This is a genomic window from Micromonospora sicca (assembly GCF_003172935.1).
GTDB lineage: Bacteria > Actinomycetota > Actinomycetes > Mycobacteriales > Micromonosporaceae > Micromonospora > Micromonospora sicca.
This window is the reverse complement of the sequence record NZ_QGKS01000110.1, coordinates 1-41,455: the sequence shown is the minus strand read 5'-3', so window position 1 is coordinate 41,455 and position 41,455 is coordinate 1. Positions and strand designations below refer to the sequence as shown.

41 protein-coding genes and 7 pseudogenes are annotated in these 41,455 nt (G+C 69.8%); 22 read left to right on the top strand and 26 right to left on the bottom strand.

Annotation, left to right across the window (positions count from 1 at the left end; genetic code table 11):
* The 8 genes and pseudogenes from DKT69_RS39500 to DKT69_RS04905 all read right to left on the bottom strand — a co-directional run.
* A partial coding sequence (locus DKT69_RS39500) for a hypothetical protein (protein WP_236647323.1) occupies nt 1-202 on the bottom strand: 202 nt, incomplete at its 3' end.
* Between the two features lie 11 nt (nt 203-213).
* Nucleotides 214-750, bottom strand: a complete 537-nt coding sequence (locus DKT69_RS04935) for a recombinase family protein (RefSeq protein ID WP_201749491.1) — start codon at nt 748-750, stop codon at nt 214-216.
* 207 nt (nt 751-957) lie between these two features.
* A pseudogene (locus DKT69_RS04930) lies at nt 958-1,698 on the bottom strand (class I SAM-dependent methyltransferase); the annotation flags it as partial.
* 227 nt (nt 1,699-1,925) lie between these two features.
* A complete protein-coding gene (locus tag DKT69_RS04925) occupies nt 1,926-2,312 on the bottom strand; it encodes a VOC family protein (protein ID WP_236647341.1) in 387 nt (128 codons plus the stop codon).
* Nucleotides 2,313-2,400: 88 nt separating this feature from the next.
* The gene (locus DKT69_RS04920; protein WP_109800397.1) at nt 2,401-2,958 is read right to left on the bottom strand and encodes a dihydrofolate reductase family protein; all 558 of its coding nucleotides are present in this window, start codon (nt 2,956-2,958) and stop codon (nt 2,401-2,403) included.
* A gap of 437 nt (nt 2,959-3,395) precedes the next feature.
* Nucleotides 3,396-3,647, bottom strand: coding sequence for a hypothetical protein (locus tag DKT69_RS04915; protein ID WP_109800396.1), 252 nt, complete (start codon nt 3,645-3,647; stop codon nt 3,396-3,398).
* Between the two features lie 274 nt (nt 3,648-3,921).
* Nucleotides 3,922-4,521 carry a DUF998 domain-containing protein gene (locus DKT69_RS04910; protein WP_161557768.1) on the bottom strand — a complete coding sequence of 200 codons (600 nt, stop codon included), beginning with the start codon at nt 4,519-4,521 and terminating at the stop codon, nt 3,922-3,924.
* A gap of 22 nt (nt 4,522-4,543) precedes the next feature.
* Nucleotides 4,544-5,032, bottom strand: a complete 489-nt coding sequence (locus DKT69_RS04905) for an SRPBCC domain-containing protein (protein WP_109800394.1) — start codon at nt 5,030-5,032, stop codon at nt 4,544-4,546.
* Nucleotides 5,033-5,097: 65 nt separating this feature from the next.
* On the opposite strand from DKT69_RS04905, the pseudogene DKT69_RS04900 reads away from it, so the two are divergent.
* From DKT69_RS04900 to DKT69_RS04890, 3 genes and pseudogenes are all read left to right on the top strand, one after another.
* A pseudogene (locus DKT69_RS04900) lies at nt 5,098-5,238 on the top strand (DUF5131 family protein); the annotation flags it as partial.
* Nucleotides 5,239-5,355: 117 nt separating this feature from the next.
* Complete coding sequence (locus tag DKT69_RS04895; protein WP_109800402.1) at nt 5,356-5,691, top strand: carboxymuconolactone decarboxylase family protein; 336 nt, start codon at nt 5,356-5,358, stop codon at nt 5,689-5,691.
* The gene (locus DKT69_RS04890; RefSeq protein ID WP_109800393.1) at nt 5,681-6,262 is read left to right on the top strand and encodes a carboxymuconolactone decarboxylase family protein; all 582 of its coding nucleotides are present in this window, start codon (nt 5,681-5,683) and stop codon (nt 6,260-6,262) included. The genes DKT69_RS04895 and DKT69_RS04890 overlap by 11 nt, the downstream gene beginning before the upstream one ends.
* Nucleotides 6,263-6,395: 133 nt before the next feature.
* Here DKT69_RS04890 and DKT69_RS04885 read toward each other — a convergent pair whose 3' ends face one another.
* Entirely contained in the window at nt 6,396-7,214 is an 819-nt protein-coding gene (locus tag DKT69_RS04885) for an ATP-grasp domain-containing protein (RefSeq protein WP_236647340.1), read from the bottom strand.
* A 67-nt stretch (nt 7,215-7,281) separates the two neighbouring features.
* Here DKT69_RS04885 and DKT69_RS38140 point away from each other — a divergent pair, with 67 nt between their 5' ends.
* Entirely contained in the window at nt 7,282-7,542 is a 261-nt protein-coding gene (locus DKT69_RS38140) for an MmyB family transcriptional regulator (RefSeq protein WP_109800392.1), read from the top strand.
* Nucleotides 7,543-7,665: 123 nt separating this feature from the next.
* Here the strand turns inward: DKT69_RS38140 and DKT69_RS04875 are convergent, their stop codons facing one another.
* On the bottom strand, nt 7,666-8,607 hold the full coding sequence (locus tag DKT69_RS04875) for an inositol monophosphatase family protein (protein WP_161557767.1): 942 nt from the start codon (nt 8,605-8,607) through the stop codon (nt 7,666-7,668).
* Nucleotides 8,608-8,621: 14 nt separating this feature from the next.
* On the bottom strand, nt 8,622-8,987 hold the full coding sequence (locus tag DKT69_RS41345) for a transposase family protein (RefSeq protein ID WP_161557766.1): 366 nt from the start codon (nt 8,985-8,987) through the stop codon (nt 8,622-8,624).
* A gap of 65 nt (nt 8,988-9,052) precedes the next feature.
* Between DKT69_RS41345 and DKT69_RS04870 the strand changes: the two genes are divergently transcribed.
* Nucleotides 9,053-9,994 (top strand): ATP-binding cassette domain-containing protein, encoded by a 942-nt coding sequence (locus DKT69_RS04870; RefSeq protein ID WP_109800390.1) that lies wholly within the window; start codon nt 9,053-9,055, stop codon nt 9,992-9,994.
* Nucleotides 9,991-10,740 (top strand): ABC transporter permease, encoded by a 750-nt coding sequence (locus DKT69_RS04865; protein WP_109800389.1) that lies wholly within the window; start codon nt 9,991-9,993, stop codon nt 10,738-10,740. Before DKT69_RS04870 ends, DKT69_RS04865 begins: the two co-directional genes overlap by 4 nt.
* On the opposite strand, the gene DKT69_RS04860 is transcribed toward DKT69_RS04865, so the two are convergent.
* The gene (locus DKT69_RS04860; RefSeq protein WP_109800401.1) at nt 10,724-13,858 is read right to left on the bottom strand and encodes an ATP-binding protein; all 3,135 of its coding nucleotides are present in this window, start codon (nt 13,856-13,858) and stop codon (nt 10,724-10,726) included. The two genes, DKT69_RS04865 and DKT69_RS04860, sit on opposite strands and share 17 nt — an antisense overlap.
* 491 nt (nt 13,859-14,349) lie before the next feature.
* Here DKT69_RS04860 and DKT69_RS04850 point away from each other — a divergent pair, with 491 nt between their 5' ends.
* Nucleotides 14,350-14,754 (top strand): hypothetical protein, encoded by a 405-nt coding sequence (locus DKT69_RS04850; protein WP_109800388.1) that lies wholly within the window; start codon nt 14,350-14,352, stop codon nt 14,752-14,754.
* Nucleotides 14,755-14,843: 89 nt separating this feature from the next.
* Here the strand turns inward: DKT69_RS04850 and DKT69_RS04845 are convergent, their stop codons facing one another.
* Nucleotides 14,844-15,386 (bottom strand): hypothetical protein, encoded by a 543-nt coding sequence (locus DKT69_RS04845; RefSeq protein ID WP_201749490.1) that lies wholly within the window; start codon nt 15,384-15,386, stop codon nt 14,844-14,846.
* A 378-nt stretch (nt 15,387-15,764) separates the two neighbouring features.
* Here DKT69_RS04845 and istA point away from each other — a divergent pair.
* The 5 genes and pseudogenes from istA to DKT69_RS04815 all read left to right on the top strand — a co-directional run.
* Nucleotides 15,765-17,285: pseudogene (istA, locus tag DKT69_RS04835) on the top strand (IS21 family transposase); the annotation flags it as partial.
* A gap of 128 nt (nt 17,286-17,413) precedes the next feature.
* Nucleotides 17,414-17,626, top strand: coding sequence for a hypothetical protein (locus tag DKT69_RS04830; RefSeq protein ID WP_109800387.1), 213 nt, complete (start codon nt 17,414-17,416; stop codon nt 17,624-17,626).
* Complete coding sequence (gene istB / locus DKT69_RS04825) at nt 17,623-18,399, top strand: IS21-like element helper ATPase IstB (RefSeq protein WP_109800386.1); 777 nt, start codon at nt 17,623-17,625, stop codon at nt 18,397-18,399. Before DKT69_RS04830 ends, istB begins: the two co-directional genes overlap by 4 nt.
* 80 nt (nt 18,400-18,479) lie before the next feature.
* The gene (locus DKT69_RS04820) at nt 18,480-19,223 is read left to right on the top strand and encodes an arsenate reductase/protein-tyrosine-phosphatase family protein (RefSeq protein ID WP_109800385.1); all 744 of its coding nucleotides are present in this window, start codon (nt 18,480-18,482) and stop codon (nt 19,221-19,223) included.
* The gene (locus DKT69_RS04815; protein ID WP_109800384.1) at nt 19,180-19,560 is read left to right on the top strand and encodes a VOC family protein; all 381 of its coding nucleotides are present in this window, start codon (nt 19,180-19,182) and stop codon (nt 19,558-19,560) included. Before DKT69_RS04820 ends, DKT69_RS04815 begins: the two co-directional genes overlap by 44 nt.
* Before the next feature lie 153 nt (nt 19,561-19,713).
* On the opposite strand, the gene DKT69_RS04810 is transcribed toward DKT69_RS04815, so the two are convergent.
* Entirely contained in the window at nt 19,714-21,063 is a 1,350-nt protein-coding gene (locus DKT69_RS04810) for an RNA-guided endonuclease InsQ/TnpB family protein (protein WP_255420180.1), read from the bottom strand.
* A 377-nt stretch (nt 21,064-21,440) separates the two neighbouring features.
* Between DKT69_RS04810 and DKT69_RS04800 the strand changes: the two are divergent.
* A pseudogene (locus DKT69_RS04800) lies at nt 21,441-22,264 on the top strand (IS5 family transposase).
* On the opposite strand, the gene DKT69_RS39490 reads toward DKT69_RS04800, so the two are convergent.
* From DKT69_RS39490 to DKT69_RS04750, 10 genes are all read right to left on the bottom strand, one after another.
* Entirely contained in the window at nt 22,224-22,535 is a 312-nt protein-coding gene (locus tag DKT69_RS39490; protein ID WP_236647338.1) for a hypothetical protein, read from the bottom strand. The pseudogene DKT69_RS04800 and the gene DKT69_RS39490 overlap by 41 nt on opposite strands.
* 358 nt (nt 22,536-22,893) lie before the next feature.
* Nucleotides 22,894-24,696 carry a gamma-glutamyltransferase gene (gene ggt, locus DKT69_RS04790; protein ID WP_109800382.1) on the bottom strand — a complete coding sequence of 601 codons (1,803 nt, stop codon included), beginning with the start codon at nt 24,694-24,696 and terminating at the stop codon, nt 22,894-22,896.
* A 233-nt stretch (nt 24,697-24,929) separates the two neighbouring features.
* Nucleotides 24,930-26,165, bottom strand: coding sequence for an acyl-CoA dehydrogenase family protein (locus DKT69_RS04785; protein WP_109800381.1), 1,236 nt, complete (start codon nt 26,163-26,165; stop codon nt 24,930-24,932).
* On the bottom strand, nt 26,165-27,193 hold the full coding sequence (locus DKT69_RS04780) for a phosphotransferase family protein (RefSeq protein ID WP_109800380.1): 1,029 nt from the start codon (nt 27,191-27,193) through the stop codon (nt 26,165-26,167). Before DKT69_RS04780 ends, DKT69_RS04785 begins: the two co-directional genes overlap by 1 nt.
* On the bottom strand, nt 27,190-27,642 hold the full coding sequence (locus tag DKT69_RS04775; protein WP_109800400.1) for a MaoC family dehydratase: 453 nt from the start codon (nt 27,640-27,642) through the stop codon (nt 27,190-27,192). Before DKT69_RS04775 ends, DKT69_RS04780 begins: the two co-directional genes overlap by 4 nt.
* A 17-nt stretch (nt 27,643-27,659) precedes the next feature.
* Nucleotides 27,660-28,415, bottom strand: coding sequence for a 3-oxoacyl-ACP reductase FabG (fabG, locus tag DKT69_RS04770; protein ID WP_109800379.1), 756 nt, complete (start codon nt 28,413-28,415; stop codon nt 27,660-27,662).
* Nucleotides 28,412-29,125, bottom strand: a complete 714-nt coding sequence (locus DKT69_RS04765; protein ID WP_109800378.1) for an HAD family hydrolase — start codon at nt 29,123-29,125, stop codon at nt 28,412-28,414. The genes fabG and DKT69_RS04765 overlap by 4 nt, the downstream gene beginning before the upstream one ends.
* Nucleotides 29,122-30,105 (bottom strand): NADPH:quinone oxidoreductase family protein, encoded by a 984-nt coding sequence (locus DKT69_RS04760; RefSeq protein ID WP_109800377.1) that lies wholly within the window; start codon nt 30,103-30,105, stop codon nt 29,122-29,124. Before DKT69_RS04760 ends, DKT69_RS04765 begins: the two co-directional genes overlap by 4 nt.
* On the bottom strand, nt 30,102-30,884 hold the full coding sequence (locus DKT69_RS04755) for an SDR family oxidoreductase (protein WP_109800376.1): 783 nt from the start codon (nt 30,882-30,884) through the stop codon (nt 30,102-30,104). Before DKT69_RS04755 ends, DKT69_RS04760 begins: the two co-directional genes overlap by 4 nt.
* A complete protein-coding gene (locus tag DKT69_RS04750; RefSeq protein ID WP_109800375.1) occupies nt 30,884-31,657 on the bottom strand; it encodes an SDR family oxidoreductase in 774 nt (257 codons plus the stop codon). The genes DKT69_RS04755 and DKT69_RS04750 overlap by 1 nt, the downstream gene beginning before the upstream one ends.
* Before the next feature lie 191 nt (nt 31,658-31,848).
* Between DKT69_RS04750 and DKT69_RS04745 the strand changes: the two genes are divergently transcribed.
* From DKT69_RS04745 to DKT69_RS04720, 6 genes and pseudogenes are all read left to right on the top strand, one after another.
* Nucleotides 31,849-32,445 (top strand): TetR-type transcription factor C-terminal domain-containing protein, encoded by a 597-nt coding sequence (locus DKT69_RS04745; protein WP_109800374.1) that lies wholly within the window; start codon nt 31,849-31,851, stop codon nt 32,443-32,445.
* 8 nt (nt 32,446-32,453) lie between these two features.
* Nucleotides 32,454-33,335: a LysR family transcriptional regulator gene (locus DKT69_RS04740; RefSeq protein ID WP_109800373.1), complete on the top strand. Its 882-nt coding sequence runs from the start codon at nt 32,454-32,456 to the stop codon at nt 33,333-33,335.
* A gap of 2 nt (nt 33,336-33,337) precedes the next feature.
* The gene (locus tag DKT69_RS04735) at nt 33,338-34,240 is read left to right on the top strand and encodes a LysR family transcriptional regulator (protein WP_109800372.1); all 903 of its coding nucleotides are present in this window, start codon (nt 33,338-33,340) and stop codon (nt 34,238-34,240) included.
* A gap of 161 nt (nt 34,241-34,401) precedes the next feature.
* Nucleotides 34,402-35,928, top strand: a complete 1,527-nt coding sequence (locus tag DKT69_RS04730) for a long-chain-fatty-acid--CoA ligase (protein WP_109800371.1) — start codon at nt 34,402-34,404, stop codon at nt 35,926-35,928.
* A gap of 125 nt (nt 35,929-36,053) precedes the next feature.
* A complete protein-coding gene (locus DKT69_RS04725) occupies nt 36,054-36,953 on the top strand; it encodes an SCO6745 family protein (RefSeq protein WP_236647337.1) in 900 nt (299 codons plus the stop codon).
* A 300-nt stretch (nt 36,954-37,253) separates the two neighbouring features.
* Nucleotides 37,254-37,395, top strand: a pseudogene (locus DKT69_RS04720) (IS5/IS1182 family transposase); the annotation flags it as partial.
* 120 nt (nt 37,396-37,515) lie between these two features.
* Here DKT69_RS04720 and DKT69_RS04715 read toward each other — a convergent pair.
* Nucleotides 37,516-38,198, bottom strand: a pseudogene (locus DKT69_RS04715) (transposase family protein); the annotation flags it as partial.
* 70 nt (nt 38,199-38,268) lie between these two features.
* On the opposite strand from DKT69_RS04715, the gene DKT69_RS38130 reads away from it, so the two are divergent.
* Entirely contained in the window at nt 38,269-39,108 is an 840-nt protein-coding gene (locus DKT69_RS38130; protein ID WP_201749488.1) for a hypothetical protein, read from the top strand.
* A gap of 374 nt (nt 39,109-39,482) precedes the next feature.
* Nucleotides 39,483-39,782, top strand: coding sequence for a hypothetical protein (locus DKT69_RS38855; RefSeq protein WP_201749487.1), 300 nt, complete (start codon nt 39,483-39,485; stop codon nt 39,780-39,782).
* Nucleotides 39,783-39,838: 56 nt separating this feature from the next.
* Here the strand turns inward: DKT69_RS38855 and DKT69_RS04700 are convergent, their stop codons facing one another.
* Nucleotides 39,839-40,306 (bottom strand): hypothetical protein, encoded by a 468-nt coding sequence (locus DKT69_RS04700; RefSeq protein WP_146230982.1) that lies wholly within the window; start codon nt 40,304-40,306, stop codon nt 39,839-39,841.
* 485 nt (nt 40,307-40,791) lie between these two features.
* Between DKT69_RS04700 and DKT69_RS04695 the strand changes: the two are divergent.
* Nucleotides 40,792-41,331 (top strand): annotated as a pseudogene (locus DKT69_RS04695) (IS630 family transposase); the annotation flags it as partial.
* Nucleotides 41,332-41,455 lie beyond the last annotated feature (124 nt).

The window sequence follows — 41,455 nt, the reverse complement described above, 5'->3', positions numbered from 1 at the left end:
CCCCACCCGCAAGAACCGCAAGGTCCCCATCCGACCAATGCGCAGCGATCACCTCGTCGGCCATGCCCCGAACCAGGTCCGCCAGCCACCCCACCCGTTCGGCCAATATCCGCCCAACCACCGGCCCCTGCACACCGGGCGCGTCGGGCTTACCGCCACACACCGCCCGGTACGCAGTGCACGTCGCGGTCGACGTCAGCACGGAACCCGTCACTACCCAACGTCCCCACCCGCGGCTGCCAGCAGCCGACGCCTGGCCTCACGAGACCGGATCCCATACATTCGGCCCGCGAACGTGGCCACCAGGGACATGAAATCATCCAAGAGTTCCTCGACCCCACCGGCCGAACCCTTCGCATGCAACACCTCGACGCTCACCCCATCACGGGCAAGCAGAGCGGTCAACCACGCGCCGCCGAACCGGGCCAGCCGATCGCTGTGCGTCACTCTCACCACCGTAAACCCGCCCGCCGCCGCTGCCTTCAGCAGCCGGGCAAGTCCCGGCCGGTTCTCCCGCAACCCAGACGCCCGGTCCTTGAACACGGCCACCACCTCGCCGGCAGCCGTAGCCCGCAACTCTGCCTCCTGGGCCACCAGCGACGACTCCTGGCCAGTCGAACCAGACACCCGTACATACAACGCCTCACGGCGCGGCCGTACCGCCTCAACGCGTCCGACAAACACGTCGAGCAGGGAAGAGTCGAAACGACGCTCCCGACCGACCCACGTCACCGCCACGCGTTCCCTCATCCGCCCACCGGCGCAGGGTCACAGGATGAACACCGACGTACTCCGCAGCCGGACCCAGACGCAGCAAGGACACGACCGACAACGTAGCACATAGGATCGCTTAGCTAATCAGCCAACAGTGATGCACCCTAACCGTTTGACCGATGCGAGTGGGGCCTGGACTGCCCATGGCTTCGGGCAGAGAAGTCGTACCCGGATGTGGCGGGTTCAGGCGATCAGCAGGCGAAGGCCAAGCTCTGCTGCATCGAGATCGACGAGGTCGCGGTTGCGTTCTGCCCACCGACCTGAGGCGAGATCATCACGGAGGCTGTGCACTGCCCTCTGCTCGGCGTCCGGCCCGACTCTGGCCCAGACCGATACCCCGCGACGAACGTTCTCGTCGAGGTATTCCTCCGGCCGGCGCCAGTAGGCCTCGAAGAAGCCGTCAGCGCAGTCCCACGGGATGAGCACCGGCTCCACGCGGGCTCCGATCGCGCTGGCCAGCTCGGTCAGCGAAGGCCGGTCGACAAGGAGGTCCGCGACTTCAGGAAGGTAGTCGCGAGTAAGCCAGAACCGACGAAGCCATCCGGTGTCACTGGTGTCGTGCGTGAACACCACCACGCTGCGAGCAACGCGCCGCATCTCGCGCAGGCCCGCGATCGGGTCCTGCCAGTGATGGATGGTGGCAAAAGCCATCGCTGCGTCGAAGGACTGGTCCTCGAACGGAAGGCTCTCCGCAGCGGCAGCCACGCACGGCGCTGCGCCTGCGGGGCGCTGCGCACGCATGAGCGCCGACGGTTCCACCGCGGTGACGTCACGGTCGGCGGGCTCGTAGGAGGCGGTACCAGCCCCGACATTCAAAACCGTCCGCGCATCGCCGAGCGCAGCCCAGACCCTTGCGGCGATCCGCGGCTCGGTGCGCCGCGTCACGGTATAAGTGGCTCCAATGGTGTCGTACAACTGCGCGCCGGACATGTCGCCGTCTCCCTGGCTGTCACCACCCCCACGCCGCGCACGGGGCCTGGCGTCGCTGCCCTGGAGAGAGTCACGTGCGCACTATTTCACCACACTGGCCGGCCATCGATCCAGCAGCGGCTATCCGCCGGTCACTCTGGCGACACGCGCCGCAACTTCGACACCTGCACCCGCTCGGCCGACTTCGATATCTGCCCCAGCCCGCTTGACTGAAAGCTGTCCTAGAGCTCCTGCACAGGACGTGATAGCAGGCAGAACTCGTTGCCTTCAGGATCAGCAAGCACGACCCAGCTCGCGTCGGAGGGCTGTCCCACGTCGACGCGTCGTGCACCGAGGGTGAGCAACCGGTCAAGCTCCTCCGCGGTGGACACGCCGTCGGCACGCAGGTCGAAATGCAACCGGTTCTCGATCACCTTGCCCTCTGGCACAGCCACCACGTCGATCATCGGCCAGGAACGGTCGGAGGCTGCGATGGTGATCACCTCAGCATCCTCATCAACAACCTGCCAGCCGAGAACCGAGCACCAAAAGTCGGCGATCAGTTGTGGTCGGATGGCGTCGATGGCGATGACGGCAAGACGGCTCGGCATGCCGTCATTTTCACCCACCCGCGGCGATGCACCAGCCCCAGCGCGGCGCTCGTCTCGACACAGCCGACCAGATCAAGCACCACAGCCGACGAGTTCGGTACAGGCTCTAGCCGACCCGGTATCGCAGGTAGACCACGCCGTTGCGGAACCGGCGCTCTTCCAGCAGTTCCAGCTCAAGGTGGAGACCGGCGGACAACGCGCGCGTCCCCCCGCCCACCACGACGGGGTTGAGGAAGAGGTGGCACTCGTCCACCAGGCCGGCCGCGAGCGCGTGCGCCGCGAGTCCCGGACCCCCGACGGTGACATCGCGCTTCGCGGCTTTTTTCAGCCGGCGGACGGCGTCCGGGTCGAACTCCCGCTCGAGCCGGGTCCGCGCGCTGGAGACCGCGTCCAGCGTCGACGAGTAGACGACCTTGTCGGCCGCCTGCCAGATCCGCGCGTAGTCACGCACGACGGCCGGCTGGTCGTCGCCGGCGGAGGCGGTCTCCCAGTAGAGCATCGTCTCGTACATCCGGCGCCCGTAAAGGTAGGTGCCTACCGGCCGTTCCTTGTCGTTGACGAAGGCGTGCACCTCCTCGTCGGGCGCCGCCCAGTCGAAGTCGCCGTTGCCGTCAGCGGTGAAGCCATCGAGCGAGGCGATCGCCGAGTAGATGAGGTTGGCCATCGCGCAATCTTGCCACTGCCCACCCCGTTCGACCTACTACAACCGCACCAGACCGGGACGGCCGCCTCTGAACCGCCCCGCGTTTGGTAGCGGCCCTGCTGTACCGGCCCTGATCGCGGCGACAGCGATCCCGGTCAGGGCCGCTGACCTGCGGAGGAGTGGGCCGCCAGGGACTCGAACCCTAAACCTATGGATTGCGGGCGAGGTGGTCGCTGACGGTTTCGTGCGCCGGCCACAAGCCCCGGCTGGCTGGTTGGAGGTTCGAGCGGTCCGGTGCGTTGCTGTACTTGTCTGCTGTACGGCGACCGAGGCCGCGACGGGGCGACGGGGCTACGAACGTCGGCGGGGAGCCAAAGCATTTGCCCCTGCCGAGCACTCTCGGCGACAGCTGCGCCGCCGACCTGCCCATGCCTCGGCGCCTTGCGATCCGGGGAAACTCACGCAAGCATGCCGAGGTCGCCGAGCTGGTCGAGCAGGGGTGCGAAGCGGGTGACCTCGTTGGTCTTGCCGCGACGTCGGTACTGGCCAGCACGACACCGGTGGCCTGGTTCTGCGGCGGCGAAGACGTGCCGGGCAATAGTGTCGCCGGTCCAGGAGCCGCGCGACGTCTTGCCATCCACGGCGATCGCCCGGTGTGTTCCCGCCGCTGGCACGAGGAGTTGCGCGGCGAGCCAGGCGCCGATCACCATGGCCAGCCGGTCAGGGTCCAGGGCCTATCGCCTGCGACGTACCGTCGCGAAAGCTACAGAGGTTCGATCCTCTACCCACCACCAGGTGCGAGAACGGCCCTGACCAGAAGAAACGCGGTCAGGGGCCGATCTTGTCTGGTCCCGCTGAGTCCAACCGTTACCCGCCGTCGCTCATAGTCTCGGGGGCATATCGGGGGGAGAATCGGGACGCCTGGTTCAGGCTTCGGGAGTCGGACAGAGCCACGGATCCGATCAGCTGGGGCACTTGCAGGCCTCACCGGCAGCAGGTGCCGACGACCGGTACCCCTCTGAAGATCGTTCTGTTAGCCGGCTGGCAAGAGCAGGCGGAGCGCCAGCGTGGTGGTCCAGGCGAAGGCAAGGGTGACCGCGACGGCGAGTCGTACGCTGAGCCCCTCCTGGCCGGGCCAGGCCACCAGCACGAAGCGACGACTCCGGTCGCCGCGCTGTCGGCCGCCCAGCCCTGCTGCCGCATCATGACGGCCCGGCGGACCACAACGAAGCAGGCCAGCACCAGGGCGGTGAAGGCGAGCGGCGGGGCGATCGCGTGCCCGATGCCGTGCCAGCTCATCGGGTCCGGGTTGCCTTCGGGGGCGCCGGGCGGGAAGCTGAGCGCCGGGTCCGGCCGGAACGCTCCGCCCACGATCAGGCCGAGGCCGAAGACACCGAAAAGCGATGGTCCCCAGGTGCCCGCCGGGCCGGGGCGCAGCACCCGCCGCAACCCGACGGCGTATGCAACGCTGAGCAGGCCCGCGACGATGAACGCGGACATCTGAATCCAGCCCAGGGTGCCGAGGGAAGGCGGCGCGACCAGCGGTTCCGCGTTGTCGGACACGGCGGAAGATTTGCTCGTCATCACCGTCTCCTCGGATCCCGGGTCAGCAGGCCAGCGGCTTGCCAGTCTCGAGCAGCGTCTTGAGGTCGCTGAGCACCTCATTCCAGCCGCCGCCGGCGTTGGGCACCTCCCCGGCTACCATCGCTTCCACGCTGGGCGCGTCGGTGACGTCGTGGAGCACCGTCAGCCGGGTGACGCCGGGGCTGGTCTCGTCGATCTCGTAGGTCAGGCGGGTGGCCGGCTCGGCGGCGGCCTCCGAGCCCCAGACTGGGTGCCAGGTCTGCACCAGCCGGCGCGGCGGGTCGACCTCGACGACCTCGCCCTCGATGGCCACCTCGGGCACGCCCGCGGCCGTCATCTCAGGGCTCGCGAGGCCGCGGTACCGGCCGCCGGGGCGCAGCTCGTAGTGGGCGGGCGACCGGTAGCCGTACCGCTCGCTCCACTCCGGGTCCGTGATCGCCGTCCAGACCGCTTTCGGCGTGGCCTGGATGTAGATCCGGTCGCCCTGGACGGTACGCGTGGTGCTGGTCATCACTTGTCCTCCAATTCGGTTTTCAGGTCGACGAGTGCGGCTGGAGGAGTTCGTCGACCTGGGTCCGGGAGATTTGTGATCGCTGCCTCGCCGCCGGTGTCCCGTTCTTCCTCAAGCAGATCGGCGGGTCAACTCCCAAAGCAGGCGGGCGCGAGCTAGACGGCCGGACCTGGGACCAATACCCTGCTGCAATGACGGCCGGGTGAGCCTGCTGCCCAGCCTCCACTCGGCGAAGCCGCCGAGGCCCGTTGCCTAGCGTGTCGCTCGCCGACGTTGTGTACATGAGGGCAGATCGCCGAGCTGGAGAGGAGGCGGAGGGCGCCGTGCCGGATGAGGACAAGAAGCGAGCAGCGCACCGAGCCCTGGTGGATCGCGTCCTGAACGGAGAGGGCAGGGCATCTCCGGAGCAGCGAGCTCGTGCCTTCAGCAACGCCGACATCCCCCCGCCCTTGCACGCGCTGATCGGCAAGGTCGCCACGAGGCCGGCGCAGGTCACCGACGCGGACTTCGCTGCGGCAAAGGCATCGGGCTTCAGCGAGGACCAGCTCTTCGAGCTGGTGATATCCGCTGCGGTCGGCCAGTCCGCCCGGCTGTATGAAGCGGGACTGGCAGCCCTGGCGGAGGCAACCGTCAACGGGGAGGCGGATAATGCGACTTGACATCCTCAACCGCGGTTACGGCCCCGGGACCAAGTTGCTGTTCGGGCTTATCCGGGTGTTCTCCGGGCACCCAGTACCAGACGCCGCCAAGCTGGTTTTCTACCGGCCCGGCTTCTACGGCGCCCGGGCGAAGAAGTTCACCCACGAGGCGATGCGTGGGCCTTCCGCCTGGACGGTAGCTGACCGAGAGCTCATGGCGGCCTTCGTGTCGAAGGTAAACGAGTCTGCGTTCTGCGTCGGCGCGCACACCGCGACGGCGGGGCAGGCGTACCAGGACGGCGCGAAGGTTCATGCGGTGCTGGCCGACCTGGAATCGGCCCCCGTCGAGGACGGGCTCCGGGCAACGCTGCGGATGCTCGGCAAGCTGACCCGGGAGGGAAAGGTGGGCGCCGAGGACATGCGGCAGGTGCTGTCCGCAGGTGTCTCACGCCAGCAGGTCGAGGACGCGCTGGCGGTCTGCGCCGCGTTCAACACGACCGACCGGCTCGCCGACGCCTTCGGCTTCGAACTGCTCAGCCCCGAGGGCTTCGAGGCAGGAGCCAAGTACCTGCTCAAGCGGGGTTACCGATAGCAGCAGGACCGCTTAGGGTAAGGAGGCAAGCAACTTCTCTGGGGCGTGTCAACGATCGAGTGAGGCCGATCCCGGGAAGTTCTGTGGGTGGTTGCTTCCGCTCAGCTGGATCTTCCAGCCACTGCCGCGATGATCACGGCTGGCTCGATGCTGATTGGCCGATCGCTGACCTGCCCGTCGCCCACTTCGACTCCCGCCACACGCCGTCGGCGCGCAGCGCCAGGTCCACCGTCACGAACGGCAGGCCCAATGCGCCGATCAGCGGTGTGAGCCAGCCCAGGTCAATCTCACCCGGCGGTTGGTCGTGTGGGGTGTCCGGGTGCGACCCGATCAGGACGCACCCGCCATGAACCCACCAGGTCCGCACCTCCGCGGAGGTGAACGGCTCGAATTCGCGCAGCACGAACCCGCCGACGAAGTCGTCCTCCCGCAGCTGCCGCAACCGGCTGGCGACCTTCCACGCGGCGTCCCCATCTCCGACGTCCGCAACGAACGCAGCCTCGTCCCAGTAGTGCTTCATCGACTTCACGTAGTCACGCACGACGGCCGGGCCCGCACCGAAAGCAAGCCGAGCCTCGTCGAAGTCCGCCCGGTCTGCGCCCGTAGTCCACGCCGAGCGTGGCGTGACCGCCGCCAGCGTGGGATACCAGCCGGGCAACTCGTGCGCCCGCCGATATTGCTCGGCAGTCGTGCGGACGGTCACGCCCCGCTTGGCGAGCACGTCCGTGAAACGGACGTACCGTTCGCTGCGTAGCATCCAGCCTCGATAGATGGCCGTGCCGCCGCTGGGCACGGGCGCCACCGCCCGCTCTGCGTCATCGCCTCGGGCCAGCGCGTCGTGGTCAACCACAGCAACGGTCAAGCCGGCTTCTCGAGCCGCTTGCGCCTCCGGCGCAAGATGCTCATCCGGACGGCGCGGCCGCAGCGGGTCGCAGGGAACGAGAAGCATCATGCGCCCGATGCTGCCCGACCCGGCGGCATGACCTCCAACGGTTATCCGCCCTCGCGCCGTCGGCGGCATGTGCGGACACCCCTGCCTCCGACACCCGGTCATCGGCGAGCTGCACCTGACCTTCGAAGTGCTGGAACTGGGCGCCGACGACGGCCTGAGCGTGGTCGCCTACGGCACCGAACCGGGCACCGCCTCCGAAGACGGACTACGCCTGCTTGCCAACTGGTCAGCAACACAGAACCAAGACGCGGGCACCGACGCCATCAACAGTCCCGGTAACCGTCGGAGCGTGAATGGGAGACTGCCACGAGAGTCACCCATCACGTAGGCGACGTACTAGCAGCACGTGACCAGACCCCGTCTACTGGTCCAGAGGCTTTAGAGATCGTTTCACTTTGAATTGTGGAGTGTCCGTAGGCAGATGGCGGCGCAGGCCAGGCTCAGCAGGACTTCATAATTGTCGGCGCGGCGATAGCGGAGAGTACGTGGATCCCGTCAGCGCCCGATATGCCGCAGACGCACACCCCCGTCCCCTGGGCTCGCACTTGACCTCATGACGCGGAACGCCATCCCGTCGCCGAGACCGCGCCGCATCAACTGTCACCGCCGGAGGTCGCTTGGTCCCGGCGGTCAGGGGCGCGCCGTATTGAAGCGCGGTGAGCAAGTGACTGTGCAAGTTGGCGTTGGAGTACAGGCCACCGCCTTGATCGCCCGCATGTCCTCCGGTTCGATCGGTGAAACGGCCGCCCGCTTCCTCGACGAGAAGAATCCATGGCGCGTGATCCCAGATGTGGTAGCGCTCGACCAAGAAGGCATCGATTTCGCCACGAACAAGCTCGACGAGCGGGAGGGGGCTTGCCGGTGCGCGGGCCGCGCTCGGTGGGAGACGGGCTCTGGACGCGTCGTCCAGAGCATCGAGCCGAGCATCAGCCAACATCGAAGTGGTGCTGACTTCAAGGCCCTTCGATTCGGCCTCCTCGCGTGGCCAGGACGACTCGAAAGAACCGCCGCCTCGGGTCGCCCACCAGCAGCGTCGCAGCGCAGGAGCGGTGACGACCGAGATCTCAGTGCTCCCGGCAACCTCCAGCGCAATGTGAACTCGCCAGTTCGGGTCACGCCGACTGAAGAACGACGTGCCGTCAACCGGGTCGATGATCCAGACCCGATCGGACTCACCGAGTTGACCAAGTTCCTCGCCGAGGAGCGCATCTTCTGGCCTCGCCGCAGACAACGTCTCGCGAAACAATCGCTCGACTGCCCGGTCGGCTTCCGTGACTGGTGTGCCGTCGGCCTTCAGCGTTGCCGAAACGCCAGACTCGAAGTAAGCGAGCGCGAGGTCCGCCGCCAGATCCGACGTGTCGAACGCGAGTTGTAGGTCATCAGCGCTGTCCACGACCGACGAAGCTATCAGCCCAGACCGCCCGCCCTCAAAGTGCCGTTGGAGGGCAGGGCAAACGTTGCGGCACGAGCTCGACAGCGAGGGACGTACGGGTTCTGCCACGGGCAGCCGGGGGTCGATGAACGACAGCCCCGCCCGCCCGGCGCACTCGTCTGCAGGGCCTGGCAGATCAGCTCGAGGCCGTTGTCGCAACGAATCGCCACCGGCCACCGCCCCCGCGTGGCGGCGATGCGGCCGAGCTCGGCGACGAGATCGTCGCCGGTGGCGACCTGACCGCCGAGGGCTTGCCGGGTGTCCTCGTCGATCACGTTCGCGATCTTGATCGGACGGCCGTCAGTGGTCGCGTCGAACTGGAAGTCAATCGCCCATACCACGTTGTCAGTGGTCGTGTCAGGGGCGTGTCAGGGGGGTGACAGGCCGGGTCCCGATAGTTGGCCGCATGACAACTTCAGCGATTGCGGTCTCAGGACTGCGAAAGGCCTACAAGGACAAGGTCGTGCTCGACGGCATCGATCTTGATGTCCGCGCGGGAACGGTGTTCTCCCTACTCGGCCCGAACGGGGCGGGTAAGACGACGACGGTGAACGTGCTGACCACGTTGATGAAAGCCGACGGTGGCACGGTCCGCGTCGCTGGCCATGATGTCGCAACCGAGGCGAAGGCGGTGCGCGCGGCGATCGGAGTCACCGGTCAGTTCGCTGCGGTGGACGAGCTGCTGACGGGGCAGGAGAACCTGCAGTTGATGGCGGATCTGAACCGCGCGGTCTCCGGCGACGGCAAGCGGGTCGTCACGGAGCTGCTGGAACGCTTCGATCTGGTGGAGTCGGCGCAGAAGTCCGCGTCGACCTACTCCGGGGGTATGCGCCGGAAGCTCGACCTGGCGATGACGCTCGTCGGCAACCCGAAGATCATCTTTCTGGACGAGCCGACGACGGGACTGGACCCGCGCAGCCGCCGCACGATGTGGTCGATCATCCGTGCCCTGGTCGCCGACGGCGTGACCATTTTCCTCACCACCCAGTACCTCGAGGAAGCCGATCAGCTCGCCGACCGCATCGCGGTACTCGATCAGGGCCGCCTGGTCGCCCAGGGCACTCCCGACGAGCTCAAACGCCAGATCCCCGGGACCCACGTCCGGCTCCGGTTCACCACCGCCGCCGAACTCGACGCGGCCGCGCGGGTCCTCACCGACTCCACGCGGGACGACGAGGCACTGACCTTGCGGGTTCCCAGCGACGGCGGCACGAAATCGCTTCGGGCTCTGCTGGACAGGCTCGATGAGCACTCACTCAGTGCCGAGGAGTGCTCCGTGCACACGCCCGACCTCGACGACGTTTTCCTCGCCCTGACGGGCCACGCCACGGAGGTGGACGCGAAATGAGCGCCCAGTCCCACTCGTTGGTGATGTTGCGTCGCAACTTCAAGCACATCGCCAGGAACCCGACCTCGGTCTTCAACGCGGTCCTGATGCCGATCATCATCATGTTGATGTTCGTGTACATGTTCGGGGACGCTTTCAACGTCGGTGTCGACTACATCGACTACGCGACGCCGGGACTGATCCTGCTGGCCGTCTGTTACGGGCTGGGGGCCACCGCGACGTCGGTGAACTCCGACATGACGAAGGGCATCATCAACCGGTTCAAGGTGATGGACGTCTCCCGTGGTGCGGTGCTGACCGGTCACGTCATCGCAAGTGTGCTGACCAACGTGGTCGCCATCGCGGCGCTCATCGGGGTGGCCTTCCTGCTGGGATTCAGCCCGTCGGCGAGTCTCCTCGACTGGCTCGGCGTGGCCGGCATGATCGTGCTGCTCGGATTCGCGGCCGGCTGGCTCACGGTCGCCTTGGGACTGGCGGCAAAGTCTCCAGAGACGGCGGGTCTGGCCGCCGTGCCGCTGGTCATGCTGCCGTTCTTCAGCAGCGCGATCGTCCCGGCGGAGAAGATGGGGCCGGGCCTCAGGCAGTTCGCGGAGTATCAGCCCTTCACGCCGATCATCGAAACCATGCGCGGGTTGCTCAACGGCGCACCGGACACCAGCGACGCGATCATCGCCGTCGCCTGGTGCGTCGGGATTGCTCTCGTCGGATACCTGTGGGCGCGTTCCACGTTCAAGAAGCGAGCGTGACCTCGACCAGCTGACTCCAGCTCGTCTCCGTGCCCTCCCGAGCCGCCTCGGCGAACCCCGTGTCGCCGAGGCGGCTTCGTGCTGCCCGCTCGATCCGGGCCATGTCCGGGAGCGAACGATCCGACAGTCCGCGCACGGCGTTGCTCGCCGCTAGCAGCCGCGCGGCCTGCTCGGGCTGGTCGCGGCGCAGTGCCAGGTCCGCTACCCCGACGAGGACCTGCGCGATCATGGGCGCGTGCCCCGCCTCGGCCGCCGCGCGGTAGGCCGCGGCATGGTATTCACCGGCCTTGTCTAGATCGTCGGCGAGGTAGCCCAGCAGGTCGTGCGTCACCGCGCGGAGCTTCTCCGCTCTGTCCCCCAGCATGGTCGTTGCGACATCGAGTTGCCGGTGAGCCTCCTCGGCGTCGCCGCGCCAACGAGCGAGTTCCGCCTTCGACAGGGCCAGCTCCGCCAGCGCCTCCGGCCAGGTGACCCTCTCGGCATACCGTTCCGCCTCGGCTACTGCGGCCTCGCTGGCATCCTCATCACCGAGCAGCCAGTACAGCTGAGCCTGTCGCGACCGCATCCGGATGACGTCCTCGATGGCACCGACCTCGGTCACAACCTCGACCGCCTGTTCGTAGTACTCGCACGCACCGGCGAACTCGCCCCGCGTGGCGATGCGGTCCGCCAGCTCGGTCAGGGCGAACGAGATCCCGAACCGTTCGCCGAGTGTCCGAAACTCGGTGAGCGCCATCTCAAGGTACGCGTCCGCGTCCCGCCCGGCGTGGCCCAGCATGACCCGTGACTTGCCGAGGTGCAGCCGGGCAAGCGCGCATACCCAGGGGTCCTCGTTGTCCAGCAATGATTCCCACGCGGGCAGGAACGCGTCCGGTGCCTGCAACATGCGTTCCAGCGGGACGACCAAGGCCAGCACGGGGTTGCGGGACTGGCTGCGCTGGGCGAACCGGTACGCCTTGTGGATCCACTCCGCCACCTGGTCTTCGTCGGCGGCCCGCCCGGAGCTGGCGAACGTCACGGCGAGCCCGTAGACGGTGGCCCGGGTCTCGTCGCCCACCTCGCCGGGGATGTTGGTGGCCGCGGTGATCAGCTCCATGCCTTCGGCCCTGTGCCCGCTGAGCCACCAGTACCAGCCGGTACCCGCCGCGAGCCGCATCGCCGCCTGCGCCTCGCCGGCCGCGAGCGCACCACGCATCGCGGAACTGATGTTGTCGTGCTCGGCGTCGAGCGTGGCGAGCCAGGTCAACTGCTCAGCGCGGCGAAGGTGCGGGTCCGCGGTCTCGGTGAGTTCGGTGAAGTAGGCCAGATGCGCGTGGCGCGCCAGGTCCGACTCCCCCACCTCGGCGAGACGCTGCGCGGCGTACTCCTTGATCGTGCCAAGCATCCGGTAGCGCGGTGCGCTGTCACCCGCGGCGACCAGCAGCGACTTCTCAGTCAGCGCCGTGAGCAACTCGAGCACCTCTTCCGACTCGACCGCGTCGCCGGCGCAGACCCGCTCGGCCGCTTCCAGGCTCGCCCCATCCGAGAACACCGAGAGCCTGCGCAGGACCACCCGTTCGGCGTCGGTCAGCAGCTCCCAGCTCCAATCGACCATCGCACGCAGCGTTCGGTGCCGTGGCAAGGCGGTACGGCTGCCGCCGGTCAGCAGCCGGAACCGGTCGTCGAGCCGGTTCGCGAGCTGATCGATCGACATGGTGCGCAACCTGGCCGCGGCCAGTTCGATCGCCAGCGGCATCCCGTCCAGCGCCCGGCAGACGCGCGCCATGGTCGCCAACGTGTGGGCGTCGACCACGAGATCCTTGCGCACCGCGCGCGCCCGGTCTAGAAGCAACCGGACGGCCGGCGCGGACTCGATCTCGCCGGGGGTGGCGTTCCCGTCCGGCAGGGCCAGCGGCGCGACAGGCCACAGCGCCTCACCGGTGATGCCGAGTGGTTCCCTGCTGGTCGCCAGGATCCGCAGCCGCCGGCACTCCCCTAGCATGCGATGGGCGAGCTCGGCCGCCGACTCGATCACGTGCTCGCAGTTGTCCAGGATCAGCAGCATCTCCCGCTCGCGGATGGCGGCGATGAGCCGGTCCCTCGGCTCCAGGTTCGACGCCTCACCGAGCAGTGCGTCGCGGAGGCCGAGCGCGGCGAGCGTGGCCTGCGCCACGTCGCCGTCGGCGCCGATGGCCGCGAACTCCACCATCCAGGCCCCGTCGGGCAGGTCGCCGAGCAGATTGCGCCCGGTTTCCGTGGCCAGCCTCGTCTTCCCCGAACCGCCCGGACCGATCAGGGTGGTGAGCCGGTGCTCGGCGACGAGTTCGGCGACCGCGGCCACATCGGCGTCCTTGCCGATGTAGCTGGTCAGCTCGGCCCGCAGGTTGGTGTTCCGGTTCTCCTCCCGCCGTCCCGACTCGCCGCGCAGCAGCGCGACATGCAATGCGGACAGCTCCGGTGAGGGGTCGACGCCCAGCGCGTCGGCCAAGGCCTCTCTCGTACGCTGGTACACCAGCAGGGCCTCGGTGTCGCGACCGGCCGCCACGAGGGCCCGCATGAGCGCGCCGACAAGCCGTTCTCGCACCGGGTGCGCGGCCACGAGGTCGGTCAGCTCCGTGACCAGCTCCGCACCATGGCCAAGGCTGATCTCCGCGTCGAACCGCTCCTCCATGGCCGTAAGGTGCAGCCTCTCGAGCCGGTTGACCGCAGCGTCGAAAGCCGCACTGTCGGGCAGACCGACGTCCTGCATGGCCGCACCGCGCCACAACGCGAGGGCCTCCCGCAGCCGCCGCACCCGCTGCGGGCCCTCGCCGTCGCGCGCCCGGCCCACGAGGCGTTCGAAGCGCACCGCGTCGACGGCGTCGGGTTCCACCGTCAACCGGTAGCCGTCCGTCTGCCCCTCGATCAGCCCTTCCGGCAGCGCCTTTCGCAGCCGGGAAACCAAGCGGTGCAGGGCATTCGTCGCGTCGGCGGGCGGATTTTCACCCCAGATCCAGTCGAGTAGCGTCGCCTTCGGGACCACACGACCCGGTTCGAGCGCAAGGGCGATCAACAGCCCACGCAGCCGCGCGCCCGGCACGTCGGCGACGCTGCCGTCGTCCGTGCGAACCTCGAACGGTCCGAGCATCCCGATCTGCACCCAACAGATCTTGCCATGCACGAAGATCAGGCCTCCAATCGCCGACGCGGCGTCAAGACCCGGTCACGGCTTGGCCCGGGCCGCGGCCACGCAGCCGGTGCGGACCGAACCCGGGATGGGCCAGCCTCAAGGATTTTAAGATCAACATCTCGTGACATTGAGAGTCGTGCGGCGTCCTGGCCTGGCGCGACCAATTGGATCACCGTGTCAGTGGTCGTGTCAGGGCGGTGGCGGGGCGGTGTCAGGCCTGGCGCCGATGGTGGACGCATGACAGAAGACAGCGCTTCCTCAACTCAGCTCACGCCTCCGCCCGGAGGGTCCCAGGAGATCGACGGCCGCCGCATTTTCGTGCATCGGTCGGGCAGCGGCGGACCGGCCGTGGTGCTGTTGCCGGACGCCAGCGCGGTCGCCTACCCCGGGCACCAGTAAGACCCACATTCCCCATCCGTCCGTTAAGCGAAATTCGTACCAGATTTAGGGAGTGCATAACCATGTCCATCACCCTTTCCGACCAGGACAAGACCACGCTGCGGATTGCCGCGTACGGCGCCGTCACGCTGTTGTCCGCCGCTGGTGCCGCCGGCGGCTCACCCCACAAGATCGCCACCAATGGCAGCATCGCGCTGGGCTCGGCCACCGGCCTGGTCGGGCACGTGCTCGCCGAGTATCCCAAGGGCAAGGAATTGAACGGCAAGTCCGTGGCCAAGATCGCCGACCGCGTGCTGCCGGCCTTGACGGCGGTCATGAGCCTGCTCAAGGAGCAGGCTCCGGAAGAGGCCGACAACTTCCGCAGCACCGTCATCACCGCAATCGGATCCGCCACCCACCACGGCCAGCCCAGCCCCATCGTGGCCGACATGATCCACAAGATCACCAAGGCCCTCGACGCCGCCTGACGGGATGTCAACCTACGCCGCTGTGCCACCGGGTCCTTTCCGGATCCGGTGGCACGCCCGTCGTGGCGGTCAGGGGGCGCGTTCCACGTTCAAGAAGCGAGCGTCACCTCGATTAGCTGACTCCAGCTCGTCTGGGTGCCTTCCAGTGCCGCCTCGGCGAACCCCGTGTCGCCGAGGCGGCTTCGTGCTGCCCGCTCGATCCGGGCCACATCCGGGTGGGAACGATCCGGCAGTCCGCGCACGCCGGCGCTCGCCCCGAGCAGCCGTGCTTCCCGCTCGGGCTGGTCGCGGCGCAGCGCCAGGTCCGCGACCCCGACGAGCACCTGGGCGATCAGGGGCTTGCCCCGTCTCGGTCGCCGTCCGGAAGGCCGCGATGCGGTGTTCGCGAGCCTCGTCGAGATCCTCGGCAAGGTAGCCGAGCAGGTCATGTGCCACTGCGCGGACGTATGCCCGCTTGGCGTCATCGCCCAGCATCGGGTGTCGCGACGTCGAGCTGCCGGTGTGCCTGCTCCGCGTCGCCGCTCCAGCGCGCGAGCTCGCATCGACACGACATCCTCGTTGGCACCGACCTCGGTGACGACCGCTATCGCCTGTTCGTAGTACTCGCAGGCACCGGCGAACTCGCCGCGCATCGCGATTCGATTCGCCAGCTCGGTCTAGGCGAACAAGATCCGGAACCGCCCAACCTCTCCGCCGGATAGTCGATCAAATGAGTTTGATGTATTCTCCGGTTCATGGCTGCGTCGAGCCAAGCCGCCCCAGCGTTCGTACGGCTGGCCGCCCACCCGCTGCGGTGGCGGCTACTGACCGAACTCGCCGACAGCGTGTCGGCGCTCACGGAATTCCCCAGCTGTAGCGGTCTGCCGCTCACGTAATTCCCCACCCGGTCGCTCACGTAATTCCCCATGGGGATGACGAGCGTGCCGTAGGTGTGGGTCCTCGCGATCATGCAGAGTCCTCCCTCGTCCGGGCGACGGGTGAGGGAGTCGATGGCGAGGAGAACGTTCGACGTGGTCGATGTGACCGAGATCTTCATCCACTGGTATGCGGGCCGCTCGATCAGCGAGGTGGCCGTGTCACTGGGTGTGGATCGCAAGACGATCCGTAAGTATCTGGCGCCGGCGGTAGCGGCGGGGCTGACACCGGGCGGGCCGGTGATGGCCCAGCAGGACTGGGCTGCGCTGGTGCTGCGCTGGTTCCCGCAGCTGGCCGATACCAGGCTGCGGCAGGTGACGTGGCCTGCGATCGGCGTGCATCACGATTACATCGTCGAGATGCTCAAGGCCGGGGTGACGCAGGCGACGATCCATCAGCGGCTGCGTGACGAACACGGCTTGACCGCCAGCGTGGCGTCGCTGAAGCGGTATGTGGCCGCGAACCTGCCTGAACAGGTGCGCCGCGACCAGGTCGTGGTGCTGCGCGACGAGGCCGACACCCCGCCCGGTGAGGAAGCCCAGATCGACTACGGGCATCTGGGCTACTGGGCCGACCCGGCGACCGGGCTGCGCCGGCGGGTGTGGGCGTTCGTGATGGTCCTGGCGTGTTCGCGGCACATGTTCGTGCGGCCGGTGCTCGTCATGGACCAGGCCGCGTGGACCGCCGCACACGTCGAGGCGTTCGCGTTCTTCGGCGGGGTGCCGCGCCGGCTGGTTCCGGACAACCTGCGCACCGGGGTGGACCGCCCCGGCCTCTACGACCCGAAGATAAACCGCTCGTATGCCGAACTGGCCGCCCATTACGGGGCGCTGGTCGACCCGGCCCGGTCCCGCAAGCCGCGGGACAAGGCCCGCGTCGAGCGGCCGATGCCGTATGTCCGTGACTCGTTCTGGCGGGGCCGCGAGTTCACCTCCCTGGCCCAGATGCAGTCCGCGGCGCTGGCCTGGTCTCGCGACGTCGCCGGAGCGCGGGCGTGTCGGCCGTTGTCCGGCGCCGCGCCGGCCTCGGTGTTCGCCGCGCTCGAGGCCGAGACGCTACAACCATTGCCTACCAAGGCGTTCGTCCTCGCGACGTGGTCGACGGCGATGGTCGGGCCGGACATCCACGCCAAGGTCGGTAAGACGATCTACTCGATCCCGTGGCGATATCTGGGTCAGCGCGTCGACGCCCGATCGACGCCGTTGGTGGTGCAGTTCTTCCACCAAGGGCAGCTGATCGCGACACACGGCCGTAAACCGCAGGGCAAGCAGACCGATCTGAGTCACTACCCGCCGGAGAAGATCGCCTTCGCGATGCGCACGCCGACCTGGTGCCGCACCCGAGCGGCCGAGATCGGCCCCGCCTGCCGGCAGGTCATCGACGATCTGCTGCAGGTCAACGCCCTGTTCCGGCTGCGCGCCGCGCAAGGCGTGCTCGGTCTGGCCGGTAAACACAGCCCCGCCCGGCTGGAAGCCGCCTGCGGCAAGGCGATCGCGGTGGGTGACCCCTCCTATCGCACCGTCAAGGGAATCCTGATCGCCGGCGCCGAGACCGACCCGCCACCGGCGGCCACCGGTGACGGCGGCGCCGCAGCCCACCTGCACGGCCCTTCGCAGCTGTTCGCGAACGTCATCGCCCTGCCCACCACGAACGCCACGCCCGACGCGGACCCGGCCACCACGAACCGGCGCCCTGACGGTCCTGGCGACGACGAGCTGTCAGAGGGCGCGACGGCGGTGCTGGCATGACCGACACCACCACCACCAGCACACCGCAGCAGCCGGCCTATCCGCTGCCCGCACCCGGCAGCAACGATCCCCGGTTCACCTACGGACTGCTGTTCGACATCGCCGATGTGTTGCAGCGCAACGGTTTCCCCCGCCCCGCCGGCACCGACTGGGCGGACCTGATGGCCGCCCTGGGCCGTTTTCTCTACCAGAGCAAGGAGACCTCGTGACCGTCGTCGACACCGCCCTACACGACAGCCTGCGCGCGTTGAAACTGTCCGGCATGCTGCACACCCTCGACGCCCGCCTCGCTCAAGCCCAGGCCGGGGAACTCGGGCACCTGGACTTCCTGCAAGTCCTCTGCCACGACGAAATCACCCGCCGCGACACCATGAGCATCCAACGACGGCTGCGCCGCGCCCGTTTCGAGCAGGCCACCACCCTGGAAGAGTTCGACTTTCACACCAGCCCGAAACTGCCCGCCGCGCAGATCCGCGACCTCGCCGCCCTGCGCTGGCTGCAAGCCGGCGAATCAGTCGTGCTCCACGGCCCCGTCGGCGTCGGGAAAACCCATGTCGCGCAAGCCCTCGGCCACCTCGCCGTCCGCCGCGGCGCCGACGTCCGGTTCCTCAAAACCAGCCGCGCTCTCGCCGACCTCGCCGGCGGACACGCCGACCGGACCTGGCCCCGCCGCCTCGCCGAGCTCACCCGACCGGCACTACTCATCCTCGACGACTTCGCGATGCGGGAACTCACCGCCCAACAAGCCGACGACCTCTACGAACTGATCTCCGAACGCGCCCAGGCCGGACGGTCGCTGATCGCCACCTCGAACCGGTCACCCGCCGACTGGTATCCGCTGTTCCCGAACCCGGTCGTCGCGGAATCACTGCTCGACCGGCTCATCAACACCAGCCACCAGGTCTTCATGAACGGACCCAGCTACCGCCCCAACAAACGACCCGGCCGCCCAGGCTCGACAACCACCCAGACCACCAAGTAGAACTACACCCGAGGGCCACCACCTGGGGAATTACATGAGCGCAGCCCCGGGGAATTCCGTGAGCGCCGACAGACAGCGACCTGCGGGTCCGCGAGCTGGTCGCGCGGATCGGCCAGCCGCAGAACCTGGTCTCCTACCATTTGCGGCTGCTGCGTAACGGCGGCCTGGTCACCGCCACGCAGAGCAGCTTCGACGGCCGCGACAGCTACTACCACCTGGATCTGGACCGCTGCGCCCAAGCGCTGGCCAGCACCGGCGCCACCCTGCACCCGGCCCTGCGCTTGGACAGCGCCACGCTGGCCCCGCCGGCCCATCAGCGGCGGTTGCCCGGCCTCGCCGTGCTGTTTGTATGCACTGGTAACAGCGCCCGCTCACCGATCGCCGAAGCCCTGCTACGCCACCACACCGCCGGACAGGTGGAGGTCAGCAGCGCCGGCAGCCGACCCAGGCCGCAAGTGCATCCCAACAGCGTGCGGGCGCTGCGCGACCAGTGGGGCATCGACATCGCCGATCAGCGGCCCCGCCACCTGGACACCCTTACCGGCCGCCGATTCAACTACGTGATCACCCTGTGCGACAAGGCCCGCGAGGTCTGCCCCGAGTTCGACGATCACCATCGCCGCATTCACTGGAGCATCCCTGACCCCGCCCTGGCCGGCGACAGCGACCAGGCCAGTTACCCGGCCCTTATTCGCACCACGGCCGACATCGATACCCGCATCCGCCATCTGCTACCCGTCCTCGCTACCCGCCCGCCCATGAGTCAAGGAGGATCAAGCCATGACCGGACCCGACCAGTACGCCAGCGTCCGCTACCTGGTTGACGACGTCCAGGCAGCCGTCGACTTCTACACCACTCACCTCGGCTTTCAACTGAGCACCAACGCCGGGCCCGCCTTCGCTGACGTGGTCCGCGGTCCGCTGCGGCTGCTGCTGTCCGGGTCCGCCAGCTCAGGCGCCCGCGCGACGCCCAAGGACGCCACGACTCCCGGCCGCAACCGCATCCACCTCACCGTCGACGATCTGGATGCCGAGATCGACCGGCACCGGGGCGCCGGACTGTCGTTCCGCAGTGACGTGGTTTCCGGCCCCGGTGGGCGTCAGATCCTGCTGGCCGACCCCTCCGGCAACCTGATTGAGCTGTTTCAACCAGGCCGTTAGACCGGCGCCACACGCCGGCCATACCCTGACGAGACACGGTGATGGGCTGGTGCGGCGGCACCATCTGCTCGCTGCTCAAGCCTGCGCCCGCTCGTTCGCAACCGTCAGTGCCCGGGTTCATCGTCGCGCAACAGGTGCCTAGTGCGGTGTCCACTAACGTTCACCGGGTTTGCGGTGGGTGTTGTGGATCCTCGCCTCGTGGGCGAGCGACTCCCCACCGGGTGGTGGGGCGGGCCTCCGCGGGCCAACTGATCCTCGCGCCGCCCGTGGGCGGCGGGGGTCACGTCGGGACCGGCCGGTAGCGGGAAGGTGCCGGCCGGCTCGACGGTGCGTGACCACCTCCGGCAGCCCAACCGTTGCCAGGGTGGTGGGTCCGCCGCCCGGGGTGCGGGTGGCGATGCTGGCGGCCACGACGAGGTCGCGGTGCCCGGAGAACGCGCAGTGCCGGCAGGACAAGGTCCGGCCGCGGGGTTTCGGTACCCGCCTTCCGCAGGCGGGGCAGGTCGACGAGGTGCCGCGTTCGTCGACCAGGTGGACGGTGATCCCGGCGAGGGTGGGCTTGTCGGTGAGGACCTGCAGGAGCCGGCCGATCTGCCACTGCCGCAACCGCAGGTGGTGCCGCCGCCCCGCCGCAATGTCGAGCACCCCGCGCGGGTCACCCACGTGCAACACACCCACCCGCTGCTCCACCGCCCAGGAGACGACGCTGCGGGCGGCCTCGTGCTGGGCCTGACGCACCCGCCGCCGATGCCGGCCCTCCACCAGGCGTGCCCGACGCCGGTACTTGCGCCACCGCCGCGGCCCCTTCTCACCCGGCTTCGGCGCCCGCCGGGCCACGCCGCGGCGGCGGGCCTTGGTGTCGGCGAGGTGCATGCGATGCTCGGCGCGGATCGCCCGCCCCGACACCAACAACCCCTCCCCGTCGGGGCCGGCCACCGCGTACGGGTGGATGATCCCGAGATCCACCCCGGCCACCCGGCCCGGATCCGGTTGTTCACCAGGCGGGTAGACCGTCACCGGCACCTCGGCGGTCACGTCGAGGAACAGCCGGCCACCCTCACACAGCAGCGTGACCGACCGGACCTGCTCGACCGGATACGGCACCTCCCTGGCCAGACGCACCCACAACGGCGCAGTGCCTCTGGCGGTCGGGATCCGCACCCGCCGGCCGTCGAGGGTGAACGTGCCGTGATACCAACGCACCGGCACCAACCCCCGCCGCCGACGCGGAAACCGGGCCGACAGGTCACCGGCGGTGCGGCGCTTCGCCGCCGCGAACCACGCATCCGAAAACCGGCGCAACACCGAACGGGCGCCGACGGAATCCAGGTCGGCGAACGTGCCCGGCCCCGACCCGGACAGCTCCCGACACAACTGCTGATAGCCCACCAGCGGCGCGCCGCCGCGGCGGCGGCGCCACGCGTTGACCTCCAACACACACGCCCACACGTCACCAGCCGAGCGCAGCAGCCCGAAACACCGCCGCCGCTGCCCCGGCGTCACCCGCACAGCAACCCGGGCCGTGCGATGCACAACCCGCGGCAAGGCCGGATCCCGACGACGAGGCACGAACCGAAGCCAACACCAGCCCTACGACATTTCCCCAACCCCGATCAACCCGGCCAACGTTTGTGGTCAACGCACTAGCTCGGCCAGCCAATCGCGTCGAGGAATTCTTCCACGGCTATCACCACTCGGCCGAGCACTGCGATCGACTCCGTAAGCGGGCCGGGTACGTACATACCGTGATCCGCCCCTTCCACCTCTAGGGCGTGTCTCCTGGATCTTGGGTCGTGGTTCGGCTATTCACGTGTGTCGTGAGTGGGCGGTTTGAGCTGACCGATGTCGAGTACGCGCGGATCGCGCCGTTGCTGCCGGCGATGACGCGGCAGCGTGGTGGGCGGTGGCGTGATCACCGGCAGGTGATCAACGGGATCGTGTTCCGGGTGCGTACCGGGGTGCCGTGGCGGGACGTCCCGGAGCGGTACGGGCCGTGGAAAACCCTGTACAAGCGGTTCACCCGCTGGCAGGAAGACGGGACCTGGGCGCGGATCGAGGCGATGCTGCAGGCCGACGCGGACGCTGCCGGGGATCTGGACTGGCACGCCAACGCCGATTCCACGATCGTGCGCGCCCACCAGCACGCCGCCGGTGCCCGTAAAGGGGGCTGAGCAGTCGTGACGCAGCGCGACGGGAAGGAGTCGGCAAGTCGCGTGGCGGGTGGACCACGAAGATCCACACGATCGGTGACGGGCGGGGCCGGAACCTGACCAGCCACCTGACCCCGGGCCAGGACTCCGACACCCGCCAGCTGGTGCGGCTGCTCGACGACGTGGCCGTGGCCCGTCCCGGCGGGATCGGCCGTGCGCGTAAGCGGCTGGACTCCCTCTCGGCGGACAAGGCCTACAGCTCGCGCGGCAACCGCCGTGCGTTGCGGGCCCGGCGCATCCCGCACGACATCCCTGAGAAAGACGCCCAGAAAGCCAACCGGGCCCGGAAAGGATCACGCGGTGGCCGCCCGCCCACCTTCCGCCCGCACCGCTACCGGCAGCGCAACACCATCGAACGGCTGATGAACCGGCGCAAGCAGTTCCGCGCCGTGGCCACCAGGTACGACAAGCTCGCCTGCCGCTACCGGGCCACCGTGCAAATCGCCGACATCCTCATCTGGCTACGCGCGAAACCAGACCGCCCCAAACCATGATCCAGGAGACACGGCCTAGCACATGGGGTGACAGCCGGCGGGCGATGTCACCGTCCCATACTTTGTCGCCAGTGCCACCCACGAGGAGGAACGGCGCGGTCGCACGGCCCAACGCATCAGCCACCCACGGCAGGGTGAGCAAGGGCGTGAGCCATACGGCGGGCAGGGATCTTTGGGCGGCGATCGCTGCCGCATTCGTGCCGAGCGACTTGGCGATCAGCAGGGGGCGACCGCCAACAGTGTCGAGTAGCGGACCGATCTCACCGCTCACCCAGCCCTCGATTTCTGGCCCATCAGGCTTCGGAGGCTCCTGGGACCACGAGTACCGGTGCACCGCTGCGCCCCGCTGCTCCGCTACATCGCCGGCATACATGAGCAGGGGTGCACCCGGTCCGAACCTAAGGCCGGGAATCACGACAGCGTCAGCCATGCGGACGACCTTACCGAGACCCGCGGTAGTGAATCCCGGACAAGACGGGTTCGGCGTGCAGTCCACGTCAACAGGGACGGCGATGTCGGTCAAGAGCCACTACGCGGTGTCAGCAGGAGTCACACCAGGCCAGGTGAGACCATGCCGACAATGGGACACGGCTCAGCTGGGGTCTGAGCCGTCGCCGCGGTCCCCACCGTCAGTGGCGCGCCGAGCGGCCGACCACGGCCGCTGCGCCGCCGCCCCGGCGTACCGGCTCGGCCGCGGCGAGCAGCCGGCCGTCCTCCAGGAACTCGATACCGGTCGCGGCGCCGATCTCGGCGGTGGGAGAGAAGGCATGCCCCGGGGGGAGGCCCTTGGCGTACTCGGTGAGGAACGCCGGCTCGGCCTGAGTGCTGCCGCCGTTGCGCTGCGATGCCCGCGGCGCCGCCAGCGCCTCCGGCAGGGTCATGCCCAGGTCGATCCGGTTGATCAGCATCTGCAGGACCGTGGTGATGATCGTCGCGCCGCCGGGCGTGCCGACGGCCAGGAACGGCCGTCCGTCGGCCAGTACGATTGTGGGCGACATGGAACTGCGTGGGCGCTTGCCCGGCGCCGGCAGGTTCGGGTCGGGCGCGGTGCCCTGGGTCGGCGCGAAGTTGAAGTCGGTCAGCTCGTTGTTGAGCAGGAATCCCCGACCGGGTACGACCATCCCGTTGCCGCCGGTCGCCTCGATGGTCAGCGTGTACTCCACCACGTTGCCCCACCGGTCGGCCACGGTCAGGTTGGTGGTGCTCTTGCGGTCGTCGCGGGTGTCGGCGACCGTCGCCACCGAGCAGCCGTCGTAGGCGCCGTCGGGGACGCCGGGTGCGACCGGCTTGGGCAGCGCCGCCGAGGGATCGATCAGGCACGCGCGTTCCCTGGCGTACGCGTCGCTGAGCAGTTCGCCGAGCACGTTCTGCGGGGTGTGGTCGCCGACGTAGCGGTTGCGGTCGGCGAACGCCAGCGCGCTGGCCTCCAGGTAGTGGTGCATCGCCTGGGTGGCGGTCATCGACCGCAGGTCGAACCGCTCGAGGATGTTGAGCGCCTCGCCCACGGCGGTGCCGCCGCTCGACGGGGTGGACATGCCGTACACCTCGAGGCCGCGGTAGTCCGACCGGGTCGGCTCGGGGAAGCGGGTGCGGTAGCCGGCAAGGTCGTCGGAGGTCATCCCGGCCGGGCGGATCGGGTACGGCCACGACCCGATCGGCTGCGCCGCCAGCGGCGGGTGCTGCACGGTGGCAACCACGTCGCTGCCGACCTCGCCCCGGTAGAACACGTCGGTGCCCTGCGTGGCGATCAGCCGGTACGTCTCGGCGAGGTCCGGGTTGCGGAAGGTGCTGCCGGCCGCCGGTGGCTGACCGCCGGGCAGGTACAGCGCGCTGGTCGAGCTGAACTGCCCGAACGCGGCCTGATTCGCGGCGATCTGGCCGGCGAAGGTCTCGTCGACGGTGAAGCCGTCCTCGGCGACCCGCGCGGCGGGCTTGAGGATCTGCGCCAGCGACCGGGTGCCCCAGCGGTCCAGCGCGTCCTGCCAGGTGAGCAGGGTGCCGGGCACGCCGACCGACAGCCCGCTGATGCGGGCCTCGTCGAACCGGTACGGCTGCCCGGTGGCCGGGTTGATGAAGCTGGTCTCGGTCATCGACGCCGGTGCCGACTCGCGGCCGTCGATGGTGTGCACCCGACCGGTCTTCGCGTCGTAGTAGACGAAGAAGCCACCGCCGCCGATACCGGCCGAGAAGGGTTCGGTGACGCCGAGCGTCGCCGCCGCGGCGACCGCCGCGTCGACGGCGTTGCCACCGCGGCGCAGCACATCCAGCCCGACCGCCGTGGCGGTGGCGTCCACGGAGGACACGGCGCCCCCGTACCCGGCGGCCACCGGCTCCTTCGGCGGCTCGGCCGGCTTAGCCTGGGCGGGAACGCCGGTTGCGGCCACGAGCGTGGCCAGAGCGACGGTCGCGGTGATGAGGGCCGGAGGTCTCATGTCGTCTCCCCAGATCGACACGGGTGGGCCTTCTGCCTACTCCCCTGGCCGGGAGTCGGCAACCCGAACAAGCCGAAGTCCCAGGACCGGCCCAGCCCATTCCACCGGAATCACCGTCCTACCCGAGCCCCGCTCAATCCGGTCGCTGCACCGCCCGCCCGTCGGGAAACCGGGGCGTGGGCGGGGAGGTAGTCGGCCACCTCCGGCGCTGTTCCTCGTGCAGCGGGATGTGGTCAGGCGTGGCTGTTCTGCCTCGCGGCAGCCTGGCGACGCAGTTCGTGGCGCGCCAGAGCGTTCTTGTGCACCTCGTCGGGTCCGTCGGCGAAACGCAGGGTGCGGACGCGGGCGTAGGCGCCGGCCAGCGGGAAGTCCTGGGAGAGGCCGGCGGCGCCATGGACCTGGATCGCCTTGTCCAGAATCCACTGCACGGTCGCGGGGGTGGCGATCTTGATCGCCTGGATCTCGGTGTGCGCGCCCTTGTTGCCGACGGTGTCCATCAACCAGGCCGTCTTGAGCACCAGCAGGCGCAGCTGCTCGATCCGCACCCGGGACTCGGCGATCCAGTTCCGGATCACCCCCTGGTCGGCCAGTGGCTTGCCGAACGCGATCCGCTGCTCGGCGCGGGCGCACATCAGCTCGACGGCCTGCTCCGCGACGCCGATGGAGCGCATGCAGTGGTGGATCCGGCCGGGGCCGAGGCGGGCCTGCGCGATCGCGAAGCCGTCGCCGTCGGCGCCGATCAGGTTCTCGGCCGGCACGCGTACGTCGTGGAACTCCAGCTCGGCGTGCCCGCCGTGGTCGTGGTCGTCGTACCCCAGCACCTCCATGCCCCGCTTGATCTGCAGACCGGGGGTGTCCCGCGGGACCAGCACCATGGACTGCTGGCGATGCCGCTCGGCGTTCGGGTCGGTCTTGCCCATGACGATGAAGATCCGGGCGTTCGGGTTCATCGCGCCGGTGATCCACCACTTGCGCCCGTTGATCACGTACTGGTCGCCGTCCCGCTCGATGCGGGTGGAGATGTTCGTGGCATCCGAGGACGCCACGTCCGGCTCGGTCATGGCGAACGACGACCGGATCTGACCTTCCAGCAGCGGCTCCAGCCACTGCTTCCGTTGCCGCTGGGTGCCGAACATCGCCAGCACCTCCATGTTGCCGGTGTCCGGGGCGGAGCAGTTCAGGGCGGCGGGCGCCAGGTGGCTCCGTCCGGTGATCTCCGCGAGCGGGGCGTACTGCAGGTTTGTCAGGCCCGCGCCGTGCTCGCCCGGCAGGAAGAGTTTCCACAGTCCTCGCTTGCGCGCCGCGGCGCGCAGCTGCGCGAGCACGGGCACCGAGTCCCAGGCCCAGCGGTTGCCGAGCTGCCCGAGCTCTTCGTGGAAGACGTGCTCGGCCGGGTAGATGTGACTGTCCATGAAGTCCAGGAGGTTGTCGCGCAGTCCCTCGGTCCTGGGGTCCAGGCTGAAGTCCATCATTGCTCCTTGAGGTAGGTCAGGCCCGCGTCGAGCAGCAGCTCGGTGACCTCGCCGAGGCGTTCGAAGCCGGAGCCGACGGTCTGGCCGCGCAGGTGGCGGTAGTGGATGCCTTCGAGGATCGCGGCCAGCTTGAAGGCCGCCAGGCCGAGGTAGAAGCCGAAACCCGGGAGGGCGCGGGTGCTGCGGGCGGCGTACCGCTCGAGGATCTCGTCCTCGGTCAGGAAGCCGGGCGCGGACGCGGCGTCGGCCACCGCCGTTCCGACGAGCCGGCCGAGACGCTGGTAGAGCACCAGCAGCGCCAGGTCGGTCAACGGGTCGCCGAGCGTGGCCATCTCCCAGTCGATGACAGCGGCGAGGCGGTCGCGGTCGTCGGTGAGGACGTTGTCGAGGCGGTAGTCGCCGTGCACGATGCCCGGTGCCGACCCGGTGGGCACGCCGGACGCCAGTCGGGCGTGCAGCTCGTCGGCGGCCGGCAGGTCCCGGCAGTACGACGCGTCGAGCTGCTTCTTCCACCGGCTCACCTGCCGAGCCAGGAAGCCCTCGGGTCGGCCGAAGTCGGCCAGCCCCACGGCCGCCGGGTCGACCGCGTGCAGGGCGGCCAGGGTGTCGACCAGCCTGGTCGAGATGACCCGGGTGCGTTCCGGGCCGAGCCGCTCGAGTTCGGCCGCGTGCCGGTACGCCGTACCGGCCACCCGCTGCATCACGTAGAACGGTGCGCCCAGCACGTCGACGTCGGTGCAGAGCGCGTAGGTGGTCGGCACCGGCACGTCGGTGGCCTGCAGCGCCGACATGACCCGGTACTCGCGGGCCATGTCGTGCGCGGTGGACAGCACATGCCCCAGCGGCGGCCGGCGGACGATCCAGGTCTTCCGCCCGTCACCGACCTCGTAGGTGAGGTTGGACTTCCCGCCGGCGATCAGCCGGGCGGTCAGATCCCCGGCCGCCCCGGGCACCGAGGCGGCGAACCAGTCGGAGAGCCGGGCCAGGTCGAGGCCGGGCGGGTCCTGCGGTGCGGAGGCGATCATGGCACGAGGATGCTGACGGTCTCGACCACGCAGGCCGGCTTCTCCGCACCCGCCAGCTCGACGGTCACCTTCGCCGTCAGCTGGTAGCCACCGCCGCCGGGCACCAGCGACAGCAGCTCCACGCCAGCACGCACCTGGGAGTCGACGGGGACCGGGGAGGGGAAGCGGAGCTTGTTGGCGCCGTAGTTCACGCCCATGGTCAGCCCCTCGACCTTGTACACCTGCCAGACCAGCATCGGCACCAGCGACAGCGTCAGGTAGCCGTGCGCGATGGTGCTGCCGAACGGGCCGTGCGCCGCCTTGGCCGGGTCGACGTGGATCCACTGGTGGTCGCCCGTCGCCTCGGCGAAGGTGTCGATCTGCCGCTGGGTGACGGTGTGCCAGTCGGAGAAGCCGAGGTGGGTGCCGACAGCCTGCCGCAGTTCCTCGATGCCCTGGAAGACCTTCATCATTTCCCCTTTCCCGCTCAGGCCTTCGGCCCGCCGGCGACGTACAGCACCTGGCCGGACACGAAACCGGCGCCCTCGCTGACGAAGAACGACACGGCATGCGCGATGTCCTCCGGCTTGCCGGTGCGCGCGACCGGGATCTGCGCCGCGGCGGCCTTGGTGAAGTCCTCGAACGGCATGCCGATCCGCGCCGCGGTGGCGGCGGTCATCTCGGTTTCGATGAAGCCCGGGGCGATCGCGTTGGCCGTGACACCGAATTTCCCGAGTTCCAGGGCGAGCGTCTTGGTGAAGCCCTGCAGACCGGCCTTGGCGGCCGCGTAGTTGGCCTGACCGCGGTTGCCCAGCGCCGAGGTGCTGGACAGGTTGACGATCCGACCCCAACCGGCTTTGGTCATGTAGCCCTGCACGGCGCGGGCCATGAGGAACGAGCCACGCAGGTGCACGTTCACGACCGCGTCCCAGTCGTCGGCGCTCATCTTGAACAGCAGGTTGTCCCGGATGATGCCGGCGTTGTTGACCAGCACGGTGGGTTCGCCCAGCTCCCCGGCGATCCGGTCCACGGCCGCCTGCACCGCCTGTTCGTCGGCCACGTCGGCGCCGACGGCCAGGGCCCGGCCACCGCCGGCCTCGATCTCCTCGACGACCGGCTTGCCCGCCGCTTCAGCCAGGTCGACCACGGCGACGGCGAAGCCGTCGCGGGCGAGCCGCTTCGCGACGCCGGCGCCGATGCCGCGGGCCGCGCCGGTGACGACGGCGGTACGGGTGATGGTCATGGGGTCAACTCCTCGACGGGTACGGAATGTGGCAGTTCAGAACGGGGTGCGGCCGTGGGCGGCCGGCGGGACAGGCCGGGGATCAACTCGGCGAGCGCGGCCCGGGTGGTGTCGGCGTCGGTGTGCTGCAGCGCCCGCATGCCGACCGCGCGGGCGCCGAGCACGTTCGGCTCGGCGTCGTCGACGAAGAGCACCCGGTCGGCCGGCAGGCCGAGCCGGTCCAGGGTGAGCGCGTAGATCGCGGCGAGCGGCTTGCGCAGACCGACCTCACCGGAAATGACGACGGGATCGAAGAGCGCCTCGATCCGCTCGCGCGGGTACGTGTTGCCCCAACTGTTGGACAGCAGTCCGACGCGCACGCCGACGTCCCGCAGCTCGTGGGCGAGGGCGAACATCGCCGGATCGGGGCGCATCCCGGCGAACAGCCGGACCAGGACGCCGACAGGATCGACCGCACGCCCGTCGAGGGTGGTGAGCTCGGCGGCGAGCAGAGCGTCGAACTCCTCGACGCTCAGCGCCCCGGTCTCCAGGCGGTGGATGGGGGTGCCGTCCGGGGCGTCGCGGGACAGCCAGGCCTTGAGCGTGCGCGAGAACGAGGCCGGGTCGATGCCATCGGCGTGCAGCCACGCGGCGATCGAGTCCCGGACCGGTCCCGTGAGCACGCCGCCGTAGTCGAAGATCACGGCTTGCACCTGGTCGGCGGTGCTCACGAGACGTACACCACCCGGCCGACGGTGACGCCGTCGGCAAGCTCCTGCACGCCGTCGGCCACCTCGCCGAGCGCGAGGCGTTGGCTGACCAGGGGTCGTACGGCGCCCTGGCCGGCCAACGCGGTGAGGGCACGGTGGCATTCGGCGACGGCTGCCGGGTCGTGGCGGTGGTACAGGCCCCAGTGCAGGCCGACGATGGAGTAGTTCTTCACCAGGGCGTGGTTGAGCGCGGCGGACTGGATCCGGCCGCCGGCGAAGCCGACCACGAGGATCCGGCCCTCGAAGGCGACGCACTTGGTGGAACGCTGGTAGGTCTCGCCGCCGACCGGGTCGTAGACGACGTCGGCGCCCCGGCCGCCGGTCTCGGCCTTGACCACCTCGACGAAGTCCTCTTGGCGACGGTCCACGACCACGTCGGCGCCCAGTGCGCGGGCCACCGCCGCCTTCTCCGGACCCCCCACGACGCCGATCACCCGGGCGCCGGCTGCCTTGCCCAGCTGGACGGCGGCGCTGCCGACGCCGCCGGCCGCCGCGTGCACCAGCAGCGTCTCGCCCGCGCGCAGCCCGGCCCGACGGTGCAGGCCGAACCAGCCGGTCTGGTAGCCGATGTAGAGCGAGGCCGCCTCGGCGTCGTCGAGTGCCGCGGGCGCGGGGAACGTGGTCGCCGCATCCATCAGCGCGAGCTGACCGAAGCCGCCGAACGGCAGCACCGCGCCGCCGAGCACGCGGTCGCCGACGGCGAACCCGTCGACACCCGCACCGAGCGCGACGACCCGGCCGCACAGCTCGACGCCCGGGGTGAACGGCAGCTCCGGCTTGACCTGGTATTCGCCGCGGCACATCAGGACGTCGGGGAAGTTGGCCGGACAGGCCAGCACCTTCACCACGAGCTGCCCGGGACCCGGCTGCGGGTCGGTCACGTCGACGAGCCGCAGCACGTCGCGGGGCTCGCCGAGCTCGGCCACCCGCCATGCCCTCATCGGAGCGCCCCCTGGTCCTCGAGTCGTCGCTGGAGCTTGTTCATGCCGTTCAACCAGCGGTCGGTGTCGGTGGCGCGGTGTGCGTAGTACTCGGCCACCCGGGCATGCGGCAGGATCAGGAACCGGTCGCCGTGGAGGCCCTGCCACGTCGCCTCGGCGACGTCCTCGGGGGTGATCGCCGCGTCGTGGCTGAGCAACTCCTGCAGCGGCCCGGCGTTGTCGAGCATCCGGGTCTGTACGCCCTGCGGGCAGATCGCCTGCACGACGACTCCGTGGTGCCGGTAGGTCAGCGACAGCCACTCGGCGAACGCGACGCAGGCGTGCTTGCTGACCGAGTACGCCGCACTCCCGATCATCGTGAGCAGCCCGGCCGCGGACGCGGTCACGACGAATCGACCCGTCCCGCGCTCGACCCACCCGGGCATCAGCAGTCGCGCGGCCCGCACGTGCGCCATGACGTTCACCTCGTGGGTGGCGGCCCACTCCTCCTCGGTGGCCCGCAGCCCGTGGCCACGCTCGATTCCGGCGTTGCCGAACCAGACGTCGATGCCGCCCAGGTGACCTCGGGCCGCCTCGACCAGCGCGGCGACACCCTGCTCACCGGCGGCGTCGCCGGGAGCGGCGTAGCCGCCGATCTCCTCGGCCACCCGGATGGCCGCCTCGGCGTCGAGGTCGTTGACGACGACCCGCGCTCCCCCGGCGGCGAGTCGCGTGGCCAGCGCGCGGCCGATGCCGTGGCCGGCGCCGGTGACGACGACGCCCTTGTCCCGTACCGGCATCAGACACCTCCGGTGAGGGTGAGACCGCCGTCGACGAGCAGCAGCTGACCGGTGATCCAGGCGGCGTCCTCGGAGAGCAGGAACGCCACGACGCCGCCGACGTCCTCGGCTACACCGAGCCGCTTGAGCGGGTACGCGGCGGCGACCTGGTCCTCGCGACCCTCGTAGAGGGCGGTGGCGAACTTCGTCTTCACCACGGCCGGGGCGACGGCGTTCACCCGGATGTCGGGGCCGAGCTCGACGGCGAGCTGCTGGGTGATCTGGGTGAGCATCGCCTTGCTGGCGCCGTAGAAGCCGATGCCGGGCGCGGGCCGGACGCCGGCCACCGACGACACGTTGACAACCGCGCCGCCGTGCTCCTTCATCCAGATCCGATGTACGTGCTGCACCCACGACAGCGCGGCCAGGCAGTTCACCTCGAAGATCTTGCGGGCCGCGGCCAGGTCCAGCTCGACCATCGGGCCGTACGTCGGGTTGATGCCGGTGTTGTTGACCAGCAGATCGGCGCTGCCGAAGGTGTCGACCGCCCGCGCCACGACCTCGGCCTGGTGGTCGGCGTCGTCGGCGTGACCGGCGACGCCGAGCGCGTGCTCGGGGCCCAACTGGGCGACGGCCTGGTCCAGCGCGTCCTGCTTGCGGGCGGTGAGGACGACGTTGGCGCCGTCGGCGACCAGCCGCTCGGCAATGGCCAGGCCGATCCCCCGGCTGGCGCCGGTCACGATCGCGGTCCGTCCGGCGAACCTCGGCCTGCTGGTGGTGCGCGCACCGGTCATGCCAGACGGGTGTTCGACAGGGCTTCGGGACACGGCCATTCCCTCCCGGGTTACTAAGCGCTTGCTTAGGATAAGCTCGACGAAGTGCGACAGCATGGCCGCCGCCGTCAACGGGTCTGACCCGGACGGCTGATGTCCGGTGCTGTGGTATCAATGCCCGCCGAGGCTCAGGAAGGAAGGGTGGACGCACGTTGACCGACACCGCAGAGCACTCCCGCGCCGACGCGACCCGCGCCCGGCTGCTCGAGGCGGCTGTCAGTGCGTTCGCCGAGCGAGGCTTTCACGGCACGACGACACGCGACATAGCCGCGGCGGCAGGGCTGAGCCCGGCCGCGCTCTACGTGCACCACAAATCCAAGGAGGAACTGCTCTATCTGATCTCACGGTCAGGGCACGACCACGTGCTGCGGGTCGTGCAGGACGCGATCGCGTCATCCGACGACCCGGCCACCGCGCTACGGCGGGTGGTCCACGACTTCGTCGTCACCCACGCCCGCGACCACACCACCACCCGGGTCGTGAACTACGAGCTGGCCGCACTCAGCCCCGAGCATCTCGCCGAGATCCGCGACGTGCGCCATCGCATCGAGCAGGCGATCCGCCAGCTCGTGGAGACAGGCGTCGCCGCCGGGGTCTTCGACACCCCGGACCCGCGGATGGCGGGCGCGGCGCTGCTCTCGCTCGGCATCGACGTGGGCCGGTGGTACCGCGACGACGGCGACTGGAGCCCCGAGTACGTCGCCGCCCAGTACGCCGAGATGGCGCTGCGCATCGTCGGCGCCCGCTGAGCGACACATTGGACGTCCGGCAGGTCTCCTATTTCCTCGCGGTGGCCGAGCACGGCGGCTTCAGCCGGGCGGCCGCGGCACTCGACGTCGCCCAGCCGACGCTGTCGCAGTCGGTGCGCGCGCTCGAACGCGAACTCGGCGCCGAGTTGTTCCACCGGGTCTCGCACGGGCTGGTGCTCTCCTACGCGGGCCGGGCCTTCGTCGGCCCGGCCCGGCAGATGCTGCGCGGCATCACCGCCGCCCGGGAGGCGGTAGGGTCACACGAACGATCCGGCCACACCCTCGACCTGGTCACCGTGCCCGTCCTGGCGGCCTACCCGGGGGCATCCCTGGTCGGCTCGTTCCGGCGCGCGAAACCGGACATCGTCGTACGCGTCGACGAGCCGGAGACCGACGACAGCCTGCACATCCTCGTTCGGCACGGGCACAGTGAGCTGGGCCTGGCGCACCTGCCCCTGCCGCACCTGGGGCTACACGTGGTCGAGCTCGGCGTCCAGGAGCTGTGGCTGGCGTTCCCACCCGGCACCGACGTCGGCCCGGGTGCAGCCGTGCCGCTGGCCCGGCTGCACGGCGCCGACGTTCTCGGGGTGCCGCGCGGCAGCTGGCAGCGCGACCACGTCGAACGGGCGCTGCGCGAGCAGGGCGTCCGCACCCGGCTCGTGGTCGAGGTGGCGCACCGGGAAGCGCTCGTGCCGCTCGTCCTCGGCGGCGCCGGCACCGCCTTCGTGGTGCGGGAGACCGCGCACGCGGCCGCCTCGCTCGGCGCGGTCGTACGCCCCGTCGACCCGCCGCTGCGGCAGGCGTACGGACTGGTGCACCGGCCCGGTCCCCTGTCGCCGGCGGCGCGCGCGTTCGTGGCCCACGCCCGCGCCGCTTGTGGGACAGGGTAGCGATGGTCGACCTGCGCCAGATGGAGTACTTCCTCGCCGTCGTCGATCACGGCGGCGTCACCCGCGCGGCCGCGGCCATCTGCATCGCCCAGCCATCTCTGTCGCAGGCGATCCGGGGCCTGGAACGCGAGCTCGGCGTCGAGTTGTTCCACCGCACCGGACGCGGCCTGGTCCTCACCGCCGCCGGTGAGGCGCTCGTCGCCCCGGCTCGGCAGGTCCTCTGCGACGCCACCGCCGCCCGGGCCGCCGTCGCCGAGGTGGTGGGTCTGCGTGCCGGACGGCTCGACATCGCCGCGCACGCCGCGCTGACCGTCGACCCCCTCACCCCGGCGCTCGCCACCCTGCGGCGCCGCTCCCCAGGCATCTCAGTGGGCGTGCGGGAGCCCCGCGACGACGAGGAACTGGCTCGGCTGGTGCGCGACGGAAGCTGCGAGCTGGCCCTGACGTACCTACCGGTACCCGATCTCGGGCTGCCGGTCTCGGCGCTGGGCTCCCAGCAGGTGTGGGCGGTGCTGCCGCCCGGCACCCCCGCCCCCGACGGGCCGCTACCGGTGCGGGCGCTCCACGACACCCCGGTGATCGACATCGAGGGGCACGGTGCGCTTCGCGCGACGGTGCTGGCCGCGCTCGCCTCGGCCGGCGTGCGGATGCGTCGCGCGACGGTGACCCGGCACAGCGAGGCCGTCGTACCGATGGTCCTCGCCGGGGCCGGCACCGCCTTCCTGACCCGGTGGTACGCCGACGAGGCGGCCCGCGGCGGAGCGGTCGTGCGGGCGCTGGACTCGCCGATGGCCTGCCGGTTCGCGGTGGTCCACCGGCCCGGGAGGCTGTCGCCGGCGGCCCGGGCCCTGCTGGAACTGCTGCGCCGACCCGAGGAGACCCGCCACGCCGTCGGCGATCCGTGACCCGGTCGTCGCGGCGCCGTGTGCACCAGCCATAGCCGACGCCTATGGGGCGGGTGAGGGCTCGTCTTTGATTTCGCCTGCCCGCCGGTCTTCGATCAGTGCACCCGTCCGCGTCCGGTCCGCGACGCCGCCCGTCCCTTCGACAGCGAGGAACCCGCACCATGGCCCAACTGTCGCTGGCATCCGTCCTGGCAGAGAGCGCCCGGCGCCGACCGGAGCATCCCGCGATCATCTGCGGCGACGAACGCGTCACGTACGCGCAGCTGTGGGCGCAGGCCCGGGGCTACGCCGCGGCGCTGGCCGAGCGGGGGGTACGCCGCGGTGACCGGGTCGCGCTCATGGCCGCGAACGTGCCGGACTTCCCGCGCGCCTACTACGCGATCCTATCGCTCGGCGCGGTCGTGGTGCCGATCCACCTGCTGTTGACCGCCGAGGAGGTGGCGTTCGTCCTGCGCGACAGCGGGGCCCGCGTGGTGGTGCACGGCGGCGGCGACCCGGCGACGGCCGTGAAGGCGGCGGAGCTGGCCGGGGTACCGGCGGTCCCGCTGGACCCGGCCGATCCGGATTCGCTGGTCGCGACGGCCGCAAGCCTGGCGCCGCGACCTGGGCTGGTGCCGACCGCGCCGGACGACGCGGCCGTCGTGCTCTACACCAGCGGCACCACGGGCCGGCCGAAGGGCGCCGTCCTGACCCACCTCAACCTGACGATGAACGCCACCGTCAACGCCTTCGACGACCTCGGGGTGCGCCGCGATGACGTGATCCTCGGCTGCCTGCCGTTGTTCCACAGCTTCGGGCAGACCGCCGCGATGAACACCACCTTCCGCGCCGCCGCCACGCTCGTGCTCCAGCCGCGCTTCGATCCGACCCGGGCGCTGGAGCTGATGGTCGCGCAGGCCGTGACGGCGTTCCTCGGCGTGCCCACGATGTACGCCGCGCTGGTCGACGCGGCCCGCCGGGGTGCGCCGCGCCCGTCGTTACGGCTGTGCGTCTCCGGCGGCGCGTCGCTTCCGGTCAGTCTGCTGGAGGAGGTCGCGCAGATGTTCGCGACGACCGTCTACGAGGGCTACGGCCTGTCCGAGACCTCCCCCGTCGCGACCACCAACCAGCCCACCTTCGGCACGCGCCCCGGTACCGTCGGCTGCCCCATCTGGGGCGTCGACGTCGAGGTGGCCCGGGCCGACCTGGAGCGCCGCGTCGAGCTGCTCCCGCCGGGGGAGATCGGCGAGATCGTCATCCGCGGGCACAACGTCTTCGCCGGCTACCTCGGCCAGCCACGGGCGACCGCGGAGGCGATCGTGGACGGCTGGTTCCGCACAGGTGACCTCGGCACGCGGGACGAGGCCGGGTTCGTCACGATCGTCGACCGGAAGAAGGACCTCATCATCCGGGGCGGATTCAACGTGTACCCGCGGGAGGTCGAGGAGGCGCTGCTGCGCCACCCGGCCGTCGGGCAGGTGGCGGTGATCGGCCTGCCCCACCCGACGCACGGCGAAGAGGTGTGCGCGGTGGTCATCCCCGCGGCGGAGGTGACCGCCGACGAGATCGTCGAATGGTCGCGCGAGCACCTGGGCCGCCACAAGTATCCGCGGCGGGTGGAGTTCGTCGGCGAATTCCCGCTCGGGCCGAGCATGAAGGTGCTCAAGCGGGAGCTGCGGTGGCGGTTCGCGCAGGACGCGAGGCCCTGACCTGTGCTGGAGAAACGCGATCTGGCGGTGCGCCACGGCCGTGGCGTGCCCGCGCTGCGCGGGGGACAGACCCTCGACGTCGACGGCGGCGCGACCGTCGTCCGGCAGTAACGGAAGGAGTTGCAGTGGTGCGATCCCCGCTCGACCCCGCGCTCGCCCGCGCCGCGTGGCGCCGCGCAGAGCCGATCCACGCCATGATCTATTTCGCCCCCGAGGCGCGCCAACGGTATGCCGCGCTCGGCCTGGACGGCCCGATGGGCTACTTCGCGTCCCGGTCGGCCCCGTTCGGCCCGGTACCGGCCGAGCCGGTCATCGCGACGTTCTTCAACTTCAAGCCGGCGCTGGTGCGCTCGGCGCTGCCCGCCGCATGGCAGCACGCCGACCCGGCGACGGTGCTTCGCGCCCGTCTCGACGCCGCGGACGCGGCGCTGCGCCGGGCCTTCGCGGGCCTGCCAGGCGATGCGCTGACCGGGGCGGCCATCGCCGAGGCGGCCGGGCTGGCGCGGAGGGCCGCCGAGACGGCATCCGAGCACCTGCCCGGGCGCCCGCTGTTCGCCGCCCACGCGGCGCTGCCGTGGCCGGACGACCCGCACCTCGTGCTGTGGCACGCGCAGACGCTGCTGCGCGAGTATCGCGGCGACGGGCACGTGAACGCGCTGCTGGTAGCCGGTGTCAACGGTCTCGACGCGCTCGTGCTGCACGCCGCGACCGGGGAGGCGCCGGAGCGGTTCCTGCGCAGCAGCCGCGGCTGGACCCGGGAAGAGTGGGCCGAGGCGGTGGACGGCCTGCGGTCCCGCGGTCTGCTGGCCGCCGCCGGCGTCGACGCCGAGGACCTCGCGCTCACCGATGCCGGCCGGGAGCTGCGCCGGTCGGTCGAGGAGCGGACCGACGCTCTCGCCGAACCGGCCTACCGGGCGCTCGGCGAGGACGGCTGCGCACGGCTGGCGGAACTGGCGCGCTCGTTCAGCCGCGCCGTCGTCGACGCCGGGCTGCTGGACCTGCGCGCCACGCCCACTGAGCGGTAACCGCCGTGAGGCCGCCTGCGGCACCGGTTTCATTGGCGGGTGTCAAGTCACCGTGGACGGCGCGTGGCGGGCTGGTAGGGAGCGGGACCCCTGCTCAGCCCCTCCCTGCTGTCGGGCGGCGTCGGCGCTGGCTGGCGGTCCTGGCTGCACGAATGGCTGTACGGCGACCCGTTCCTACACCGAGTTGCCGTCCTGCCACCTCACTCCTGGCCATCGATCTGTGGTGGCAAGGAAGTGGACCACGATCGGCACGACGCGGCGAACCTCGACGGTGTCACGGTCGGCGTACTGATCGACTTGGCCGTTGGCCAACATGTCGAACACGCCCCGCCCAGGCTTCAAGTGCTGGAAGATTCTGCGCGACTATCGCCGCGCTGCCCGCACATTGACCGACGCCGCTTCCGGCATTGCCCACCTGCACAACATCGTCCTGGCTGGGTGAGCAAAACCCGGGTCATCGGCAACGCCTTCACCGCGTTACGAGACGCCTCTTAGGACCTCTCGAGTGTTACGACTCACTTCCCCTCCGGCTCCGACCGACCATGTGCCGGCAAAGCTCGCCCCTGGCCAGGGCGTGTTCGCTGCGCGTGGACGGTGCGGTGTTGGGCGTTCAGCTCCTCTTTCCAGGCCGGCAGCCGGCGGCCGGCTGCCGTCACGGTTCTTGCGGTACGGCATGGTCACCTCACGCGGTTGCCCTGGTAGCCGCCGTCGGCCATGACCGGCCGCCCGGCCAGCTTCTGGTCGATTCCGCTGGTCCGGTAGACGATCGTGTCGTTGCGGTTGCCTGGTTGCGGGTCGCCGACGGCGATCACCAGTCTGGTGCTCGTGTCGATGGTGACCTGCAGGTTCGTCGAGTAGCGGTAGTTCTTGCTCGGTGCCGCGAGGCGGTGGTCCCGGGTCGGGATCAGGGTGCCGTCAACGATCGCGATCTGGTCGACCGGCCGCCGGCGCACAGGTGCCAGGGCCAGCAGCGGCCCGAGGCTGTCGATGACCCGATGCGCGGCAGAGTGCGACACCCCGAACAGCGGCCCGATCTGGCGCATCGTCAGGCTGGTACGTCTGTAGGCGGCCAGCAGCAGCACCCGATCCGGCAGGTCAGGCGCCCACTGCCGGCCCGGCCGCCCGTCAGCGATGCCGTCCCCGCCACGCTCGGCGACCAGCCGGACCGGCCGGCGGAACTGAGCGGGCTGCAACCCAGTGAACGAGAAGATCCAAATCCGGTCGGGCTGCGGAGATCACCTGCATCCCAACATCCTCGATGATGGTCCTCACCAGACAGACATCGGGTTGCGAGACGTCCCTTGGGAGCCCATGAATGCACGTCGAAATGGCGACTAGCGCCGGTAGGGCCGGCCAGCCGAACGAGGACTTCGCCGGCGCTGTTCCCGGCGCTGCTGTGCTGCTGGACGGCGCCGGCATCCCGGGAAGCGAGTCGATCTGCTCCCACGGTGTCGCCTGGTATACGCACCGTCTCGGCGGCGCGCTGCTCGGCCGGCTATCGCGTGACGACGGGCGAGACCTCGCGGCGATCCTCGCCACCACGATCGGCGAGATAGCCGCCGATCACCGCGGCACCTGCGACCTCACGAACCCCAGCAGCCCGCAGGCAACCGTGGTGATCGTCCGCGCCCACCGGGGCCGCCTGGACTATCTCCTGCTCGCGGACTCCTTCCTCGTCCTCGACCAGGTCTGCGGTGGCCCGCAGGTCATCACCGACGAGCGCGAGGTCACCACCAGGCGCATCTGCTCGGCGTCCCTGGATGGCGTTCCCGGGGGAACGGTGGAGTACGACCGCATCCGAGACTCCTGCATCGAGGCGCTGCAGGCTCGCCGGAACCAGCCGGGCGGCTACTGGATCGCCAAGGATGATCCGCACGCGGCGGAGGAAGCGGTAACCGGCAGCCGGCCCCTTCATCACCTGCACAGCGTCGCGCTGCTCAGCAATGGCGCCAGTCGCATCGTCAGCCCGTACGGCCTGACCGACTGGCCCGGCGTACTGGAACTGCTCGCCGCTAACGGGCCGGCCGATATCGTTCGCCGCGTCCGGCAGGCCGAAGCCCGCACCTCCGCAGACCCCGATGCTCGGGTCCCTGACGACGCCACGGTTGCGCACTGGACCCGCCTGCCGCGCTCCGAGGTCGGCGAACTGTCGTAGCCAGCAGTTGGCCGCTGGTGCCCGCTGAATTTGACGACCCACGATGGAGAAGGCTCACTGCAGGTTCTGGCAGGCTGACGTGCGGGATCGCTTGCTCAACGAGGAGGCGCTGGAGTCCTCGGCGGTGGTCGCCAACTCCGCCATGAACCGCGAGCGTCAGCTTGACGGCGTCAACAGCTACAGCCGGGAACTGGGGTTCAATCCACTCGACTGGATCATCGCCCACCTCCGGAAGCTCGTTCCCGGCGGGCGAGAGATCACCACGGCTGGCTGGACCTGTGCTGCGGCACGGGCCGATGTTTGGTGCAAGCCGCGGATGAGCTTGCTCGTGCCTGCGTGCATGGGCTGCACACGTCGGCGACAAACTCGCCGTGTTGAGCCGCATCGCTGGTTGGCTCACCGACGGCGGACCGTTCGTAGCCGATCTCGACCTGGACAATCTGCGGCTGGCTGACGGTGGGCCCGCGGGACGCAAGCTGATCACCGCACTGCGCCAAGCGGGCTGCACGGTTGACACCCGCCGTCGGCGGATCGGGCATACCAGCCCCGGAGCGTTGTCGTTGCCGTACGCCTATCTCGGTGCCGACGACCACGCCGGGCCGAACTACACCGGCCAACCCGCCGTCAACTCCTACTACGCCGATCTACACCGATCCGAGGCACACCAGCACTGACATGCCGCTGGCAGCGCATCCGAGACGAACCAGCTCTGCCGAGATGAGTGCGTCGCCTATGGCGTGGAGGGAACGACGAGGCTGTGGGAGTAGACCGTGTTGGTGCCTGCCGCGGCCGTATCGGCCGGCACCGAGTAAGAGATCAAGATTGTGCCCACCACGAGCGCGATGGCGCCCACGGCCCAACCGATGAGCGGGCCCAGGCCGACGCCGCGGTCACCACGCAAGACCAGCCAACCGCCCGCCAGGACACAGCCGGCGAACAGCGCCAGTTGAAAAAGGATTACGAGACAATCCACCATGAACAATGAGTCGGGAGTTGCGTGGTAGATGAACGTGTAGCAGGAAACGAGCCACAGGCCGCTTGCGGGTAGGTGGCCGACAACCGCGATGCCGATACCGGCGCTGACCCGCCCGCGCCGGATTGGCGCCGGGCGTGCCAGCGGCTCTGGCGGCAACCGTGGCGCCTCGGGCAACGATCCCGTCCACTGCGGATCGGATGATGACGGAGATGGGGCGGCCATCACAAGGATCCTCGAGCGCTGCGTGCTGGCGCATGCCAGGCTGTGCGAGCGCACGTGAGGATCCGGAGCATGGCACGGAGACTACGCGGAGCCAGCGTGGTCGGCCGCCTCTCCGCCGTGCCGCCCGGCGCACGCCCCATCAACGACGGTTGGTCCCCGGTGCCAAGCTCGGGGGCGAACCGCCGTTGCTGCACAGCCCGGAGGTGGTCGACGGCCTTCGCCGGGCCAGCGCGCCCTGCCTTCTCATCGGCGGTACGGGCGACAGCAGCTGGCGTCCCGGCCTCGCCCGGGAGTTGTCGCCGCATGTACTTGAAGTAGAGGGTGGCGATCACCGACTCCGCGGCCGGGACCGCTTGCCATGTCGGCGGCGGTGCTGGGCGAGATGGCTACGGCGGTAGAGGAGTTCCTTGACCAGGTTCTATGGCCCGCACCGAGCGCTAGTGTTCTGTCTCAGAAATAGGTAGCCAGTTGGTACGATGCTGGTCGTGAGTCGTACCGCTGCACCGTTGGTGCTCGATCCAGGCCAGCGTGAACTGCTGGAGTCCCTGGCGAAGTCGCGGACCGCGGAGCACCGTCTGGTCCAGCGGGCGCAGGTGCTGCTGCACGCGGCCGACGGGGTGTCGAACACCGACATCGCCGTGCTGGCCGGGGTGACCCGGATGACGGTGCGGGCGTGGCGGGCGGAGTTCGCCGAGCGTGGGCTCGCCGACCTGGGCAAGGTGGCGGCGGGTCGGGGCCGCAAGCCGTCGATCCCGCAAGCCGTGATCGACCAGATCGTGGAACTGACGCTGCATTCGCGGCCCGAGGGAGCCACGCATTGGTCGTGCCGGTCGATGGCGGCCAAGGTCGGCGTGTCGAAGGCCACCGTGCAGCGGGTGTGGGACGCGCGGGGGCTCAAGCCGCACCTGGTGGAGACGTTCAAGCTGTCGAACGACAAGCGGTTCGAGGAGAAACTCGTTGACGTCGTGGGCTTGTACCTGAACCCGCCGGACAAGGCGGTGGTCTTGTGCATGGACGAGAAGAGCCGTGCGCCACGAGGCGCTGATGTTGCCGTGCAGGAGGAAGTGCCTGCCGCCGGTCATCGCAGTGAACGGTAGAAGCTGAGGGCAGGCTGATCCCCGGGTTGGGGGTGAGGCCGGGAGCAGCCCT

Excerpts from the sequence above, each read along its gene's own strand:
- DKT69_RS04755 (WP_109800376.1), bottom strand. The coding sequence starts at position 30,884 with ATGCCGGTACGGGACAAGGGCGTCGTCGTCACCGGCGCCGGCCACGGC.
- DKT69_RS04785 (WP_109800381.1), bottom strand. The coding sequence starts at position 26,165 with ATGGACTTCAGCCTGGACCCCAGGACCGAGGGACTGCGCGACAACCTC.
- DKT69_RS04700 (WP_146230982.1), bottom strand. The coding sequence starts at position 40,306 with ATGGCCGCCCCATCTCCGTCATCATCCGATCCGCAGTGGACGGGATCG.
- DKT69_RS04775 (WP_109800400.1), bottom strand. The coding sequence starts at position 27,642 with ATGAAGGTCTTCCAGGGCATCGAGGAACTGCGGCAGGCTGTCGGCACC.
- DKT69_RS04890 (WP_109800393.1), top strand. The coding sequence starts at position 5,681 with ATGCGACTTGACATCCTCAACCGCGGTTACGGCCCCGGGACCAAGTTG.
- DKT69_RS38130 (WP_201749488.1), top strand. The coding sequence starts at position 38,269 with ATGCACGTCGAAATGGCGACTAGCGCCGGTAGGGCCGGCCAGCCGAAC.
- DKT69_RS04915 (WP_109800396.1), bottom strand. The coding sequence starts at position 3,647 with ATGGTGATCGGCGCCTGGCTCGCCGCGCAACTCCTCGTGCCAGCGGCG.
- DKT69_RS04760 (WP_109800377.1), bottom strand. The coding sequence starts at position 30,105 with ATGAGGGCATGGCGGGTGGCCGAGCTCGGCGAGCCCCGCGACGTGCTG.
- DKT69_RS04845 (WP_201749490.1), bottom strand. The coding sequence starts at position 15,386 with ATGCGCGGCGAGTTCGCCGGTGCCTGCGAGTACTACGAACAGGCGATA.
- DKT69_RS04870 (WP_109800390.1), top strand. The coding sequence starts at position 9,053 with ATGACAACTTCAGCGATTGCGGTCTCAGGACTGCGAAAGGCCTACAAG.
- DKT69_RS04850 (WP_109800388.1), top strand. The coding sequence starts at position 14,350 with ATGTCCATCACCCTTTCCGACCAGGACAAGACCACGCTGCGGATTGCC.
- DKT69_RS04735 (WP_109800372.1), top strand. The coding sequence starts at position 33,338 with ATGGTCGACCTGCGCCAGATGGAGTACTTCCTCGCCGTCGTCGATCAC.
- fabG (WP_109800379.1), bottom strand. The coding sequence starts at position 28,415 with ATGACCATCACCCGTACCGCCGTCGTCACCGGCGCGGCCCGCGGCATC.
- DKT69_RS04815 (WP_109800384.1), top strand. The coding sequence starts at position 19,180 with ATGACCGGACCCGACCAGTACGCCAGCGTCCGCTACCTGGTTGACGAC.
- DKT69_RS04885 (WP_236647340.1), bottom strand. The coding sequence starts at position 7,214 with ATGATGCTTCTCGTTCCCTGCGACCCGCTGCGGCCGCGCCGTCCGGAT.
- ggt (WP_109800382.1), bottom strand. The coding sequence starts at position 24,696 with ATGAGACCTCCGGCCCTCATCACCGCGACCGTCGCTCTGGCCACGCTC.
- DKT69_RS04730 (WP_109800371.1), top strand. The coding sequence starts at position 34,402 with ATGGCCCAACTGTCGCTGGCATCCGTCCTGGCAGAGAGCGCCCGGCGC.
- DKT69_RS04910 (WP_161557768.1), bottom strand. The coding sequence starts at position 4,521 with ATGACGAGCAAATCTTCCGCCGTGTCCGACAACGCGGAACCGCTGGTC.
- DKT69_RS04750 (WP_109800375.1), bottom strand. The coding sequence starts at position 31,657 with ATGACCGGTGCGCGCACCACCAGCAGGCCGAGGTTCGCCGGACGGACC.
- DKT69_RS04935 (WP_201749491.1), bottom strand. The coding sequence starts at position 750 with ATGAGGGAACGCGTGGCGGTGACGTGGGTCGGTCGGGAGCGTCGTTTC.
- DKT69_RS04905 (WP_109800394.1), bottom strand. The coding sequence starts at position 5,032 with ATGACCAGCACCACGCGTACCGTCCAGGGCGACCGGATCTACATCCAG.
- DKT69_RS04920 (WP_109800397.1), bottom strand. The coding sequence starts at position 2,958 with ATGGCCAACCTCATCTACTCGGCGATCGCCTCGCTCGATGGCTTCACC.
- DKT69_RS04830 (WP_109800387.1), top strand. The coding sequence starts at position 17,414 with ATGACCGACACCACCACCACCAGCACACCGCAGCAGCCGGCCTATCCG.
- DKT69_RS04865 (WP_109800389.1), top strand. The coding sequence starts at position 9,991 with ATGAGCGCCCAGTCCCACTCGTTGGTGATGTTGCGTCGCAACTTCAAG.
- DKT69_RS38140 (WP_109800392.1), top strand. The coding sequence starts at position 7,282 with ATGTGCGGACACCCCTGCCTCCGACACCCGGTCATCGGCGAGCTGCAC.
- DKT69_RS04780 (WP_109800380.1), bottom strand. The coding sequence starts at position 27,193 with ATGATCGCCTCCGCACCGCAGGACCCGCCCGGCCTCGACCTGGCCCGG.